This is a genomic window from Nannocystis pusilla, from assembly GCF_026626665.1.
In the GTDB taxonomy this organism is placed as follows: domain Bacteria; phylum Myxococcota_A; class Polyangia; order Nannocystales; family Nannocystaceae; genus Nannocystis; species Nannocystis pusilla.
In genome coordinates this window covers 1,361,029-1,417,022 of record NZ_JAPNKE010000002.1, presented here as the reverse complement: position 1 = coordinate 1,417,022, position 55,994 = coordinate 1,361,029, and the positions used below count along the sequence as shown (strand labels likewise).

Here is a 55,994-nt window from a genome sequence, read left to right as displayed (position 1 = left end):
GCCCCGCCCCCGCGCGCCCGCTCAGGCGATCGGCCAGCACCCCCAGCGCCGCCGCGCAGCCCATGACGATCAGGTTGTCCTGCGCCTCGGCCCGCGGCCGCACCAGCTCGACCTGGACCCGCCCGCGTCGCTTCGGCGGCTCCGCCACGATCGCGTCGGCCGCCAGCCGCATCGCCTCGCCCGCCAGCGGATACGTCACCCAGCGCCCGCCGAGGTGGGCCAGCGCGACCCGACCGGCCTGCACCGGCCCGACCGGCTCGGCTTCGACGCGCAGCTCCGCGTCCGCGAGCGCGAACAGCTCCTCGACCCGACAATCCAGCGCCCGCGCCAGCCGCAGCGCCACGTCGACCGCGGGCGTCGCCCGCCCGGCCTCGATCGCCCCCACGCTCTGCCGCGACAGGCTGGCCGCCGCCGCGAGCTCGCTCTGCGACAGACCACGGGCCTCTCGCACCGCCCGCACCCGGTTCGGCTCGCTTTCGGACATGACGCGTATTCTTTCCACGATGGAAAGCATGTTTGTCAAGCGCCCATCGACCCTCGCCGGGGGTCGGCTCGTCCGTCGCCCCTGCAAAAACGTGCAGCCCCCGGCTGCGTGCGCGAGAGGCTGTCCCTTCGGTCATGTCGCGTGCGGCCATTGCTCCGCGCCTCACCGCGGACCGCGGCGACGTCTGCCTCGACCCGTCATGACCTGGGACAGGGAGAGCTCACTGGATTCACCGTCGAAGCACCGGACGCATCGCCACGGGCCGGTACGACCTCGATGCGCTGCACGGCCCTCGCGCCGGGCGCCGCGGACCACGACGACGTCCGCCTCGACGCACCGCCCAGCTTTCCCGTCTCCGTGCGCCGCGGACCGAGGCGACGCCTGCCTCGAAGCGCCGCGACGGCCCTCCGTCTGCGGTCGCCGCGGGGCCCAGTCGGCGCTCACCTCGAAGTGCGCCGACCGCCGCCTCGTTCGAGGGCCTGTCCGATCGACCAGGCATCTTCGTGAGGCCCGTCCTCACGACGGCGTCTGCAGGGCTGCAGCGTCGTCCCGGAGCGAGCCCCAGCGCCGCCACCACGAGCCGGAGCGCCGCGACGCACGCGCCGCATCGCCCCTGGCAACCGAGCAGAGCAGCTCAGGCCGCCGCCGGGCGGCCAACCTCGCAGGGCCCTGGCCTCGCCGCGCTCGCCGGTCTTCAGCCCGCGAAGTCGGCCCCGATCACGACCGTCCAGGGCCTCACGGTCCAGCGGCGGACCAGCCCTTCCCGGACGTAAGGATCGGCGTGGGCGAACGCCTCCGCGGCGGACGGGTCGGGCCCGCGGAACACCAGCAGGGCTTCGTCGGCCGGCTCGGCCAGCGCGCCGCCGAGCCGCAGCTCGCCGCGCTCGACGGCCGCGCGGGCCAGCGCCAGGTGTTCGGGCCGCAGCGGCGTACGGCGTTCGAGGTAATCGTCGACGAGTTCGTAGCGGAGCACGAAGTACATCGCAGGCGAGCATATCCGGACGGCCGCGTCCGGGGTCGTCCGGGCCGCGCGGAAGCGCTGAAAACATGTCTCTTCCGCCACGGCCGAGGGCGCCGGACAGGTGACCGCGCGCGGGGTCGACCGCCATCGACGAGGGGCGTCACGACCCACGCGGTGCGACGTCCTCGATTGACATTTGCGCGCCCCCGGATTCGCCGACGAGCGCTCGCACTATATACATTGTGGGGCGCGCCCTCGCCCGCGATTCGTCGCACGCGGCTGTGGACAGGCCCGGCCCGAGAGTGAGCCGCGCGGGCCGGCATCTGCCGCCCCGCGAAACAATGATCATAGGTGAATCCTCGGCGCGCCGACAGATGCGCCATGAACCCGGCCTGCGCCCGAAACCACCTGTCAGCCGCCGTGGGTGAAGTGAAGCAAGGTACGCGGCGCTGCCCCAAAGTTGATGCATGCGCATCGACGGCGATTGACACGAGTATCACCGGCGCCGTAACGTGTCCTGGTTGGAGGTGTGGGATGCAGCGGCCAGTATTCATTTCGACGATTCTCCTCGCGCTCTCGATGTCGATCGCGGCGCCTCAAGTAGTATCGGGTAACGGCTGGGGTCACGGTAACGGCAACGGCAACGGCTGGGGTCACGGCAACGGCAACGGCAACGGTAATAACAATAACGGCGACTTCAAGAAGATCGCGGTGCCGAACCCGGAGGCGCCCGACTTCGGGGCTATCTTCAATTGGGGCCTCAAGCTGCGGAACATCGACGAGCTGTTCCTCATCGCCGGCCACGGCGCGCACGACTCGAACGGTCAGATCATGTTCCCCGGCGACGCCGTCGGGCAGACGCAGTACATCCTCGACCACTTCGACGAATATCTCGACGACGCCGGCTACGACCGCAAGGACATCATCCGCATCGAATTCACGATGACGACCGACGTCACCGACGGCGAGTTCAACGCGATCCTCGGCCTGTTCGCCGACTACTTCGCCCCCGTGAACATCAAGCCGGCGGCCGGAACCCTGCGGATCGTCGACGCCCTGGCGATCCCGGGCATGCTCGTCGAGTACGAGATCTGGTGCGCCAAATAGCTCGCGCGCTCGCGTGACCCGGCCGCTCCGTCCGCATCGTCGCCTGGACGGCGCGGCCGCGACCGTTTTCGAGCGCTCGCGGCTCGCTCGCGCGTCGCCGCGGGTGCGACGAATCGACGGTCCCAGGGCGAGGGCTGTTTGCCGCCGGGCGCTCGGCGTATCCTCGGCCGATGCCTCACGCCTTCGCGCGTCCTCGCCTCGGCCTCGGTCTCGCCGCCGTCCTCGCCCTCGCCTGCGGCCGCGGCGGCGCCGGGGCCCCCGACGACCCCACCGATCCCGCGCTGCGGGCGATCCACGCCCGCATGCCGCCGCTCGAGCGCGCGACCGTCGGCCAGGGCCCGGGGTACGTCGCCGGTGGTTTCGTCTACATGGCCTTGAAGCCAGGTGCGATCCAGAAGTACCTGCAGTCGCTGCCGCTGGATCCGGACACCGCGCGCGAGGTCTCCCGCGCCGGCGTCGACCTCGGCTTCGACCCGCGCGTCGACGACGTCGCCGCCCGCCTCGGCCTCGACCCCGACGCCCACGTCACAGTCACGATCGCGCGGCCGATCGCCGTCACCATGCCCGGCGTGCGCGAGGCCCTGCAGCGGATCGGCAGCGCGCCGGACCTGCCGAACCCGTTCCCCGCGGCCGCGACCACGCCGGCGGACGTCGCCCCCTGGCCGTCCCCGCGCCCGGTGCGGCCGCCGCCCGCGCCGCCGGCCCCGCCGAGCCCGCCGCAGCCTTATTTGGACTCGGCGCCGGTCCAGCCGGTCACGCCGATCCCCGAGCCGTGGAAGCCGCCGCCGCCCGACGCCCCGTCACCTGACCAGGAGGCCATGGCCCGAGGGGCAGGTAGCCTCGCCTTCCACAACCGCGTCCACCTGCCCGCCAAGGATCCCTCCGCCCTGCCGGCCCTGCTGACGCGGATGGTCCACAAGGAGCGGCCGCCGGAGATCGCGACCCTGTGCGGCCAGATCGGCCCGAGCGAGTTCTGCTTCGGCGACGCCGGCGCCCTGCTGGTCGCGCGCAAGGAGGCCGCCGCGGTCGTCCTCGACCTGTTCTTCTTCCCCGCCGGCACCGGCGCGGCGTGGGACCCCGATCGCGTCACCACCGTCACCAACGGCCTCGCGGCCGGCCCCGCCAAGCTGCCGGTGCTGGCGACCCTGCGCGGCGACTTCGCGGCCTACGCCGACGCCGCCGCCCTGCCCGCGGTGTCCGAGGTCTACGAGATCGCCGACACCGTCCGCGACCTGCGCTGGTACGAGCCCGGGCAGCGGGCGGAGAAAGTCTCGCGGGCGCTCGGGCAGCGGGCCGCGCTCGAGCAGCTGCGCGAGACGAGGCGGCTGTTCTCCGGCGTGCGCCTCGAGGCCGCGGTCGATCCCGAGACTGTCCAGATGACCATGTCCTGGGAGCCAGCCGACCCCGCCGCCGCCGACCTGGCCGAAAAGACATTCTCGCGCGCCGCCGCCGGCGTCGGCGTGCCCAGCCTCGCCGGCCTGTGCGACGGCGCCCTGGCCTGCTGGCGCAGCTCGGCCTGCCGCCGCTGGCCGGCCTCGGCGAGCTGGCGATCGGCCTCTACGGCCGCGACGAGCGGGCCTTCAGCGAGGCGATCGAGAACGCCGGCGACTTCGGCCCGGCCGTCCTCATGCTCGAGACCTGGCCGAGCGCGCTCGGCATGATCGAGCGCTGGGGTCGCGAGCAGAAGGGCATGGAGGCCGGCATCATCCGCACCGTGCTCGACATCCTCGGCCGCGTCGAGGGCTTCGGCGGCAGCCTGCGCAGCCTGCAGATCGGCGACCGCGGCGTGCAGACCGACTACGTCGCCTACTCGCGCGTGCAGGGCCAGGACCTCGCGTTGTTCCGCTCGCTCGTCGGCCTGTCGTCGATGCGCTTCTCGCCGGTCACGGTCACCGGCGTCGACGCCAAGGTGGAGGCGGCCGGGCTGTCCGAGGCCGAGGCCCCGGTGCAGGTCTACCTCGTCACCGACCCCGGCACCGTGCGCCTCGGCGACAAGGACGTCGAGTTCGGCTGGATCGCCGCCGCCGACGGCCAGGACCGCCTCAAGTGGCTGCTCGCCGACGTCGAGCGCGACAAGGAGACGAACCCCGCGTTCTACGGCGAGCTGCCCGACCTGTGGCGCCTGATCGGCAGCTTCGACGACGGCCCGCGCGACGCCGGCTTCTTGCAGTCGTGGCTCACCGGCCGCGGCTTCCGCCTCGCCGCCGACGTCGTCGGCGGCCGCGTCCGCCTCGACCTCGAGTTCGCCCGCCGGGCCGCGCCCGCGAAGTGAATTTGTCCCTCGCCGGTCGCGCGCCCGCGCGGCCGGCCTCGCCCGAATCGCAGCGCGTGGGTTCGGCCGGACGAGCCGCGCATTCACGCGACGCGCCCGCCTCGGCGGTGCGCTGATTCGGAGGCGTCGTCCCGCGGCTGCCGAGCTCGTCGCCATGCATGTAGCGACACCGAGATCGGCGAATGCAGCGTCACTCTCCGTCCGGCCGACGCTCCATTCTGTCGGCGATTGGCGTGCGCGAGCACCGAGCATTCGCCAGGCGCCCCCGGTCGCCGACGACTGCCCGTCACGCGTGAGCCGAGCGACCCCCTCTCAGCCGCGAGCCTCCATCGCCGGCCTTCGATACGGGCGTTTTTGCTCGCGCTCGTTTTCGCACACTGCCGTTCCAGCCGCCTATTCTCGCCCACAGGCCCGAATCAATTTAAACGTTGACTTATATAAGCTAACCTTGATACTTACCGGCGCAGTGCACGCGTTCGACATCCTGGGCGACCCGGTGCGGCGCCGGATCCTCGAGTTGCTCGCCGACGGCGAGCAATCCTCGGGCGCCATCACCAAGGTGATCCAGGACCAATTCGGCATCTCTCAACCGGCGGTATCCCAGCACCTGCGGGTCCTGCGGGACCACGGATTCGCCACGGTGCGGCCCGAGGGCACCCGTCGCCTCTATGCAGTCACTCCCGAGCGGCTGCAGGAGGTCGACGATTGGCTCGCGCCATTCCGCCATTATTGGGAGCAGCGCCTGGACGCGCTGGCCACCGAGATCGCGCGCGGCAAACGTGAACGACGATTGAAGGCCCAAGCCACGGAGAGCGAAGACACATGATCGACATCGTCCACCAGATCGACGCCATTCACCGCGACGTCGCCCGCCGGCCCACCGCCGCCGGCGGCCAGGGCATCTCGGTGCTGCTGCGCCGCACCTACGACAGCACCCCGGCCGACGTGTGGGAGGCCATCACCGACCCCGAGCGGGTCAAGCGGTGGTTCGCGCAGCTCAGCGGCGACCTGCGCGAGGGCGGCAAGTTCCAGCTCAAGGGCAACGCCGGCGGCGACATCCTCCGCTGCGATCCCCCGCGCCTCTTGAAGCTGACCTGGGGCGGCGAGACCAGCGTCGTCGAGGTGCGGCTGGCCGCGGGCGAGGGCGACACCACGAACCTCGAGGTCGAGCACAACGTCCCGATCGAGCTCGCGGGCAGCGGCGCCGGCTCGCTGTTCGTCGGCCCCGGCTGGGACGGCGGCCTGCTCGGCCTCGATCAGTACCTGCGCGGCCACGTCGTCGAAGACCCGGCCGCCGCCGCCAACTCGCGCGAGGTCCAGGAGTTCTCGCGCCAGTCCGCGCACGCCTGGGCCGCCGCCGCGGCCGCCTCGGGCACCGCCACCGCCGACGAGATCGCCGGCCTGCTGCAGGCCTCGCTCGCGCACTACGCCCCCGACGTCCAGGGCCCGCCCGCCTCCTGAGCGCCCGCCCCGGTGGCAGCGGCCGGCCCGGCGTGCGACCCTCGCCGGCCGCCATGAACCAGATCCGCGCCGACTTCGACGCCCGCACGATCGTCGTCTACCAGGCGTACGGCCCCGCGATCGCCCGGCCGGCGCTGGCCGCCAAGCGCTTCGTGCCGCCGTTTTCGCGGACGCGCATGACGTGGATCAAGCCCTCGTTCTTGTGGCTGATGGAGCGCAGCAACTGGGCGCGGAAATCCGGCCAGGAGCACGTCCTGGCCGTACGGATCTCCCGCGCCGGCTGGGAGGAGGCGCTCGCCGCCGGCGTGCTCACCAGCCACGATCCGCGGCTTCATCGCGACCCCGACGAGTGGCGCGAACGGTTCGCCGCCGCCGCCGTCCACATCCAGTGGGACCCCGAGCGCTCGCTCCGCGGCGCCGACCTGCAGCAGGGCAGCATCCAGGTCGGCCTCTCGCGCCACGTCATCGATCGCTTCGCCGACGCGTGGACCGTCGACATCACCGACCTCACCCCGCTCGTGCGCAAGATCCACGGCCACCTCAAGAGCGGCCACGAAGCGCGGGCCAAAGCCCTCCTGCCGCCCGAGAAGCCCTACCCGCTCTCGCCCGCGCTCGCCCGCACGATCGGCGCGACCGCGTGATCCCTCATTCGTCGGCCAATGCCGGCAACGGCGCCAGCGCATCGCCGAGACGCGACCTGACGATCTTCACCGCTGCGAACCGCCGCAGCGCTCGCTCGACCGTCGCAGAGCTCACCACGTCGTCGGGGACGATCGCCACCAGGTTGACGTGACCCGCCGCCGACCTGCGGGCATAGAACCCGGGCGGCCGATCCGGCCAGTACCGCGTCGTCGCGAGCTGCACGAACGCGACGTCGCCCGCGTACTCCCAGTACAGATCCACCGCCACGCACGCAGCGGGAGCGAGCCCCAGCCGCGCGAGCAGAGCCGCCTCGTCAGCCATCGGATGCACCGTCACGCAACGACCCAGCCCGGGCCAAGCCGGTGCATCCTCATCCATCTGCACGCGCTCGGCGAAGTCGGCGAGCCGCTGCTGCCTGGTGCGCATCGCTACGCTCGCAGCGTCCGCGGACCTCAGCGCGGCAGCGTGAGGCCGCGCTCGACGTCCGCCGCGCGGACGTCGCCCATGATCCTGCGGACCAGCGTCAGCCCGAACATGATCGCCGTGCCGAGGCCCTGGCTCGTGACGAGCTGGCCGTCCTCGACGACTGGCTTTTGGACCAGCTTGCCGTACATCGCGATCCGCGAGGCCACGCTGGGGTGGCAGGTCATCGCCTTGCCGGCGAACACCTGGTGGGCCAAGAGGGCCAGCGGGGCCGCGCAGATGGCCCCGACGACCAGGCCGTCGGTGACAGCGTGGCGGAGGCGCTCGCCGACCGCCTCGGAGCTGCCGAGGCGGCGGGCGCCTTCGGCCCCGCCCGGCAGCACGATCGCCTGGAAGTGGCCGGTCACCGCCGACAGCGCGATGTCGGGGATGAGCTTCATCTTGCGGCCGCACAGGACCGGGCTGTCGCCGTTGAGCCCCGCGAACACCACGTCGATCCCGCCGCGGCGGAGGATGTCGACCACGATCACGGCCTCGGCTTCCTCTGCCCCTTCGGCCAGGATCACCAGGGCGCGCGGGATGGTCGATTCGACCTCGATGTCTTCGAGCATGTCCTCCGTCATGTGACCCTCGCCTATCCTTCCGGCCCGGTGAGGCTAGCCGCGATCTCGCAAAATTGACAAAAACCGGCGAAGGCGCGCGGACGCCCCGCCGAGCGGGCCTGCGGGGCCTGCTGCGGGCCTGGGGCCAGCGCCGCGGCCGCCGGTCAACCGGCGCGGGGGCGGGTCGTGCGGTACTCGATCACGTTCTTGTGCTCGGGCACGTGGATCACCCGCTGAACGAAGATTCCAGGCAGGTGGACATCGTCCGGGTCGAGCTCGCCGACGTCGACGAGGCGGTCGACCTCGGCGATCGTGACCCGCGCCGCCATCGCCGCCAGCGGGTTGAAGTTGCGGGCCGTGCGATAGAAGCGGAGGTTGCCGAGCGGGTCGCCGACCTCGGCGCGGACGATGGCGAAGTCGGGCTGGAGCGCCGTCTCGAGCACGCACGGGCGACCGGCGAACTCACGGACCTCCTTGCCCTCGGACACCACCGTGCCGGCCCCGGTCGGCGTGAAGAACGCCGGGATGCCCGACCCGCCGGCGCGCAGGCGTTCGGCCAGGGTGCCCTGCGGGTTGAGCTCGACCTGGACCTGGCCCGAGAGCATCTGCTGCTCCAGATCCGGGTTGCCGCCGACGAAGCTGCAGATCACCCGCGCCACCAGCCTTCGTTGCAGCAGCACCGCCAGGCCCTGACCCTGGTTGCCGCAGTTGTTCGACACGATCACGAGGTCCTTCGCCCCCGAGGCCGCCAGCGCCTGGATGCACGCCTCCGGGTTGCCGCACAGGCCGAACCCACCCACGGCCACCTGGGCCCCGTCGCGCACGTCGAACAGCGCCTCCGCGGCGCCGGAGAACAGCTTGGAGCGGCTCGTCGCGGTCATGGGCCCGGCTATAGCCCAGGCGCCGCCCCGGGCAAAGCCCCGCAGCAACCCCCGCAAGGGCGGGCGCCCGGGCCGGCGCCAGCGCACATTGCGGCGGCGCGCACTCCCGGAGCCCGCGCCCTCGCTGCTACAGTCGACGCGTGTCGTCCCTACGCTCGCCCGCGCTCACCGCCGCGCTCGCGGTCTCGCTCGTGACCCTCGCCTGCGGCGACGCCCAGGGCCCCGGCGCCGGCGCGGGGATGTCCGAAGGGACAGACTCCGACGTCCCCGGCAGCGACGCCACGGACGGCCCGCCCGACGCCCCGCCGACCACCACCGGCACGGGCACCGGCGACGACGGCAGCGGCGGCCACGGCCAGACCACCGGCACCACCACCACCGGCGAGCCCGCCTGCGACCCGAATCAATGGACGCTGGTCGAGCGCGACTACCTCGGCGTCGGCGAGGACGTGAAGGGCGAGACCTTGCCGGCCTGCAGCGAGCACCGCTGGTACGTCGCCTTCCCCGACGAGAGCTCGTGGCAGATCCGCCTCACCCGCACCGACGGCGCCGGCCCGCTGCGGGCCACCGTCGCCTACCCCGACGAGCCGGGCGCGCTGGTGTGGCAGGCCGCGCTGGCGCCCCCGCTGGTCAGCGGCGAGGCCCCGGCCGAGGCCATCTTCGCCGTCCCGCGCTCGGGCGAGTTCGCGGTGCATGTCCGATCGGACAGCCCCGACGCGCCGAGCGACTACAACCTCGAGTTCGTGTGCTCGATCGGCTGCGGGCGCGAGACCACCCGCTTCCCGATCGTGCTCGTCCACGGCTGGACCGGCTTCGAGGCGATAGGCCCCATCACCTACTTCTACGGCGTCACCGCCGAGCTCGAGTCGCTCGGCTTCCCGGTCGAGGTCGCCGTCCTCGACCCGTACAACAGCACCACCGTGCGCTCGGGCCAGCTCGCCGAGCAGCTCGACGAGTTCCTGGTGGCCCAGCGCGCGCGCAAGCTCGACCTGCTCGGCCACAGCCAGGGCGGCATCGACTCGCGGGCCGTGGTCGCCAGCCACGGCTACGGCGACCGCGTCTCCGCGGTCGTCACGATCGCCAGCCCGCACCGCGGCACGTACATCACCGACCTCGCCCTCGGCCTCGCGCCGGGCGGAGTCGAGGCCGCGCTCGGCTTCCTCCTCAACTTCGTCGGCGCCGTCTCGGCCCAGCAGAAGTCCGACGCCGAGGCCTCGTTCTACTCGCTCAGCGAGCACTACATGCAGGACGAGTTCAACCCCTCGAACCCCGACGACCCGCGCGTGAAGTACATCAGCTACACCGGCCGCACCTGCGACGCCGCCGGCTTCCTCATCCCCGGCAATCACTGCCAGGACCTGGTCGACCCGCTGATCAGCCTCGGCTACACCGTGCTGCAGCTCGCGCGCGGCGACAACGACGGCCTCGTCACCGTCGAGAGCGCCCAGTGGGGCGACTACCGCGGCGAGATGATCGCCGACCACATCGACGAGGTCGGGCAGCTGCTCGGCGTCACCGACGTCAAGTTCGACCACCTCGAGTTCTACCGCGAGCTCGCGCGCGACCTGTTCGCGGAGGAGCACTGAGTTGGCGGCCGTCCCGGCCCCGCCCGAGCCGCTGACCGACGACGAGCAGCGCATGCTCGCCCAGGGGCGGCACGAGGCCCTCGCCCACGCGCTCGCGCTGGCGGGCCGGCACGCCGCGGCCGGCTGGGTGCTCGAGCAGATCTGGGAGTTCGCCGGCGCCTGCGAGCACTACGCCCGCGCCGGCCGCCCGCTCGACGCCCTGCGCGCGGCGATCGAGCTCGGCCGGCCCGACGTCGTCGACCGCATCATCGCGGTGTTCGCCGCCGCCGACGCCGACACCCGCCAGCAGGCCGCCGCCCTGCTGCAGCGCAAGGGTCGGCACGCCGACGCGGCCCGGATCTTGGCGCTCGGCGACCACGACCCCGAGGCCCGCGCCCGCGCCCTCGTGCGCGCCGGCGACAGACTCGGGGCCGCGCGCGTGCTGGCCGAGGCCGACCGCGTGCGCGAGGCCCTGGCGCTGCTGGAGCCGCTGCCCGAGCGCCACGGCCCGACCTTGCAGCTCGCCGCCGAGCTGTCGTGGGAGCTCGGCGACGCCGAGGCCGCGGTGCGACGGGCCCAGGCGGCCATCCGCGCCGGCGGGGCCGACCGCGCCGCCTTGAGCCGCCTCCTGGCCCGCGGCCTCGGGGCCCTGGGCCACGACCTCGCGGCCCAGATCGTCCTGCAAGGCCGCGGCGAGGCCCCCGAGGGCGCCCCGGTGCCGGCGCGCTTCCTCGTCCGCGCCTCGCTGCCGGCCAGCTTCTCCGGCGCGGCCTACGAGGGCATCGACCGCGTCACCCTCGCCGAGGTCGAGATCCACCTCCTCCTCGCCGAGCTGCAGGAGAGCGGCGCCGGCGACCCCGCGGTCCAGGACGCGCTCGAGGCGTTCCACCGCCGGGCCCTCGCCGCCGCCGCGTTGGAGCACCCGGCGATCCGCGGCATCGTCCAGTTCGACGCCCGCGCCGGCATCCTCATCCTGCCCTGGGAGGCCGGCAACAACCTGCGGGCGCTCATCCGTCCGCCCGGCATGCCGCTGCCGCGGGCCCGGGCCCTGATCGCCTTTTTGCTCGAGGGCCTGGCCGCCGCCCACGCGCGCGGCCTGGTCCACGGCTCGCTGCTGCCGGCCCAGCTCGTGTGCGACGCCGCCGGGCGCCCGCTGCTCGGCCCGTTCGGCGCCGACGCGATCGCCGGGCTCATCGCCACCCGCACCGGCGCGCTCGAGGAGCTGCTCACGATCACCGCGCCCGAGGTCCGCGCCGGCGGGCCCCACCGCCGCCAGCGACGTCTACGGCGCCGCCGCGCTGCTGGTCGCGCTCGTCGCCGGCAACCTCGGCGGCAGCGCGCCCGAGGCCCGCGCGGTCGTCGAGGACGCCCTCGACCCCGACCCCGCGCGCCGCCCGGACGCGACCGCCCTGCTCGCGCGCATGCGCCGGCGCGTGGCTGACCTTCGGGACCTGTCCATGAGCACAGAGCCCATGGGACAGGAACCTGGGGTCATGTCCGATGATTCAGGCCTGCCCGGCCACGGCGTCGTCGTCGAGGCGGCGGCCGCCTGGGACGACATCGCCCTCGACGCGCTGCTCGCGGCCGACGTGCCGGGCCTGCAGCCGGTCCTCGACCGGCAGGGTCGACGGGTCGCCCTGGCCGCGTGGCCAGAGGGCTGTCGTCGGTTGGCCGACGATGTCCCATACGCTCAGCTCGCCCCGATGGCGATCGTCGACGCCCTGCCGGTCGAAGCCGCGGCGGCCGTGCGCGCCCGCCTGACCGCGGGCGCGTGGGTGGTGACGCCCGCCGGCGAGTGGATGCTGGCCCTCGACGAACTACTCACACGATGAGAGCCGGGCGTCCGCCCGCCGGCGGCGAACTCAGCGGCCTGCGCGATGCAGGCCCGGGGTCAGCCGCGGATGCCGCGGCCGACGGCGAGGCGGTAGATGCCGAGCAGGATCAGCGCACCGACGATCGAGGCGATGATGCCCGGGCCCTCGTTGACGTGCGAGTACCAGCCGAGCGCGCGCCCCAGGAAGGCGGCGACGAACGAGCCGGCGATGCCGAGGAGCATGGTGGCGACGATACCGCCTGCATCCTTACCCGGCATGACCAGCTTGGCGAGCGCGCCCGCGATCAGGCCCACGATCAATGTCCAGATGAACTCCATGGTTTTCTCCTCCGCAAGACCGACCGGAGCGTAGCGCGATCCGTTGGTGCTGCAACGAATCGACCGGGCCCGCGAATCATCGCACCTGGACCGGCGAGAATCGTCGATCGGCCGGTCGAGCCTGCCGCCCTCGCGGCCGAGGCCGTCGCCGCGGGCGGGTCCGCCGCGACCTCGCGGTCCTTGCAAACGCGCTGCTCCGGCCGGGCGGGCCGCGTGGTCCCTCGCTCGCGAGTCCGACGACAGGCTCGGTGCGCAACGTCGGGGCCGCTCGCAAAAGCGATGACTGGAGTGCCGCCGCCGCTGCGGGCGTGCGCTCGCGCGTGACGACCTGTCCGGCTCGCTCCTCGCCGGCCGCGTCACCACGCTCGTGCTCGGCGCCCCCGCCGGCGCTCACCGGCGGGCCGCGTCGCCCGCGTCGTCGCGGCTACCCGCACCTGCCTCCGCGGGGTACCACGGGGCGAGCTTCGCCGCCTCAGGCGACGAACGCGACGATGCGCTCGATCGCCGTCAGCACGCGCGGCATGTAGCGCCGCAGCCACGCCTCGTCGATCGCCTGGCCGGTGTGGGCCGCGAGCGCCGCGGCGCCGTCGAAGTCGACGTAGGCGAGCCGCGCGGTGAGGTCCCCCGCGGGCCGGCCGAAGTCGCTGCCCGGGAGAATGGCAACACCTGTCTCTTCGAGCAGGCGCTCGCACAGCACCTCCCCGCTGGTGATGCCGCGCCGCCGCAGCGCCTCCGCGCGGCCGTGGAACTCCGGGAACAGGTAGAACCCGCCGCGGGGCGCCGCGCAGGCGATGCCGCCGGCGCTCAGGTGCTGGTGACACCACGCGCCGAGCGCCTTCAGGATCGCCTGCTCGTGGGCCACGTAGGCGGCGATGTCGCGCCCGAACGCGAACGCGGTCACCGCGGCGCACTGGATCGGCGCGCTGGTCGACGTGTACGTCTCGCTGGCGACCGCGATCATCGCCCGCTGCAGCCACTCGAGCTCGCGCGGGAACAGGAACGTGCCGAGCCGCCAGCCGCCGGCCCCGCACCACTTGCTGAGGCCCGAGCTGATGATCGTGCCCTCGGGGTAGAAGCGGGCGATCGACGTGTGCGCGCCGTCGTGGTGGAGCTCGCCGTAGATCTCGTCGGACACCACCAGGACCTCGTGGGCGCGCAGGACCTCGGCCAGCGCCGCCAGCTCGTCGGCCTCGTAGGTCTGGCCGGTCGGGTTCGACGGGTAGTTGAGGATGAGCACCCGCGGGCGCCCCGAGTCGCGGCGGCACAGCGCGTCGATGTCGGCGGGCCGCAGCTTCCACCCGTCCTCCGCGCGCGTCGGCAGCCACACCACCTGTCGGCCGATGATCCGCGCCTGCGGCGAGTACGACACCCACGCCGGCGACGGCAGCACGAGGTCGCCGTAGAACGCCAGCTGGGTGATGAACATCAGCTCCTTGCTGCCCGGACCGACCAGCACGTGCTCGCCGCTGTACTCGCGCTCGCCGCCGACGCTGCGCTGGTGATAGGCGGCGACCGCGTCGCGCAGGGCCGGCAGCCCGCGCACCGGCATGTACTCCTTGCGCGCCGCGTGGGCCCGCAGCGCCTCGATCACGCTGTCGGGCACGGGGAACGGCGACTGGCCGAGGCCGAGCTTGAACACCTCGCGGCCGGCGGCCATCAGGTCGTTGCTGCGCTCGTTGATCGACACCGTGGCCGACGGCGAGAGGCCGCGGACCTGGAGGTTGAGGCTGGGACGTCCTTGCACGATTCACCTGGCCTTTCGGACAGCGCTGGCGTGAAGCGGGTTGGCCCGCCCCGAGCTGTCGGCGTCGGCCTGCCAGCGCGGCACCCATCGTCGCACACAGCGGGCCGCGTGGTCGCCGGGAAACAGCGTCGAGAACAGCGCGCGGTACAGGTAGCCCTCCTTGGTGGTCGGCGTCTCGTGCGGGAACCGCTCGCCGGCCTCGGCCATCTCCAGGTCGGACACGGTCGCCTCCGCGTGGGCCTTGAGCCGCTCGACCCAGCCGTAGCCGACGCCGTCGGAGAACTGCTCCTTCTGCCGCCACAGCACCGCCGGCGGCAGCAGCGGATCGGCGGGATCGGCGAACGCCGCGCGCAGCAGCGCCTTCTCCATCCGCCCCTCGCGGCCGGCGCCGGGCGCCAGCGGGCGCTTCAGCGCCGGGTCGATCGTCATCGCCAGATCGAGGAACGCGAGGTCGAGGAACGGGACCCGCGCCTCGACCCCGTGCGCCATCGTGCTCTTGTCGGCGCGCAGGACGTCGCTGAAGTGGAGGTTCTTGACCCGCTCGACCGTCTCGCGCTGAAACGCGTCCTCGCCCTCGGCGAAGTAGAAGTAGAGGTAGCCGCCGAACACCTCGTCGGAGCCCTCGCCCGAGAGCACGACCTTGACCCCCTGGTCGCGGATGTAGCGGCTCAGGCGGTACATCGGCACGCTCGCGCGCACCGTCGGGATGTCGTACGACTCGGTGTGCCAGATGATGGCGCGCAGCGCCTCGACGCCGTCGTCGAGGTCGAGCCGGACCTCGTGGTGCTCGGTGCCGATGAACGCCGCGACCTCTCGCGCCGCCCGCAGGTCGGGCGAGTCGCCGTCGACGCCGATCGCGAACGACTGCAGCGTGGCGCCCGGGTCGCGCCGCCGCGCCAGCCGGGCCGCCAGCGCCGCCACCAGGCTCGAGTCGAGCCCGCCCGACAGCAGCACGCCGAGCGGCACGTCGCTCATCAGCCGCTTGTCGACCGCGGCCTCGAAGCGCTCGCGCAGCCCGGCGGCGTCGCGGCGGAAATCCTCCTGTCCTTCGAGCCATGTCCTTTCATACCAGCGGCGCAGCCCGCCCCGGCCGGTGTAGATGTGCCCGGGCGGGAACACCTTGAACCACGCGCAGCGGTCGACCAGCACCTTGAGCTCGGAGGAGAACCACAGGTTGCCGGCGAGGTCGCGGCCGTAGTAGAGCGGCTTTACCCCGATCGGGTCGCGCGCCACCACCCAGTCGTCGTCGCGCATGGCCGCGAGCGCGAACACGCCGTCGAGCTCGGCGACGAACGCGTCGCCGCGGGCCTCGTAGAGGTGGACCAGCACCTCGCTGTCGGAGCCGCTGCGGAACACCCGCCCCGCCGCCTGCAGCCCGGCCCGCAGCGCCGCGTGGTTGTAAATCTCGCCGTTGTGGACGAGCGCGCCGCCGTCGCGGCCGAACAGCGGCTGTCGACCCGACGCCGGGTCCATGATCGCCAGCCGCCGGTGGATCAGCGCGCCCCTGCCCCGCAGATAATGCACGCCGTGGCCGTCCGGGCCGCGGTGGCTGAGGCGCTCGCTCGCGGCCACCGCCTGCGAGAGGAGCGCGTCGTCGACGGCCCCGAAGACCGCGAGGATTCCACACATGCTTCGTTCTCCCTCCGTCGAGGCGCGGCCGCATCGGCCCCGCCCCGCACAGGCCGCCGGTATACCGCGCTCCCGCGGCCGCGGCAACCGTGCTGTCCCTCGTGACATGTCCCGAAGAACACGCGCACGATTCGCGCGCCGGCGCCTGAAGTCGTTACGATGATGTAATCGACGAATCGACGTCCTGCGAACCTCGGTTCGCCAATACGATTACGCGTCGACGACGACGATTTCGCCTTGCGGTGAGCCTCGATTGCGTGTTAAGTTGGGGCTCAATCATCCCCGCGGCGGGCGTGGCCCGGCGTCGGACGAGCGCGGCCTGCTTGCGTCGTGTTCCGCCGAGGTCGAACGCGCCTGTCCCAAGAGACACTCACTCGTCCGGCGCCCTCGGCGCCCGGGCGCTCGCAATGGAGAGTGGAGTCGGATGCCGGACGGCGCGTTGAAATCAGGTGCGTACCGGGCGTTCACCGCCCGTGACATCGATGCAATCCCTCAATTGGCGGCCCTGTCGGCCGACGCGCGGCTGCGGCTGCGAGCGGTCGCGCAGGTCCTGCCGTTCCGCGTCAACGCCTACGTGCTGGAGCACCTGATCGATTGGTCGCGCGCGCCCGACGACCCTATCTATCAATTGACGATTCCTCAGCCGGAGATGCTGGGCGACGCCGATCTGAGCGCGCTGGTCGACCTCGTGCGCCGCGGCAGCGAGGCCGAGCTGCAGGCGCGGGCGCGGGCGATCCAGCGGCGATGAATCCGCACCCCGCCGGCCAGATCGACCTCAACGTGCCGATCGAGGCCGGCGCCGTGCAGCGCGGCCTGCAGCACAAGTACCGCCAGACGGTGCTGTTCTTCCCGGCGCAGGGCCAGACCTGCCACGCGTACTGCACCTACTGCTTCCGCTGGGCCCAGTTCGTCGGCCTCGAAGACCTCAAGTTCGCGGCCCGCGAGGCCGAGACCCTGGTCGAGTACCTCCGAAACCACCCCGAGGTCACCGACGTCCTGTTCACCGGCGGCGACCCGCTGGTGATGCGCACCAGCGTGCTGCGGCGCTACGTCGAGCCGCTCCTGCGCGCCGACCTGCCGAACCTCGCGCACATCCGCTTCGGCACCAAGGCCCTCGCCTACTGGCCGGCGCGGTTCCTCACCGATCCGGACGCCGACGACCTGCTGCGCCTGTTCGGCGAGATCCAGGCCGCCGGCAAGCACGTCGCGGTGATGGCCCACTACAGCCACCCGCGCGAGCTCGCCACGCCGGCCGCAGTCGCGGCGCTGCAGCGCGTGCGCGACTCCGGCGCGGTGGTCCGCTGCCAGGCCCCGCTGGTCCGCCGCGTCAACGACGACCCCGCCGTGTGGGCCGACCTGTGGCGCGCGCAGGTGCGGCTCGGCGCTGTCCCTTACTACATGTTCATCGAGCGCGACACGGGGCCGAAGGAGTACTTCAAGGTGCCGCTGGCGCGCGCTGCAGATCTATCAAGGCGCCTACCGCCAGCTGTCGGGGCTGTGTCGCAGCGTCCGCGGCCCGTCGATGTCGGCGACGCCCGGCAAGATCCTGGTCGACGGCGTGACGGAGATCGCGGGCAAGCCGTACTTCGTGCTGCGGATGCTCCAGGGCCGCAACCCCGAGTGGGTCGGCCGCATCTTCCTCGCCGAGTACGACCCCGACGCGGCCTGGATCAGCGAGCTGCGCCCGGCCTTCGGCGCGCCCGACTTCTTCTACGCCGAAGAGCTCGCAGAGCTCGGCCGACAACGCGCCCGGGTCCGTCTGAACATGCTGGGCGAGACCCTCCGACCGCCGCGTGAGCCGCTCCTGGGCGAGCGCCCCCAGGCCTCGATGCTGGCCTGTCCTTTCGGACATACAACGACGGCGCGATCGGCGAGCGCCCAGGTCCCGACGAGGACCTGTCCTTTCAGCCATGCAACGCGCGGCGCCGGCCGACGGCGCCGCGCTCGCCTCGCCCGCTCAACCGGCCGCGGCCGCGCGCAGCAGGTCGGCCGCGCGCCAGCCGATCATCATGCTCGGAGCGTTGAGCGCCGACACCGGCACCTCGGGGATGATCGAGGCGTCGGCGACGCGCAGGTTCTCGACCCCGCGCACGCGCAGCTGCGCGTCGACCACGCTGCCGGGCACCTGTCCCATGCGACAGGTACCGGCGTAGTGGTAGGTCGTCATCGCCATGCGGCGCACGAACGCCGCCAGGGCCGCGTCGGAGCGGACGAACGCCCCCGGCAGCACCTCCGGCCCGCCCCACGGCCGCAGACCCTCGGCCCCGGCGATCCGGCGGGCCAGGCGGAGCCCGGCGATCATCGCCTGCATGTCCTCCGGGTCGGAGAAGTAGGCCGGGTCGATGAGCGCCTGCTCGCGCGGGTCGGCCGACGCCAGCCGCACCGTGCCGCGGCTCTTCGGCTTGCCGAGGATGACCACCAGCCCGTAGACCCGCTCGACCGCGCGGCGGACGAAACCTGGCCGAAAGGCCATGCCGATGCCGGCCTTGACCACCCGCGGCAGCCGCGTGCGCCGGTACAGCGCCGGCGGCACCGTCAGCGCCGGCACCATCCGCATCGTCGCCTCGCGGAACGACGAGCGCGCCGGGTAGAAGACGTAGCAGGTGTCGGCCTGGTCGGGCGGCAGGTCGCTCGCGGGCAGCGCGCGATGGAAGCCGTACAGCTGCGGGTAGTTGCAGTCGACCGCGCGCTTGCCGAAGTAGAACAGCTGCACGTTCGGATGGTCTTGCAGGTTCTCGCCGACGCCCGGCAGGTCGAACGCCGGCACGACCCCGCGCGCGCGCAAAACGTCGCGCGGCCCGACCCCCGACAGCATCAGCAGCTTGGGCGACTCGAGCGCGCCGGCGCACAGCACCGCCTCGCGCCGGACCTTCGCGGTGCGCCGCGTGCCGCCCTCCTCGTACTCGACCGCGACCACCCGCCGGCGGTCGTCGAGCACCAGCCGGTGCGCGTGCGCACCTGTCCGTACGACCAGGTTGATGCGATCGAGGTGCGGCTGGACGAACGCGACGTAGGCGCTGCGCCGCTGCTCCCCGCGGTAGTTCATCCGCTCGTAGCCGAGCGCCCCGAGCAGCTCGCCGCGGTCGAGGTCGCGCTCGCGGTGGAACCCGACCTCCTCGGCGCTGGCGATGCACGCCTCGGTGAACTCGGTCGGCTCGCGCGAGCGCACGTCGAGCACCCGCTCGAGCTGCTCGTAGGCCGGCACGACGTCCGACCAGCCCCAGCCCGGCACGTCCCACGCGCGGAAGTCGGCCTCGGAGCCGCGCAGGTACACCATCGCGTTGATCGAGCCGCTGCCGCCCATGCCGCGGCCCGAGCCGAGCCACAGCGGCCGCCGCCCGCAGTCGCGCTGCGGCACGCTGAAGCGGGGTGCAGCAGCTCGTCGTTGACGAACGCGTCCTTGTAACCGTCGGCCCGCAGCGACTCGGGGTGCCGCTCGGCCCGGTCGCCCGTCTCGAGCAGCAGGACCCGCACGGAAGGATCCTCGGACAGCCGCCCGGCCAGCACACAACCGGCCGAACCACCGCCGAGGATCACGTAGTCGAACACGTCGGGATCGAAGCTCATGCGCGCGCGGACTCTATCACGCGGCCGCCCGACCCGACCGCCTCCGCCGCCCGCGCGCACGCGGACGCTTGCGCCGCGTCACAGCGCCGGCGCTACAGGTCGCGGAACGCCAGCGGCGCGAGGAAGTCGGGCTTGCCGACGTCGACCCCGTTGTGGCGCAGGATCGAGTACGCGGTCACGGCGTGGAAGTAGAAGTTCGGCAGCGCGAACTGCTGCACGAAGTCGTTCGCCTGCAGGCCCTTGCCCGGGAGGAACGGCAGCGCGATCACCCGCGCCTCCGCGCCCGCGAACTCCTCGCTGCGCAGCTTGTCGAGCTTCTCGCGCGTCTCGCCCACGCTGGCCCGCACCGCCGCGATCGTCGGCTCGAGCTCGAAGTTGTCCGCCGGCGCCTGCCCGCGCAGCAGGTTGGCGAGCCGCAGCGGCCCCAGCACCAGCGCCTGGATCTGCCGCGTGAAGTGCCACTGGTCGGGCGCCAGACGGGCGGTGAGCAGCACGCCCACGTCGAACTTCCGCTGGTCCGCGTACGCCTGGGCCTTGTCGAGCCACACGGGGACCTGGCCCAGGGTGCGGCTCATGTGAGGATCGAGATGTCGAAGAGATTCATGCGATCGTGCTCCGCCGGCGCATCCTACTCGGTTTCCCCGCACGCCTGACGCGCGCCCCATGAAGTCGCGCTCATCTTCGCTGCGGCGCAGGCCCGGCCGCACGGGCGCCTGCTCGTGCGCGCCGGTCACTGGCCGACCTCGCGACGCGGTTCAATCGCAACCCGACGACGGACCGCGAGAGGCATCCGGCCGCGCCCCGCTCGCACGCGAGATCGTCGCGCCTCGTCCGCTGCACGGCGCCCCGAGGAAGCGGTCGCCCTGCCCCTCGCGCCTGCCCTCTTGGCCCGCCTACGGGTCGCTCGCCCGCGCGCCCGGGCCCACTTTCCCGCGCTCGGCCTCGCGCGACCGGCCCGCGGCGCATAGGTCCGCGTGATAGGCTCGCCCCGGCGATGAGCAGCGCGCTCGCAGGAGTGTTGCCGATCGCGGTCCACGTCCTCGGCGGAGGCGTGTGGATCGGCGCCATGGTGTTCAGCGTGTTCATCCTCCACCCGCGGGCCGAGCGGTTCTTCACCCGCGCCAGCGAGTTCGAGGACTTCATCTTCAGCGTCGTCCACGGCGCGCGCTACAAGGTCCTCGCCGGCATCGCCGCGATCGTCGCCAGCGGCGTCGCCCTCGCCCTCGCCCACCGCGACACCGCCGCGCCGTGGAGCTGGCTCGTCGCCGCCAAGGTCGCGCTCCTGCTCGTCTCGCTGGCGCTGTTCCTCCACGTCACCTTCACCCTGTGGCCGCGCCGCGTGTTCGCCCGCGAGGACGAGCTGCCGGCGGTGCGGCGCCGCTTCTGGTGGATCGGCGTGGTCATGATCGCCTGCAACACCGCCAACATGGGCCTCGGCCTGCTCGCCCGGGTCGTGCGCGGCTGAGGCGTGCGAACATGTCCTCGGGGACATGCGGGAGCTCCGCCCTGGCGGTACCTTCGACGCCGTCCTGATCCACGACACCCTCGTCGATTCGACTGAAATGCTGCAGTGGACCGGCGAAGAGTCGGCCATGCGTGGCATTCCATGGAGTTCGGCCCCGCCGACGACCTCATCCGGTTGGAACTCGCGTTTCGTATCGGCCTCGCGGGTCCAACCCCTTCCGCGACGCCCACGTCGAAGGCGGTTCTCGCGGCCCGCCGGGCGCGCGCAGATCGCCGAAGCCGGATTCGTCACAGCCGAGTTCGCTCGTACGCGGGGCCTGCGAGCGCGCGTTCGTCGGCTGCGAGCCCAGAAGGCATGGGGGTGGCCCCTGGCGGGCCTTCCTCCATTCGCCAATCGACACCCTCGCGGCATTCCCCGCGGCAAATTCCACGAATACGATGTCGTGGCGGATCATGCGCAATCGGCAAGAATCGCGGTTATGCGAAATCACCGCGCGTCCGATTCCTGCTGAGCCTGCTCATATTTGGTGCCCACGGCCCCCAATTGCGACAGCGTAATGATTTTGCTTTACCTCGATGGCGAGACCGGGTTACCTGATTGCAACCTCCCCGAAAGGACAACATGCGGATTTCAAGCACAACATCGTCGCTGCGATCACGACGCTGATCATGGCCGTCTCGGGAACCTCGCTGATGAGCGGCTGCAACAAGCAGCAGACCGACACCGCCAACCCCGAGCCCGCCGCGGTCGCCCCGGCCGAGCCCGCTCCCGTCGATCCGGCGCTCGAGAACCCGCCGCCGGCCGAGCCCGCCGGCGACGCGACGGCCGAGCCGACCGACGCCACCACGCCGCCCGCGGAGGCCACGCCGCCCACCGCCGAAACCACCCCGCCGACCACCAACCCGCCGCCGCCGGCGCCCAGTGAGCTCGACGTAAGGGCTGTCCCTGCGGACATGTCCCTCACACCACGCGTCCACGGACGGGCGCTCCTGGTCGAGATGGACGGTGCACGGACATGGCCTTCGGGCCATGTCCGTTTTACTTAACGGTTCGCGCGGGGCTCAGCGCCGGTCGCCCTCGGGCAGCGCCGGTCGGTCGCGCGGGTCGCTGTTGGTGGCGATCGCCTGCAGGCGCCGGCGGATCCGCTGCACCGAGCTGAGGGCGTCGGCCTCGCGGGCGCGCAGGCGCTTGAGGCGGTGCGCCTTCTTCTTGTAGCGGCGGCCCGACGCCTGCAGCGCGAACACCGTCGGCACGAACACGAACTCGATGAGGAAGAACAGCCCGGTGGCCATCCACGCCCACAGCCACACGAACACCCGCAGGAACTTCGGCAGGCCGCGCAGCGCCGGATAGTCGGGCGCCGGCGCGTGCTCGAGCGCCTGCGACGACGACGACGACGCCGACGCGCGCCGCGGCTCGCTCGCCTGCCGCGGCGGGCGGGCCGAGGCCCCGAGCGCCGCGCGCACCGCCGCCGCCGAGGCGAGCCGGCGCGTCGGGTCGGGCTCCAACATGGCCGAAAGGACATCTCGCAGCCGGCCCGGCGCCACGCAGCGCTCGACGTCGATCTGCAGCCCCTTGCGCGGCAGCTGGTCGGCGGGCAGGCCGGTGGCCAACGCCGCGATCGTGGCTCCGAGCGCGTAGATGTCGGTCGCCGGGGTCGCCTCGCCGTGCAGCTGCTCCGGCGCCATGTAGCCGAACGTGCCGATCATCGTCGAGCCGCCGTCGGGCGCACGGCCAGGCGCACCCCGCCGAAGTCGATCAGGCACAGCCGCCCGTCGGGCCGCAGGATCAGGTTCGACGGCTTGATGTCGCGGTGGATCACCGCCGGCTGGCGGCCGTGCAGGTACTCGAGGATCTCGAGCACCGCGGTCAGCCAGCGCAGCAGCTCCGCCGGGTCCCGGGCCGCCCCAGGCGCTGCGACAGCGGCGTCCCCTCGACCAGCTCCATCACCAAAAAGAAGTCGCCCGTGGTCTCGCTGGTGTAGCGGTCGACGTAGCGCGGGATGCCCGGGTGCGACAGCGACTCGAGCGCCTGGCACTCGCGCTCGAACAGATCGAACGGCTTCCAGTCGCCGCCGAGCGAGCGCAGGTGCAGCACCTTGACCGCCACCGCCGCACCCGTCCGGCGGTCGATCGCGCGGAACGTGCGCCCCTGCGCCCCCGCGCCGAGGGGCTCCATGATCTGGTAGCGCTGCAGGCCCTCGGGCGGTGCGGTCTCGGCCATCGGCGCGGGAGTCTAGCGGACTGCGGCCCGCGGGGAAAACCGCGTGATCTGCCCCGGACCAGCCGGCGAACGGGCGGCCGCGGAACGCGCCGCCGCGCGCCATCCCGGGCATAATCCGGCCGCCATGCCGCGCCCCGACATCGACGTGCTCCTCGACCGCCTGCGCCAGAGCTACCCCGACGCCCGCTACGAGCTCGACTGGGACACCCCGGTGCACATGCTCGTGGCCACCATCCTCGCCGCCCAGTGCACCGACGAGCGGGTCAACGCCGTGACCCGGACCCTCTTCCCGCGCTACCCCGACGCCCAGGCCTTCGCCGACGCCGACCTCGCCGAGCTCGAGGAGGCCGTGCGCCCGACCGGCACCTTCCGCCAGAAGGCCAAGGCGATCAAGAACGCCTGCCGCATGCTCGTCGACGAGTTCGGCGGCGAGGTCCCGCAGTCGATCGAGGCGCTGGTGCGCCTGCCCGGCGTCGCCCGCAAGACCGCCAACGTGGTCCTTGCGACATGTTTCAACATACCTTCGGGCGTCATCGTCGACACCCACGTCATTCGCCTGTCCGGACGCATGGGCCTGTCCGAGCACTCCGACCCGCAGGACATCGAGCGCGATCTGATGCGCATGGTCCCGCAGGACGACTGGACCTTCTTCGGCCCGGCGATGATCCTGCTCGGTCGCTACGTGTGTACCGCCAAGAAGCCGGACTGCCCGAACTGCGTCATGCAGGACATCTGCCCCAAGATCGGCGTCGCGCGGTGAGGAATTTTGCCATGCCGGAGACGCTCTTTCACAGGCCCCGCCAAGGGCCCTTGTGTTGATGGATGTTCAGCCCCGGACTTCCTTGTCAAGCGGGTAAGGTTCGAGTTCACCGCGCTCGCCGAGGAGCTGCACGCGCCGGGCGCCACTGGGCCACCACGTAGAAGGATCCGCGCGCCGCCGCGCTGGTGACCGCGATCGACTTCGTGCTCGGCGACGTGCCGCCCGAGGCGCTCCAGCGTCACATCGCCGAGGACTGACCGACTCGCGATTACGCCGAAGTATCTGATCATTTGGAAGCCCGGCGGCGGCACCAGGGCACACAGCCGGGCGAGGAGCTCGCCCGCATCGCTCCCTGGGAGCCTCGGATTTGAACTCGCGTGGTCTGAGCCGTCTCTGGTACAGGCCCTCGGATGAGCGCGACCTACGAGATCACCATCGAGGCCCTCGAGGAGCGCACCGTTCGCGCGCGGGTGCTCCTCCTGAACTTTCAGTACCCCGAGGTGCCTGCCAACAAGTGCCTCGGGCTCCAACTCCTCGCCGACGCGCACCACGCGCTGCGCGACAGCTACAAGGACACGAACCAGACGAAGAAGAGCGCGACGAAGCTCGCAGCCCACGCCTGCGCGCGCCTCGTCGCGTACTCCGAAGGGCTCCAGGCGAGCCACGACGAGGCGTTCAACGAGCAGCTCATCGAGAGCGCCGAGGCGGAGATCGTCCGGATCACCGAGCTCAGCAACGCGAACTTCGAGAAGGCCGCGGCGTGGCACGCACGGAACAACAGTGGCAGCCCCGAGCCCCCGCGTTCCGCGATTTGCACATGATGCAGATCCTCGAGTTCGAGGTCGCCGACGCGCGGCTGCTCGACCACCTCGTCGTCGGGCTGACCTGGGAGACGTGGATGTCCGCGCGCGACGAAACCTACTGAAGCATCGGGCGCCACTTCCTCGGCAGGTCACTCACCCGTCACGCGTCCTGCTCGTAGCCGTAGAACATGTGCTGCGCGTGGGTGGAGACAAAGCCCTCGAGCACCATCTGGTCGCCGGCGGCGAACGGGACGCCGGGGTCGAGGTCGAGATGAACGTTCAACTGGGCGTTCTGCCACACCCGGTTGTAAGCGATCTTCGTGGTGTTGCGTCGCAGCCACACGCTGAGGGGCACGACGCTGGCGCTATACGTGAGCAGGGTCCAGGCGGTAAGCACGAACACCTTGTCGGCCGGGACTGTATACACCACCTGATTCGAGGTCGAATTGGTCATGTAGTAGATGCTCCGCATCTCCGCGGGCGTGACGCAGCATTGATCAATGGGCATGTTGTCTCCAATCATCGGCGAGAGCGCGCGCATGCCGGCTCTCCCCGTCCTCGCATCATGACACGCCGCCGCAGGCGGGACAACGCGTGAGTCCGAGCCGGCGCGCGTCACTGTCAGAAAGGCGAAATCGTCAGCCCCAACGCCGAGCTCATGGCGGCTCGCGGCGCGCCGGGCCGCGCATCCATTGACGTCAATCAATCGCACTTCCGGGACCTGCCGGAGAGCCGGGCCGCAAGGCCTGGAGCTCTTCGCGCCGGGTTACCAGGACTTGGGGGGATCGTGGAGCGGCAGCATCAGACACGAGAGCCATGCGATGCTCATGGCGATGCTTCTCCTCCGGGTCCTCTCCCTCAGGACATGCCGCATCGGACGTGCCCGGGACGTGAACGGGGAAACCGCGGGTCCCCCTCGTGGGCCGCTGGCCCGGGCCCGAGCGCGGACCATGACGGCGCGAACCGGCGGGCCCACGCGCCCGTGACAGGCGCGTGAACCCGAACCGCGCGGCCGCGCGCGCCGGGCCGCGGCCGCGCGCGAGCGGCCTCTCGCCGGCGCTTCCGATCGCAGGGCCCGCGGACTATCCTGCCGGCCGTCAGCGAGATCGAAGATGGCCATCGAGAATCGGCAGAAGATCCCCGTCCCACGTCGCTCCTTTTTGTGGTCGCTCAACGAGACGTCGGGCGAGATCCTCACCCACATCGGACCGACCGAGTTCACGCCCAGCGCCAACGACCGGATCGTGCGGTCGAACGGGCGCGGCGGCTACGAGCCGGCGCCGATGGAGGCGCGGCCCTTCATCATCGCCCGCGACGGCGAGTACGTCCTGCTCGAGAACCCCGTCTACGCCGATCACCCCGAGGGCCCCAACGGCTCGTACGTGCCCGGCGGCAACAAGGAGAAGGAGCTGCGGCTCGGGACCAAGAAGATCATCCCCGGCCCGTGCGCCTTCGCCTTGTGGCCCGGTCAGTCGGCCGAGGTCCGACCGGCGCACAAGCTCAACGCCAATCAGTATCTCCTGGTCGAGGTCGTCGGTCCGCTCGACGAGACCGCGCCCTACTTCCGCCTCGTGATCGAGTCGGCCGGCCTCTCGAGCGTCGTCATCGACGGCGCCGAGGACGACACGGCCCGCCGCAGCCAGCCCGAGCCGGCCACCAAGGCCCAGCCCTCGCAGCTGCGGATCGGCCAGCGCATCGTCATCCAGGGCCGGCACACGCAATTCTTCATCCCGCCGACCGGCATCGAGGTCGTGCCCGCGCTCGAGGAGACCGAGGCCCGCGGCCGCGAGGACGACGGCGTGGCGACCCTGCCCGCGGCCGCGCAGGAGGAGCTGGCCAAGCTGCTGGCGCAGGTCGGCGAGGGCATGTCGGTCAAGCAGTTCAGCGTGGTGAAGAACGAGATCCGTCACCGCCAGGACCTCACCAGCGGCGAGCGCGGCGTGATCCTCGCGACCCTCGACGAGGCGTGGAACGACCGCGCCTCGCAGAAGCGGCAGCGCACCGCCGACGGCGGCCGCGGCGTCGCGGCCGATCCGTACGCGCGGCGGGCCGTCGTCCTGGGGCCCAAGAACTTCTGCTTCCTGTTCGACGCCGACGGCAACCCGCGGATCGTCCGCGGCCCCGCGCGCGTGTTCCCCGGCCCGCACGACACCTTCCTGCAGCGCGGCTCGCGGCGGCGGGTCTACGACGCCTACGAGCTCGGCGAGCACCAGGCGCTGTACCTCCGCATCATCACCCCGATCGGGCGCGACGAGCTGAGCAAGCGGCTCCCCCGGGCACCCCGATAGGCCGCGACCACTACGAGGCCGGCGCCGAGCTGCTGGTGCGCGGCCTGCCGAGCGTGTTCTTCCCGTTCATCGAGGCCGAGGTGCTGAACCCGGTCACGCGCGAGCCCCACGTCGGCAACGACCACGACAACGTCGTCATCGATGCGATCGGCATCGATCAGAAGTCGGGCGTCTACGTCCGCGACCAGCGGACCGGCATGGTCAAGATGGTCCGCGGCGAGACCTCGTACCTCGTCGACCCGCGCGGCGAGGAGCACGTGCAGCGGCGGATCCCGCACGACAAGTGGAACCTGTGGATCGGCCACGCCGAGCCGCACAAGCTCACCACCGCCGAGGTCGTCACCCCGTGGGCGCTGTCGGTCATCGTGCCCAACAACGAGGCGGTGCTGATCACCTCGCGGCACGGCCGGCGCGTCGTCGTCGGCCCGCGCACCGAGCTGCTCGAGTACGAGGAGCAGCTGACCGCGCTCAAGCTGTCGAAGGGCAAGACCAAGGACGGCCACACCACCGTCACCACCTGCTTCCTGCGCGTGCAGGGCGGGCGGGTCGCCGACAACTTCGAGATCGAGTCGGCCGACTTCGTCCGCTTCAAGGTCAAGCTCGGGCTCGCCGGCCACTTCGAGGGCGAGCCCGAGAAGTGGTTCCACGTCGAGGATCCGGTCAAGCTGCTCGCCGACACCGTGCGCGCGCGCGTGCGCGAGGCGGCGCGGGTGCTGTCGGCCACGCAACTGCTGATCGAGTTCCCGGCGGTCGTGCGCAAGACCTTGCTCGACGGCGACGACGGCCTGCTCCGCTTCGTCGACAACGGCATGGTCCTGAGCGGCGTCGACGTGCTCGGCTTCCAGGTCGCCGACGCCGCCCTCTCCGAGCTGTTCGCCAACGTCCAGCGCGAGGCCGTGTCGCTGCAGCTGCAAGATCAACAGTCGCGCCGCCGCCTCGAGAGCACTCGCCTGCGCGACGCCCTCGACGCCGACGAGCACGCCCTGCAGCGCGGCGCCAGCCAGCGCATGGCCGAGACCCAAAAGCTCGAGGCCCAGGACGAGCACGCCATCACCGCGCTCAAGCAGCAGCTCGTGGCCGGCCGCGACGCCGACGCCCTGCGCTTCAAGCAACAGCTCGATCGCCTGCTCTTCGAGGCCTCGCGCGACCGCGACCGCGAGCAGGGCGAGCTCGCCGCCGCCGCGCGGGTGCTGGCCGCCGAGTCCGAGGCCAAGGCGCGCGCGCTGGTCGACCGCGCCGCCGAGGAGCACGCGCGCGCCCTCGCCGAGGTCGAGCAGGCCCGCGCGGCCGCGCTCGCCCAGGCCGACGCCGTCCGCCTCGGCGCCCTGCAGCACGAGCTCGTCGGCGCCCTGCAGGCCGCCGCCGACAGCGAGGTCCTCAAGGCCGCCGCCAGCAACATGAACCTGGTCGCGCTGCTCGGCGGCAAGAGCCCGGCCGAGCTGCTGTCTCAGCTGGTGCGCGGCACCCCGATCTCGCGCACCACCGACGGCATGCGCTCGCGCGAGGCCGCCGGCAAGGACGGCAGGCCCGGCAAGCCCGAGTGACCGCGACGCTTGACGCTGGCCCCTCGCTCCGGCGATCCTCGCCGGCGAGGGGCTGCCACGTGGGCGGGAACACCAACATTAGTGAATTGGTCATCACGTCAGTCTGTCACACTGAAGGCCGCGAGTTCGATCCTCGCATGTAACAGGTGCCCGTCGGGCAGCCCCTCACTTCGGATCGAGCCGAGAACAACTGAAGAAAAGTGGTGGCTCGTCGCCGACCCACTTCCAGCCGTCGAGCGGCCCCGCCATCGGTCGCGCCGGACGTCCGCGTCTCGCGGGTCGGCTTCCGGCCCCGACCTCGTCCCTCACGGCTCGGCCCGCCGGCTCAGGACCGCGATCGGGTGATTCCCCCCGCGTCCCGCTGCGAATCGAACGTGAGCTGCGCCGTGCCGGCCCCGCCTTGTCGGCGTTCATGGGCCCCGCTACGCTCGCACATCGGCGCATCGTTGCCTGTCTCGAAGCACATGTCCATTCGAACATGTCCATGGCTCGTCGCGCTGTGCGTGTCGCTGCTCGGCGCCCGCGAGGCCGCGGCCGCGCCCTCGTGGCTCGAGCTGCGCTGGCCCGAAGTCGCCGGCTGCCCGACGCGCGAGGAGGTCGAGGCGACCGCCCTTCGGCTGACCGCGGGCGAGTCGCCGCAGCCGGTCACGGCCGAGGCCTCGATCACCGCGGACGCCGGCGGCTACGCCCTGGATCTGCGCGTCCGCGACAGCGGCGCGCAGCAGCGGACCCTGCAGAGCCCGCACTGTGAGGCGCTGGCCGGCGCGACCGCGGTGATCGTCGCCGTCGCCGCTGCGCCGATCGGCGTGTCCGCGCGGGTCACCGCCGCCCCGCCGCCCCGCGACGCCCTCGAGGTCGACCTCGCCCCGCTCCCCGTCGCAAAGCCGCCTGCGCCTGCGACCGAGCTCCCGCCTGCGCCTGCGACCGAGCTCGCTCCGACGCCCTCGGCCTCGCCGTCGCGTCGGCGGCCCGGGCTCGCGATCGGCTTCGGCGCGTCCGCCGGGATCGGACCCACTCCGCGCTTCACGGCCGGCCTGTCCGGCAATGTCTCGCTGCTGTGGCGGCGGGTCCGGCTCGACCTCCGCGGCAGCGGCTGGTTCCCCGGCCTCGCGCGCGCCTCCGATCTGCCCGGCATCGGCGTCAGGCTGCAGCTCGTCGCCGGGGCCGTGCGCGGCTGCCCGCGCCTCGTGCGGCGGACCGTCGCGCTCGAGCTGTGCGCCGGCCTCGAGCTCGGCGCGCTGCTGGCCGAGGGCGCCGGCCTGCAACAGAACGACCGCAGCCGCGGCCTGTGGGCGGCCGGCCTGCTCGCGCCGGGCGTGCGGTGGCAGCCTCTGCGCTGGCTGTCGCTCGGCGTCGAGGTCGAGGGCCTGATCGCGTTCACGCGCCGCCGCTACCGGGCCAGCGACGCCGACGCGCTGGTCTACACCGTCCCGCCGGTCGGCGTGCGGCTCGGAGGCGGCCTCGCCGTGCACTTTTTCTGACGGCTCCGCCCCGCCCCGGAGATCCCCGCGACGTCACGACCTGCGGCGCCGCGCGGATCTGCCAGCCCCGGGCCCGTCGTCGAACGGACCGACACCCGATGCCACGAATCATCCATCGCTCGCTGCTCCTCACCGTCGCGCTGCTCGTACCCGGCTGCCTGCGGCCCGCGGAGGTCATCGGCGCGACCATCACCGCGACCGACGGCGAGGGCACCCTCTCGGCCACGACCGACGACGGTCAGGGCGCGAGCACCACCACCGTCCAGGACAGCACCACCGGCCTGCCGAGCGGCGCCTACGGCTCCGCCTGCTCTTTGAAGGGTTTTCCTCCCATCCTCAACGCGACTGCCATCAGTCCTCAGCCGGACTGCGACGGCGGGATCTGCCTGCTCATCATCGACGAGAAGTATCAATGCGAGCTCGACGTCGATTGCCAGGACCTCGACCCCGCCGCGAAATGCGACGAGGGCCTCTGCGACGTGTCGGCCGACGTCCTCCTGGACGAGACGCGCTGCACCCAGACCTGCGAGACCGTCGAGGATTGCCCCGAGATCCCCGGCTGCATGACCGGGCTCATCTGCTCGGTGTTCCTCGTGTCCGACGAGCTGTGCTGCCAGAAGGTCTGCGGCTGCAAAGATTCGCTGTACGTGCCCGGGGTCATGAGCCTGGAGATGCTCTGCAACGAGGAGCCCGACTGGTGCGGGTGAGCCCCGGGCGCGAGACCGTCCCTGCGACTTGCGGAGAGTCGATACCTCTCCATGGCACCATGCCCATTCATCCCGCGCCTCTCCGTCGCTCGCCGCTCACGCGCGAACAGGCTCCCGGCCCCATCTACGATTCGCCGGCTCTCGCGGCGCCGCGGCGGTCCATGCCGTGAAGGCCTGCAAAATGGTAGGGCGGACCTCGCTTCGCGTGCTCCAGTCCCGATTACCGCCTGACGGTCACGCCCCGAGGCGCCGCGAGAGCGCACCCACGGTTCAGCGCAGCATCACGACGCGCACCGCGCCCGGCTGGTGGCAATCGTGGATCGGCGGCATCGTCTGTCCATTGTCGAACGCCGACGGGTCGACCGCGAACGCGTCGGCGCCGTCGCTCGTGATCGGCACCATGAAGTTCCACGGGTACGGCGGCAGGCTGCAATCTTGCTGCGAGTACTCGTCGACGTGCCACGCGCCCCAGCAGCCCTCGGCCGACCCGTGGAAGCCCGTGCACAGCTCCGTGTCGCTCAGCGAGTAGCCCTTGAGCCTCGCCTCCTTGTACACCACCTTCGCCCTCGTACAGAGCGGCAGCCCTTCGCCGCTGAAGATCGCCGCCGCGTCGGTCAGCAGGTAATCGTCGCCGCCGCAGTCGATCCGCATCTCCGCCACTTGCGGCAGGAGCAGCTCGATCGGCTCCTTCTTGATCCGGAAGCGCGGCTCCTCCGGCAGGTCCGAGTTGACCGCGCTGTCGACGAACAGCGGCGTCCCGATCGGCTCCTCGCGCGGGCTGCGTTCGATCACCGTCCAGCCGCCGCCTGCGGTCTGCATGTCGCAATAGACCGGCAGCGGCGGGTAGGCGCCCGCGCCGTCCACATCGACCATATACACGCCCGAGTCCGAGAGCGGCGCGAACTGGCGGACATCGGCGCACGTCCGCGGCACCTTGCAATCGATACAGCCGTCGTCGGCCTCCGTATTGAGGTCCTCGCACTCCTCCCCGCCCTCGACCGCCCCGTCGCCGCACATCTCCATCACGAACGTCATGCCCGTGGTCGTCGAGGCCGTCGACGTCGTCGTCACCGGCCAATGCGTGTCCTCGTGCTCCGTCGTCGTCCCCGGCTCGACGGTCGTGCCCGCGCTCGTCGTGCTCGTCGTCGTCGACAGCACCCCGGTCGTCGTGCCGTCGACCTTCGTCGTCGCCCCGTCGGACTCGCTCCCCGTCGGCAGCGGCTCTTCGAACTGCGGGTTGCGGTCGAGACACGCCGTCGACCCCGCCACCGCCACCATCAACCCCGCACCGAGCAAGCCAGGTCGCATCCTCTCGGTGTAGTCGAGTGCGCCGCCGCCAGCAATTCCCGACGCTCGGGCGAGATCGCGCCACGCGTCGAGAACGGCGCAGGACCGCCCGCGCGCGGCTTCGGCGCGGCTTGACGCGGCCCCTCGCGGGCGGTCATCCTCGCCGCGAGGGGCCGCCACGTGGGCGGGCGTCATCTATCTTTGGCGAAACTGGTAAACGCGTCGGATTCAAGATCTGAAAATGTGGGTTCGATTCCCGCATGATTTACGGCATCCGTCGGGCGGCCCCTCATTGACGATTCAGCGCACCATGACCCGGCGCACCGCGCCCGGCTCGTGGCAGTCGTGGTCGGGGTCGGCGCTCTGCGGGTCGACCGCGAACGCGTCGGTCGACGGCGGCGCGACCGCCTCGTTGTTGCCGGCCCACGGATAGGCGCTGAGCAGGCAATCGTACTGGTTCTCCTCGTCGATGCTCCACGCGCCCGGGCACTGGCCGTCGCCGAGGCCGACGAACACCGTGCACAGCTGCACGTTCGTCAGCTTGTACTGCTTGAACTCCGCCTCCTGGTAGAGCACCGGGCCCGCGTTGGCGCAGCCCGGCGGGGCGAACTCGCCGGCGAACAGCGACTGCGCGGCCGTCAGCAGGTGATCGGTGCCGCCGCAGTCGAGCCGCATCGCCGTCGAGTTGACGGCGAACACGCCCATCGCCATCCGCGGCATGCGGTAGCGCGGCGCCAGCGGATCGCCCGGGTTCTCGGGCACGTCCTTGAACAGCGCCTTGCCGATCGGGTCGCCCCGCGGGCTGCGCTCCATCAGCGTCCAGCCGCCGCCGGCGGTCGTCATGTCGCAGTACACCGGGATGAGCGGCATCATCTCCGGCCCGTCGGGGTCGACGTAATGCTGGCCGTCGCTCGCCTGCGGATCGCTGTCGAGGATCTCCTTACAGGTGTGCGGGACCAGGCAAGCGACGCAGCCGTCGCTCGGATCGAAGTTGCCGTCGTCGCACGTCTCCACGCCGGCCTGCACGAAGCCGTCGCCGCAGGCCGCGGTCGTGCACTGCGTCGTGCAGGCGCCCTCGTCGCTGTTGTCGGCGCCCTCGTCGCACTGCTCGGGGCCCTCGGGCACGCCGTCGCCGCACGTCCACGGGTCGCCGGTCGAGAACCACTCCGTCGTGCTGGTCGACAGCGGCCACGACGCGCTGGCCTCGGTGTCCGCGGTCAAACCAGTCGTCTCGCTCCCCGTCGTCTCGTTCCCGGTCGTCGTCGTCGTCGACGACGCGCTCGTCGAGCTCGTCGGCGGCGCGGAGGTCGTGCCCCCGGTCGTCGGCACCTGCGTCGTGCCCGAGGCAGCGCCCGAAGCGGTCGGCTCCTCGAACCACGGGTTCGAATCGAGGCAGCCGGTCGTCATCGCGGCGGCGACGACACCCGCGACAAGCTCGCTCCGCTGTGCACGCATGATTTTCTGTGTAGTCGACGCCGACGCCGCCGACAATCGGCCCGCACACGCGGGAGCGCACGCTTGCGCCCGCCGCTCAGCGCAGGAGCACCGCGCGGATGGCCCCCGGCTTGTGACAATCGTGGAGCTCCGGCTCGACGACCGACGGATCGGCCGCGAAGATGTCGGAGTACAGCGTGGTGAACATCTGCCCGTCGATCCACGGCGTGCTGGACAGCGCGCACAGCTCCTGCTCCTGCTCGTCGATGCGCCACGCGCCCGGGCACTCGCCGTCGAGGAAGCCGGTGAAGCCGGTGCACAGCTCGACGTCGGTCAGCACGATGTCGTTCAGCTGCGCCTCCTTGTAGAGCACCTTGCCGTAGTTGGCGCAGATCTCCGGGTTGTCTTTGCCCGCGAACAGGAAGGCCGAGTCGGTCCACAGGTGGTCGACGCCGCCGCACTCGATCCACATCTCGTTCGAGTGCTGTCCCACCACGACCATCGCCGCGTTGCCCATGCGATAGCGCGAGTTCGTCGGTTCGTCGTAGTTGACCTCGACGTCTGCGAACAGCGCGCGCCCGATCGGGTCGGCGAACGGGCTGCGCTCGATCCGGGTCCAGCCGCCGCCCTTCAACGTCATGTCGCAGTAGACCGGCACCAGCGGCCCCGGCCCGGGCCCGTCCGGATCCATCACGTAGAGCCCCGAGGGGACGCCGGGGGCCCGGTCGAGCACCTCCTTGCACACGTGCGGCTCGAAGCACTTCACGCAGCCGTCGGCCGGATCGTCGTTGAGGTCCTCGCAGTACTCCACGTCGGTCTGGATCAGCCCGTCGCCGCACTTCGCCAGCTTGCACGTGCTGGTGCAGGCCGCGGTGTCGGCGTTCATCGGGCCGTCGTCGCACTCCTCGTCGGGCGTCAAGATGCCGTCGCCGCAGCCCACCGGCGGCATCGTCGTCATGCCCGTCGTCAGCCCGTCGGTCGTCGTCATGCCCGTCGTCAGCCCGTCGGTCGGATCGAACGCCGTCGTCGCCGACTCGCTCCCGGACGCCGCGGTGGGCGAGCCGGTCGTCCCCTGGGAGGTCGCGTCGACCGTCGGATCTCCCGTGGTGGTGGCGCTGCCCGAGCCGCTCGCGGTCGGCAGTTGCGGCTCTTCGAACTCCGGGTTCCGATCGAGGCAACCCGTCAGCGCCGCGACCGCGACGATCCCCGTGCTCGCTCGCCAGCGGACCGCGTGCGTCACCATCGTCTTGGTGTAAACGAGGCGCTCGCGGCCGACAATCGCGGCTTTCCGCGCGAATTGCCCCGCGCGTCGCTCGCCGGCGCGCACTCGCCACTTTCACGCCTGCGCCGTTCGGCGCTAGCCTTGAGACAGACGGCCGCGCCACGACGGGCGGGTCGTACTTCCCCGTGAGCAACCAGCCCCCCGACACGCTGCGCGACTCTCCCGACACGCTGCGCGGGGAGGCATCGACGCCACGCTCGTCGCTGCCACGCCGGCGCAGATGGTCGCCCCTCGGCCCCGCGACGAGATGTACGAGACGCTCGACCGACCGCTCGAGGACTCGCTCGCCCAGGCCCGCGCCACCACCCTCGCGCTCGATCAGACCCGGCCCTCGCACCCGGGCGCGCTCGTCGGCCCCGTGGCCGCTCCGCCCCGCTTCGGCCGCTTCGCCGTCCTGCGCACCCTCGGCGAGGGCGGCATGGGCGTCGTCTACGCCGCCTACGACGAGGAGCTCGACCGCCGGATCGCCATCAAGGTCCTCCGCGACGCCGCCCAGGATCCGAACGCCCGCGACCGCATGGTCCGCGAGGCCCAGGCGATGGCCCGGCTGTCGCACCCCAACGTCGTCCAGGTCCACGAGATCAACCAGCAGGGCGGCCAGATCTACGTCGCCATGGAGTTCGTCAAGGGCCTGACCCTTCGGGCATGGCTCTCGGAACAGAAGCGATCGTGGCGCGAGATCCGGGACATGTTCGTGCAGGCCGGGCGCGGCCTGGCGGCGGCGCACGCCGAGGGCCTGGTGCACCGCGACTTCAAGCCCGACAACGTCCTCATCGGCAACGACGCGCGCGCGCGTGGCCGACTTCGGCCTGGCGGGGACCGCCGGCCAGCAGCCGAGCCCGGCCCCCGAGAGCGTCGGCGACAGCGTCGCCCTCCGCGTCGGCCGGCACAACGCCTTCAGCACCGCGCTGACGATGGCCGGCACGATCATGGGCACGCCGGCGTACATGTCGCCGGAGCAGCACCGCGGCGAGGCCACCGACGCGGGCTCCGACCAGTTCAGCTTCTGCGTCGCCCTGTGGACCGCGCTGTATCATCAGCCCCCGTTCGCCGGCGACAACTTGCTCGACCTCGCCGACAGCGTGTGCTCCGGCCAGCTCATCAAGCCTCCGCCGGGTGACGTGCCGGCGTTCATCCACGACGCTCTGGTCCGCGGCCTCGCGGCCCTGCCGGCCCAGCGTCACCCGTCGATGGACGCGCTGCTCGCCGAGCTCACCCGCGACCTCGCGCTCGCGCGTCCGAGCCGCTGGCGCAGCGTCGCGGTGGCCGTCGCCGCCGCCGCCGTGGCCGCCGTCGCCGTCCTGTTCGCCACGCGCGAGCGCCCGCCCACCCCCGAAGAGCTGGCCCACATCGCCCAGCTGGCCGCCGACGCCCGCGCCGCCGGCAGCGCCGCCCACTGGGTGTACCCGCCGGCGTCTGACCCGAAGGACACGTCGATCCTCCGGGTCGTCGCGCTCGACCGCACCGAGGGCCCGGCCGAACGCCCCGCGCGCGACGAGGCCCAGAAGCTGCGCAAGGAGTTCGCCGACGCCCTCGCCGAGCTCGGCGACACCTACTGGGACACGGACGCCGGCAAGCCGTTCGCGCGCGACTTCTACTCGCAGGCGCTGGTGTTCCAGCCCGACCACCCCAAGGCGCGCGAGCGCGGCCTCTACACCCCGGGGCAGATGGCCGAGCTGCTGGCCAAGGCCGAGCGCGGCGAGTTCACCGCCGCCGACGTCGCCGCCGCCGAGCTGCTCGAGATCCTCGCCGACCACGACCGCGGCCACCGCGACGAGCGCCTGCGCAAGTTCGTGCGCGAGCGCGGCGCGGCCACCCAGACCGAATTGCTGGCCGCGCTGCTCGGCCCCGACGCGCTGCGGGATGTCCCGCAGGACATGCCCGAACAGTCAGCCGATCCCGCGCCCGCCGCGACGCCCGAGCCCACCCCCGAGCCGCCGCCGGTCGTGGTCGCCGTCGCGCCGACGCCCGAGCCGCCGCGCCCGCGCCCGGGCAAGCCGGAGCCGAAGACCGAGACGAAGGCCGCCCCGCCGACCCCCGCCCCGCCGGCCGCGGAGCCCGAGGAGCAGCGGCGCAGGCGGCCCAGGACAGGGCCCGCTCCGACGAGCTGACGCAGGAGGGCGAGGCGGCCCGCCGCCGCGGCGACTTCGCGGCCGCCGAGCGCGCCTTCAACCAGGCGCTCGCGGCCTACAACCGCAACGGCGCGGCGCTGATGGGCCTGTCCGACGTCGAGTTCGACCGCGGCCACTTCGAGCAGGCGGTGGTGTTCGCCGAGCGGGCGGTCAAGGCCGAGCCGAAGAAGGGCGACTTCCGGATCCGCCTCGGCGACGCCTACTTCAAGGTCCTGCGCTACCCCGACGCCAAGTCCCAGTACGACAAGGCCGCCGAGCTCGGCCACGCCAAGGCGGCCGGCCGCCTCGACAAGGTCAAGGAGAAGATCGGTGGCTGAGGCCATGTTGTTCCGGACATGTCTTTTAGAGCCTGTCGCCGTGGACATGTCCCGCCACGCCCCGCGCGCGGCCGCCAAGGAGGAGCCCGGTGGCTGAGTCCATGTTCCGAAGGACATGTCCTGGCATCCATGTGCTTTTGGCCATGTCGCTGACCGCCGCGCCCGCGGCCGCCCAGCCGGCCCCGGGCGCCCCGGTCCCCGCCTCCGCGGCGCCCGAGGCCGACGCGCCGAAGCTGGCGATCGCGCCGATCGCCATCAGCGGGGCCGACGATCCGCTGCTCGCCTCGCAGCTCGAGCAGGACCTGCGCGGCGGCCTCGCGCGCGGCCGCCTGCAGCTGCTCGACGCCGAGGCGGTGGCCCGCGTGGCCGCCGGCTCGTGCAGCGAGGACGCCTGCCTCGAGCGGCTGCGCGACCAGCTCGGCGCCGCGTTCGTGCTGCGGGCCCAGGTCACCGTCAGCGATCGCGACTACACCCTGCGGCTCGAGCTCGTCGCCACCCGCGACCTCGGGCGCGCGGCCGAGAGCGAGCGCGGCTGCGAGCTGTGCGGCCTGGCCGAGCTGCGGGCGCTGACCGCCGACCAGGCCGCGCGCCTTTTGGCCAAGCTCGACGCCCTGGCCAAGCCGCCTCCGGCCTTCGAGATCGCTACCACCCCGCCCGGCGCGCTGGTGTTCATCGACGGCCAGCTGGTCGGCGCCGCGCCGGTCGAGCGCAACGTGCTCGAGGGCAAACATGTCGTTCGGGTCATGTCCGAAGGGTACGTCCCGGAGGAGCGCGAGCTGGTCGCGGTGGCCGGCCTGCGCGAGAGCCTGCAGATCGACCTGCGGCGCACGCCCGAGACCCTCAAGCTGCGCGGCGCCGGCTGGGGCCTCTTGTTCACCGGCATCCCCCTGTTCGGCATCGGCCTCGGCCTGCTGGCGCTCGACGGGGAAGAGTACCGCGGGCGCTGCACCGGCCCCGACGTCGACCTCGCGGGCCGCTGCCGCTTCGTGTTCGACACCGACTGGGGCGGCGCCGCGGTGCTGGCCGCGGGCGCGCTGCTCGGCACCGCCGGCACGATGCTGCTGTTGCGCACCCGCGACCGCGGCAAGACCCGCCTGCGCGCGCGTCTCGGGCCCACCTACATCGGCCTCAGCGGCGCATTCTGAGCGATCGGGAGTAATCGGCGGCACAGCCGAACTGTCGCACCTGCGCCGCCGACACCTGTCCGATCGCCGTTCGAGCCGCGACGCCGCCTCGCCGCGACGGACCGACGCAGCGGCGCCGCGCGCGACCTGCTCGTGGCGCAGGTCATCGCCGCCGGATTGCCGCCCCCCGCGCTCCGCCCAGACTTGGGTCGAGCCCGTCGGTGTGTTCGTACGATGTCCAGCAGCAGCGATCTCGTGGCGCGAACGTACGCGCCGCGGCCTCGCTCGTCCTCCGCGACGGGCGACGATCGCCCGCCTTCACCCGACCGGCGGCGCGGCGCCCCGCGTCGGGCCCGAGTTTGGACGTCGCCGGTGTCGTCTCTGCGTGTGTCGGGCTGACGCGCAGCGGCGCACCGGCGGCGTCCGAAGCCTGCGCAGGGCTCAGGCCCGCCGGTCGTCGAGCAACGGCTCCAACGTCAGCTCGGCGGCGCGATAGGCCCGCAGCTCGTCGATGCGCGGGTCGACGGCCAGGCGCGCGAACAGCTGCCGCGCGTGCGTCGGGCTCGGGAAGTTGAGGCTCACCACCAGCTGCTGCTGCACCTCGGCCGGCATGTCCTCGAAGCCGCGGCCGAGCCGCTGGGCGTCGATGGCCCCGCGGATCTGGAACTGCTCGCGCAGCGCCTTGGCCCGGCTCTCGCCGACGTACACGAACAGCAGCGCCTGGTCCTGCCAGTCGCAGATCCGCTGCAGGTTGAGCGACGAGTTGAAGAACAGCCGCGGCGCCGGCACGAACGCCAGCGCGTGGACCGACGTCACGTTCTCCTCCTGCAGGCGCTGGCTGTCCTCCGCGCCGACGCCCTCGATCACGCGCAGGCCGATGCCCGGCTCGACGGCCTCGACCTCGGTGCCGAGCAGCGCGGCCGCGCGGTTCGACACCGCGATGAAGGCCCGGTCGCCGAGCAGCCCGACGGCGATGCCCATGGCGATGCTGGCCTGCGCGGTCTTCGGATCGGTGCTCGACACGGTGAGGCACGCGAGCAGCCCGCCGCTGACCACGCACAGGCCGAACGAGCGGGCCGCGTCGGCGAAGGTGCGGGTGGTCGCGTCGTAGCCGGCGATCCGCACCAGGATCCGGCCCACCGACAGCATGAACGACGTCGTCGCCGTGCTCAGCACCGTCCACGCGACCCAGATGTGCCAGGTCGGTAGCTCGCCGCCGAGGTTGGGGAACAGCTGCGACGGCGGCAAGTGGATCCCCAGGATGCAGAACGCCAGCATCGCCGACGCCAGCAGGCCGAACACGCCGACCTGCGGCAGCAGCCCCGACTCGTAGCGCATCTGCGCCCGCCCGCGCTCGTAGGCCCACGTCGCCTGGCAGCGCGCCTTGACCTCGTCCGGCAGCGCCGCCTCGGCCGGCGCGTCGCGGCACAGCAGGTTGAAGTTCCGCCGCGAGAAGCGGAACAGGATCATGCGCGCGACGATGTGCAGCATCACGTTCGGCAGCGCGACGAGCACCGCCAGCAGCAGCGGCACGGTCTTCAGCGTGACGAGCCCGAGCGGCGCCACGGTGCCCTCGCCGATCACCCCGTCGAGCGACGCGTACGTCGACACCAGCAGCGCCATCCAGGCCAGGAACGCCATCAGCCGCGCCCAGCCGTACGTCATCGCCGCCGCGAGCAGGCGATAGAACCCGTCGCGCGCGCGGTCCTGCGAATCGGGGGCCGTCACCGCCTCATTGTCCGCCGTTTGCCGGGCCGAGGGAACGCGCACGGTCGCGCGGGCCGCGGGCGCTGCCGGGCGGATGCGAGCGCGGGGCCGCGTCGATCCGCGCGCCGACAGCCCACACTCCTGCGAACGCCGGCGCCGCGCCCATCCGCAGCGCTCGGCCACGGCCGTCGCCGCGGCATACGAAGAGCCGCCTCCGATCTGTCCCATCGAACATGTCTACATGGACATTCACCGCGAGTGCGGAGTCCAGTCATTGCCATGCCAGGTCGGCGCGCGAACGGAGACGCGGCGCTGCCTGCATTCGAGCCCGGCTGGGGCGCCGCCGACCCACGCCGGAGGCCCGTCGGCCGTGCGCCGCGTCTGGCAGGCGCCGCGGGCGCGACCGCCACCGCGGGCAATCACCACAGCGCCCCGCGTGATGCGTCGCCGGCGATTGACAGCTCCGGCAGCTCTCGACCAATTGAAGGGACTGCCATGACTTCGCTTCGCTCGCTCCTGCTCGTGCTGCCGACGCTGGCCCTCGCCTGCTCCAAACCCGACGCCGACACCGACGGCGCATCGTCGAGCTCGACCTCCTCATCCTCGTCGTCCTCGACCTCGTCGCCGACCACCGGCCTGCCCGACCCGACCGAGGAGTCGCCCACGGTCACCGAGGGCACCCCCGGCTGCGAGGACTTCGTCTACCTCCTCGACGTCACCCCGCTGAAGGCGGACGAGGCGGTCGAGTTCGTCTCGGTCGCCGCGCTCGGCCCGAAGACCGCGCTCGCCCTGACCGCCGACGGTCGACTGTTCCGCCCCGACGACGGCGGCGTGTTCCATCCTCTCGCGCTGCCCGCAGATCCGGCCCTCAAGCGGGTCGAGCGGATCGATCTCGACCGCTGGATGGTCGTCGGCGACGGCGGTGTCGCCCACCGCAGCGATGACGGCGGCGACACCTGGGTCCCCGTCGATCTCGGCACCGAGGCCGCGCTGCGCGACGTCGTGTTCTTCAACTTCATCGTCGACGGCGAGCTCTCGCTGCACGGGGTCGCCGTCGGCGACGGCGTGATCGTGCGCTCCGCCGACGCCGGCGCGACCTGGCAGCCGGTCGCCCTCGATCCGGCCGCCACCGGCTCGTTCCGCGCCGTCACCGGCAGTCCGCTGGTCGCGGTCGGCGACGGCGGCCTGGCGGTCCACAGCGTCGACGCCGGCCTCACCTGGGCCCGCGTCGACACCGGCACGACCGAGGACCTCGTGCGGATCGCCGAGGTCTACGACGAGGCCGCCGTCGTCACCGCCACCGGCAAGGTCCTGCATCAGGCCGCCAAGGAGGTCTCGTTCTACCCGGACGACCCTGCGATCCCGGTCCTCGGCCTCGCCCGCGTCTACGACATCTTCACCGCCCTCTACGACGACGGCACGCTCGGCGGGTGGCCCGAGTCCTCCATGCTCGCCGAGCCCACGCCGGTCGGCGCCGGCGCTCGCGTGGTCTCCCGCGGCAGCACCGTCGGCGCGCTGATCGCCGGCGAGGACGGCCTGCTCGCCTTCGTCACGCTCACGCCGAAGGAGACCTGCGAGTCGCCGGAGATCTGAGCCGCGCCGCCGCTCGGCAGGGCGGACCGCTGGTCGCATGTCCGCTCCGACATGTCCTCTTCGCCACGTCGGCCCGCGGGCTCACCCGTTCGCCATGTCCGTTCCGACATGTCCTCTTCGCCACGTCGGCCCGCGGGCTCACCCGTTCGCCATGTCCGTTCCGACATGTCCTCTTCGCCACGTCGGCACACGGGCTCACCCGCGCGCCATGGCCGTTCTGACATGTCCTCTTCGCCACGTCGCGCCGCGGCCGCTCGACGAACGGCACGTCCTGGTCGCCGCGCCGCTGCGCCAGCTCCGAGCCTCGACTGCGGCCCGCGTCATCGACATGTCCTTCGAGACCTCCTCCGCCCGGTCGCCCGCCTCGCGCCGCGCACCTGCTCGCTGCGACGCCGCGCACACCGACGATTCCGGCGACCTCGCGGACCGCCGCGCGCGCTGGCGTCGATCCGCGATCGCCCTCACCTTGCGGCGATGTCGCCCGCGCTCGCCCTGTTCGTGTCGCTCACGCTCGTCCGGCCGGTCGGGCCCGCGCCCGCGCCCGCGCGCGAGCTGCCGCCGGCGATGCCTCTGTCGGGCCTCGGCCTCCTGGTCAGCGCCGGCGTCGCGGGCGGCCTCGGGCTCGCCGCGCACGTGTGGCGGATCGGCATCCTCCGCCGCGGCTGCGGCGGCCAGCAGTTCGTCTTCCCCGAGCTGCAGGTCACGGTCACCGGCTGCGTCGACGAGTCGCTGCGCTACCTCGGCTTCTCGACCGTGGCCCCGCTGTTCAACTTCGCCGCGATCGGGCTGGCGGCCGGCGGCGGGACCGTGCGCGGCCGCTTCACGGCGTGGAACCGGGCCCGGCACGAGCGCCGCGAGAAGATCGCCCCGGCCTACCTCGGCGGCGGCGCCGGTCTGCTCGCCCTCGGCCTGGCGATGTACGTCGGCTCGCGGGTGGCCCTGTGGCGCGACAGGTTCGGGGCCGAGAGCTGCCGCCAGGAGGGCACGCTGACGGAGAGCTGCGTCCGCGACCGCTGGAGCGCCTGGCTGGTGCTGACCGCCGCCGGCCAGTCGCTCACCGTCGCCGGCGCCGGCCTGCTCGCCTACGGCGTCTCGTACGCCCGCGCCGTCCGGGTCTCGCGCCTGAGCGAGCTGCGGCTCGAGCCGAGCGTGACCCCCCGCTTCGTCGGCCTGTCGCTCGCCGGCCGGTTCTGAGGGACATGCTTTAAAGCATGTCCATAGAGACATAAATGATACGACATGCTCCACCGGACATGTCCGTGCAGACATCCCGGACCTTCCGGCGCCTGTCGAGCCGAGCACGCGACCCGTGAAGCCTCGCCGCCCTCGACGTCCGCGCCGCATGAAGCTCGCCGAAGCGGCCGCCGAGGCCCGACGTCCCTCGCAGCCCCGCGTCCCGGAGCGGCGACCCGGGCCCTCCTCGCTTCCGCTCAGCGCCGGCGCCGGCGCCCGAGCAGCGCCAGCCCGAGCAGCATCAGCCCCGCGCCCTTGGGTGCGCCCGAGCTGTCGGCCGCGCACGCGCAGCCGTCCGACTCGCCGAGGCCCGAGGTGTCGCCGGCCGTCGCCGAGCCGGCCGTCGTGACCGGCCCGCCGCCGCTGCCATTGCCCTGGGTCGGGTCGGTGCCGGTCGTGGGCGCGCCGTCGGTCGACTCGCCGGAGTCGCTGTCGCCGCCCGACTCGCTGTCGCCGTCGGTTGTGTCCGGCGGCGGCGGCGGCGGCGGCGGCGGCGGCTCTTGATTGATGCACAGCGTGATCGGCTCGGCCTGGCCCTCGTTGCCGACCCAGTCGATCGCCTTGGCCCCGACCTCCCAGCAGCCGGTCGGGAACGACACGTTGGCGAACTCGTACGGCTCCGCGATGTCGACGCCGCCGATGTCGTTGCCGTTGATGAGGAGGCGGACCTCCTTCACCCCGCAGCCGCCGGCGTTGTCGGTCGCGCCGATGCTGATCGACGTCGACACGTTGTCGGCCATGTCGGGCGACATCAGCACCGTCTCGTCGGCCGGCGACAGCACGCTGACGGTCGGGCCCTCCTTGTCGGCCGCCTCGTCGCAGGCCGCCGAGCCGCAGGTCACGCTCTGGCCGCCGACCTCCCCGCCGTTGCAGCCGGTGCCCCAGTCGCCGTTGCCGACGCCCGGGTCGAGCGGGAAGCCCTTGCACGCCGGCGTCGGGTTCCACGTGCCGTCGGCGTTGTGGCACGGCGTCAGGTCGACGCCGCTCTGCTGCTCGAACCAGTCGATGCCGCGGTGCATCTGCGAGTACATGCCGCCGGTCCCGCACGCGCCGCCGTACGAGGTGATGCCGAACACGCGCCATGAGCCGTCGGCGATCTGCACGAACACCGGCCCGCCGGAGTCGCCCTGGCAGCTGTCCTTGCCGTTGCCGCCGATGTCGACCTCGTTGTTGCCGGTGATGTTGTTGATCGTGGTGACGACCTCGCGCTTGACCCCGTACGGCCCGGTGTCGGCGTTGCCGAAGCCGACGATCGTCACCTGCTGGCCGGGCTGCAGGATGTCGGTCTCGCAACCCATCAGGATGGGCACGATGGGGATGTCGAGCTGCGGCTGCGAGAGCTTGCAAAACGCGAAATCCTGGCCGTTCCCCGGACCGCCCCCCGGGAAGGTTTGGCAGAATTCCGTGGGCACCTGGCGCTTCGGCCCGTTGATCGACTCGCCGAGGATGACGGCGTCGTAGCCCGACCCGCAGTGGGCCGCGAAGATGACCACTTCGGGGTGAACCAGCGTTCCGGTGCACTGGCCGAGCATCGACACGGTCGTCGGCCAGCCGCACGCCACCGTGTCCACGCCGCCGTAGATCTCGGTCGGCTCGACCGGGAAGCCGAGGACATCGGGCGGCTCGTCGGCTGCGGCCGGGGTGGCGAACGAGAGGGCGACGAAGGCGGCTGAGATGTACGCTGGGGGCCTCATCGCCCTACCATGGCACTACGAGCGAGGCCTGACCAAGCGGTGGGCCCCTGTGGGTGTGATCGGGCAGTATCGCGCGAGGGGTTTCTACTCGCCGTGGAAACGCACGAAACACAGCGTTTCCGGGGTCTCGCGAACGGCAGGTGAGTTTTGCTACCGTGGACGACCTGAGGAGCGGTGGCATGAACTTCGAGAAAAGGTTGTCGCGAGACGGGCTCGCGCTCGTGGGTGTTTTGGCGCTGTTTACGGGCTGCGGCGACGACGGCACCACGGGGAGCGGGACCGCGGTGATCCCGGACACGGACACGTCGACGAGTCCGACCGGGACCACCGCCGAGCCGACCAGCGGGACCACCACCGACGGCACGACGGACGCGCCGACCACCACCTCTTCCGACACGACCACCAGCGATACCACCACGGGCGGGCCGATCGAGCCGCCCGCCTACGACCAGTGGATCACGGTCCCGCTCGAGGGAGCGGTGTGCGGCAACGGCAGCCAGTACAAGATCTTCGTCAACTGGCACGAGGGCGCCAAGGACCTGCTGGTGATGCTCGAGCCGGGCGGCGCCTGTTGGGACTTCGACACCTGCTCCGGCAAGGCCGACCTCGGCGCCGCGCACCCGGACGGCGTCCCCGACGACCTCCTCTACGACCCGCTGACGAAGAACCTGTCGCCGCTGATGCGCCGCGACGTCGAGGGCCTCACCAAGGACTGGAACCTGGTGTTCATGCCCTACTGCACCGGCGACGTGCACACGGGCAACAACGTGATCGTCTACCAGGACCCCGAGGGCGTCGAGCCCGACCTCGAGTTCCACCACAACGGTCACAACAACGTGATCGCGGCGACCGACTGGATGGCGACCCAGTTCCCGGGCACCGACCGGCTGTTCGTCACCGGCTGCAGCGCGGGCGGGGCCGGCTCGCTCATCAACTACCACTTCTTCCGCTCGCGCATCGACGCCCAGCGCGGCTACCTGATGGACGACTCGGGCCCGATCTTCCCGAGCGGCGGCTGGTCCTCCAAGCTGCACGAGAAGATCCGCTCCTCGTGGAACGTGGACTCGGTGTTCAGCGAGCTGCCGCCCGGCTACGAGATCGACGACGACTTCGGCGTGCTGAACACCCACCTCGCCGCGCTCTACCCCGACGACCGCCTCAGCACCGTGTTCTTCCAGCGCGACTTCAACTACTCGCGCTACTCGTACGAGCGCTTCTACCCGGACATGACGAAGGAGAAGATCCTCGAGTACTGGGCCGAGGACACCGACCTCATGACCGCGCTGTACGAACCGCACCCGAACATGGCGTACTACCTGCCCTACTGGCGCGGCCTCAACGACAGCCACTGCGTGTCGATCATCTCGTACCTCGACACGGAGATCGAGGAGCAGGGCGTCGACCTCGGCGACTTCATCGGCACCCTGCTCGACGACGACAAGCCGCTCGTCAGCTACCGCGAGAGCGTCCAGCCGAACGAGGACAACTAGTGCCGCGGCCGCCCCGCCGCGCGCGCTGGCGAACGCGCGCGCGGGGGCATTGACTGGCGCCGTGCGGGCGCCTACGGTCGGGCCTCGGGAGCCCCTATGGACCTCAGCGGACGTTGGGAATTCAGCTTCGATCGGACCCTCAACGGGCAGCTCGCGCCCACGACAGTGCCGTCCGAGCTGATCATCATCCAGCTCGACCCCGAGCACTTCGTCGGCCGCTACGTGTTCCCCGGCGACGACCCGAGCCACTTCCAGGGCACGCTGTACTCGTCGCCGCGCGGGACCCTGTTCTCGATCCGCCAGGTCAACGAGAAGACCGGCTACCACGCGCTCTACGTCGGCAAGGTCGAGAGCCCGACCAGCCTGTCCGGCATCTTCACCGACATCGCCGGGCCCGCCGGCGACGTCCGGCTGCGCAAGATCCCGTAGGTCGGGCCGGCGCGGCGGCCGTGTCCGCGGCGACATGTCCGTTCGACAATGGCCGAACGGCCATGTCCCGCAGGACATGGCCGTCGTTCGTGAGCGGCGCGCCCGGAGCGGGCGCCCGGCGTCACGGCTTGCGCACGGTGGCGGCCAGCCGGTAGATGAACTGGCCGGCGGCGCCGTTCTGCGAGAACGTCGACGCGCGCACCTGGACGTAGTAGGTCCCGGCGGCCAGGTTGTGCGCGCCGGCGTCCAGCGGCGTGTTGCCGGTGCCGTCGATCATCGAGCAGAAGCCGCGGCCGTCGTCGTCGTCGTTGGCGATCTCGACGCCGCCCGCGGTGTACAGGGTCAGGCGCGAGTCGACGCCGTTGCTCTCGCACGTCTCGACGGTGCGGTCGCCCTCGATGATCTCGAGGCGCAGCGAGCTGCCGGCCACCGGGACGTCGATGCGGTAGTAGTCGGAGTCGGTGTTGACCGCGTGGTCGCCGAACACCTGCAGGTCGGAGCCGTTCTGCAGGTTGACGTTGGCGGCCGCGAGGGTCTCGTTCGGCTCGGTCTCGGCGCCCGCGTCGGACAGCACCGCGGCCTGGAGGAAGTAGCTGTTGATGACGGCGTTGTTGCCGTTCTCCTCGAGGTGGATGTAGCTGGTGCCGGCGGGCACCGGGAACACCAGCGACGAGCAGTTGCTGATGCCCGAGTTGGCGGTGTCGGCGATGATCGAGACGTTGTTGCTGTCGAACAGCCGCAGCACCGTGTTGATGCCGGCGCAGTCGTTCAGCGCGGTGAAGCTCTCGAGGCGCAGGAAGCTCGCGGCGGCGAGGTCGAGGCGGTAGCGGTCGACGTCGGCGACCGGCGTGATCGCGCCGGCGAACAGCGAGTTGCCGGTCGACACGATCCCGGTCCCGTCGGCCTGCGCGTTGGTGTTGTTGGGCTCGATCTCGGCGGTCGCGCCCTCGACCTTGCAAACGTCGCTGCAGCCGTCGCCGTTGGCCCCGTTGCCGTCGTCGCACTGCTCGCCGGGGCCGAGCGCCCCATCGCCGCAAATGACCGGGTCGAGCTGGATGTCGAGCAGGTAGTTGTCGATGACGGTGTTGTCGAGGTAGTCGTACACCCGCACGTAGACGGTCTCGCCCGGCGCCAGCGGGTAGTTGGTGATGAGCGAGCAGTTGTTGATGCCGCTCTGATCGTCGGTGACGAGGAGCACGTTGGCGGCGGTGCGGATGTCGATCACCGTGTCGATGGTGGTGCAGGTGCCCGGGCCCTCGATGCTGAAGGTCTCGAGCCGCAGCGTGGCGTAGCCGTCGCCGGTGTTCTGCACGGCGAACACGTCGTCGTCGCCGACCGGGGTGATCTTCGCCTTGATCAGCGTGTCGCCGGTGAACGGGCCGTTGGCGTTGGCGGCGCTGAAGTCGTTGGTGCTGGTGGCGACCATGCCGTCGTCGTTCGGCTCCATCTCGGAGACGGCGGTGATGCACGCCGAGAGGTCGAAGCCGCAGTCGGCCGAGCACTTGAGGGTGCCGTAGTCGGCGCCCTGCGTCTGACAGGTGGCGGCGCCGAGCAGGGCGCCGTCGCACTCCTCGGCGCCGCTCAGGGCGTTGTCGCCGCAGGTGCTGCAGTCGCTGGTGTCGAGCGCGCTGCAGTCGGCTGCGCAGGCGATCTGACCGGTCTCGAAGCCCTGGCTGACGCAGTCCTCGCCGCCGACCTCGGTGCCGTCGCACACCTCGGTGCCCGAGATGTTGCCGTCGCCGCAGGTGAAGCACCCGCCCAGCTCGAACACGCAGGTGTTCTCCATGCACGTCAGGGTGCCGCTCTCGAAGCCCTGCGACACGCAGTCTTGCCCGGCCAGGTCCTCGCCGTCGCACGCCTCTTCGCCCTCGATCGAGCCGTTGCCGCACGAGGCCAGGACGCACCCGCTGATGTCGAACGCGCTGCAATCGGCCGCGCACGCGAGGGTGCCGCTGTCGAAGCCCTGGCTGACGCAGTCCTGATCGGCCAGCGCGGCGCCGTCACACACCTCGGGATCCTCGATCACGCCGTCGCCGCAGTTGTCGGCGGCGGTGGTCGTGTCGGTCGTGTCGGTCGTCGTCGTCGTCGTGTCGTCCGTCGTCGACGTGGTGGTCGTCGTGTCGTCCGTCGTCGTGCTGGTCGCGTCGGTCGTGCTCGTCGACGTCGTCGCGTCGGTCGTGGTCGGCACGCCGGTGGTCGGCGCGTCGCTGGTCGGACCCGGGCTCGTGCTGGTGGAGTCGTCGGTGGTCGAGGTCTCGGAGGTCGACGCGGTGGTGTCGACGGTCGCATCGTCGCCGCAAGCGGCGAGGGTCGCGAGGGCGACCGAGAGGGGGAGAGGCAGAACAATCCTACGCATGGGAGCCGGACTCTATGCGCGACGCGTCGCCGGCGATAGTGCGCCGCGCCGTGCACACTCTGCAGCCGCGGTCGGGCTTGCGGAGGTGCAAGGTCTTTGGACCAGGCCGCCGCACACCCGCACCTGCGACTCGAACGCAGGAACACTTCTATGGCGATGTCCTTCGAGTCATGCGAATGCTGCGGACCGCCGAGCTCGCCGCGCGCGGACCGCCGCAGCCGCCGGCCTCGGCGTTGGGATGTCTCTCGAGACATGCGATGATTCGCCATACCCCGTCCGCGCTCGCGGGGCCCGGCGGTCGAACCGCCGGACCCGCGAGAGCGCCGCGGCGCCCGTCCGCCAGCGGCTGGCGCGCGAGGTGCAGGAAAATATTTCGCGGCGAAAAGGACACATGTTCCGAGAGACATCCGAGGATTGCCGCCCGCCGCGACTGTCACCATATGTCCCCGGAGACATGCGGGGCGGCACCCCCGGAAGAACCCCTCGTGGTGGTCCACCCTCGCAGGCCCCCGGCGCTCGCGGAAGGGCATGTAGCGAGCGAAAGGAGCGGCAATTCAGCGGTCCCGTCGGTGACAGGAGCCGCCTCCATCGATCCAGCGGTTCACAGCCACCGGGCCCGACCGACTGGCATGGTCCCGCCAGGCGCCGTCTCCCTCTGCCCGTAGTGCACGGCCATGCGAGGTCGACCGGCCAGTCCCCCTCTCCCACCATAAAAGTAGGAGACGGCCATACGGACCCGACGGGCCCCCAAGCCACGGCGACGCAGACCTTCTGCCCTCTTTGACCCTAAAAGTAGGAGACGGCCGCCCGACCCGTCGGGCCGACGCGACGCCACCCATCCGTCGTTCGCGTCGCCAAGAGTGACAGCCACGCGGGCCCGACGGCCCCGCCACCATCCAAGACGCGGACCGCCGCGGGGCCCCCGGCGACGGCCCGTCTCCTGCTCTTCAATGGGATGGACGGCCCGACGCGGCGGCCCTGCCCGTCAGGCGCTGCCGGCAGCGCGACCGAGGCGGGCGCGCTGGGCTCGGCCGGTCTCCAGCAACACCTCGGGGGCGGCGCCGATGAGGTCGATCGCCAGGGCGGTGAAGTCGGTCGGGGTGACGCGGTCCTGGTGGCGGACGATCGCGGCGAGGACGGCGTCGAGGCAGCCGTCGTCGACGCGGATCCGCAGGGCCACCTGATCGTCGGAGTCCTTGCGCCCGACGGCCAGGCGGATGTGCTCGAGCGGGACGCAGGTGCCGAGGGAGCGCGACAGCTCGCGGTCGTACAGCCAGTAGCCGGCCTCGAGGTTGGCGTGGGCGCCGAAGTAGCGGCCGATCGCCGGCGGCTCGACGCGGGCGACTCCGCGCATCTGCTGATAGAAGGCGAACCACTGCCGGGCCTCGCGCCAGTCCTGGCCGTCGAGACAGGCGACGAAGCGGCCGATCCGGTCGAGCTCACCGAGGTCGGGCTCGGGCGCCTCGACGTCGACGCCGCCGTCCTCGTCGTCCTCGTCGCCCTCGCCGGCCTCGTCGCCCTCGTCGTCCTCGTCGTCCTCGGCCAGCTCGCCGGCGTCGACGCCGAGCCACTCGGCCAGCGGGGCGCGCTCGGTCAGCTCCGGCGCGAGGCCGATGTCGGCCAGCGCGGTGCCGATGTTGGCGTAGCGCCAGGCCGCCGGCGCGCGCACGAGGCTCGCCAGCACCTGGCGCTGGACCTCGCCGAGGACCTCCGCGCCGGCCCCCGCGGGCACGCTCGCGTCGGCGAAGGTGAGCCCGAGCAGCGCGGTGGCCAGGCCGAGCGCGTCGCGGCCGCGGACCGCCTCGAGGGCACGCCCGAGCGCGGGGGCCAGGCGCAGGCGCGCCGCCGCGGGCAGGCGCAGGAGGCCGTCGGCGAGCGGGCCGTAGCTCATGCGCGCGGCGTTGTCGTGGAGCTCGTCGAGCTGGCCGAACAGATCGACGTCTTCGACCAACTCGGCGAGCGCGGCGAACTGCGGGCCTTCCAGGGGCGCCGCCGCGCGACAGGCCGAGGCCGGCGTAGAGGCGCACCGCGGGGTGCTCGCTGATGTCGACCAGCCGCTCGCGCAGCGCGTCGGCGCGGGCCGGGTCGGCGATGCAGCCGAGCGCGAACGCTGCCACGGCGCGGACCGCCGGCTCGGAGTCGTCCTCGACGGCCGCGGCGAGCGGGGCGCGGGCCGCCTCGACCGCGAACAGCCCGAGCAAGTACGCCGCGGCCACGCGGACCGCCGGCTCGGGGTGGCCGAGGCGGCGCGCGTAGACGGAGATCCCCTTCGACACGGCCTCGCGCGCGGCGGTGGCGGCGTTGGGCAGCGCCTCGGCGTCCTCGTCGGGCGTGCCGGTGGCGAGGTGCGCCAGCAGCTCGAGGATCGCCGGCAGATCCTCCTGCTGGTCGGCCTCGAGCAGCTCGACCAGGAACGGCACCGCGGCGGGGCTCGCCGAGTACACCGTGCCCTGGTGCCAGATCGTCGAGAACAACGCGTCGAGCGCGCCCTCCCGCTTGCCGGGGTGATCGCTGACGAGCGCGCGGATCAGCTTCGGCACGTCGCTCGCCTCTCCGTAGGCGTGGCGCAGGGACTTCCAGTCGATCGCGTCGAGGTTGACGAGCACCACCGCGACCATACCCCTGCACGCTCTGCTTGTCTGCAGCCCGCAGCCGGCCGCGATCGGCCCCTGGTGGGCTTTTGAACGTTGTTAACCGCAGTTGCGTTCGCCTGCGCGCCCGCCGCGGCGCGCGGTGATCGGCGTCACCGTTTGCACTGCCTGCGGCTGCGGCGGGCCGCGTCGCCGGGCCCGGCGCGGGGTGCTACTGTGACCCCGCCATGCAGCACCGCGCTCGCTCCTCGCTCCTCGCCTGCGGCCTCCTCTCCGCCGCGCTGACCGCAGGCGCCTGCGCCTCGTCGCCCGACATCATCTCCTTCCCGCTGGTCTATTCGCCGAGCGAGAAGGCCGATCCGTCGAAGGTCGCGGGCCTCGCGGCGGTCCCCCCGGGCACCCTCATCTTCATCGCCCAGATCGTCGACAAGCGGCAGGTGACCGATCCGCACCTGCTCGGGGTCAGCGAGGACGCCAACCCCGACCTGCCGGTCTACAACGCCGCCGGCGGCCAGGTCCCGACCGAGTACGTCCGCAACGTGTTCGCCAAGGAGCTCGCCGCGCTCGGCTTCCCGGTCACCGCCGATCCGCAGGCCGCGACGCACACCCTGCAGCTGCAGCTCGACCAGTTCTGGATCGTCGAGGGCAACACCTACCAGGCCGCGCTGATGGCCCAGGGCTGGCTCATCGACCGCAACAGCACGACGCTGTGGCAGGGCCCGATCGCCGGCAAGAGCAGCCGCTGGGGCCGCAGCCAGGAGGAGAGCAACTTCCTGCAGGCCTTCGGCGACGCCACCCTCGACGGCTCGGTCAAGCTGGCCCAGACCCCCGAGTTCCGCAACGCGCTGGCGGCCGCCCCGCCGCAGCAGTGACGGCGCCCGACCGCCGCGACACGCGTCGCGCCTGGCAGCTCCACGGCCTGGCCCTCGTGGCGCTGGTCGTCCTCTACCTCTACGTGTTCGGCGAGGTCCTGCTCGGCCTGCCGCGCGGTGAGTCCGTTCTCCTCGGCCTCGCCGCCGTCTTCACGCTCGAGATCCTCGTCGCCTACGCGCTGTTGACGACCTTCCTCATGCTGTGGGTCGGCCGGCGCACCTGGGGGCCCGTCGTCATGCACGTGCTGCTGGCGGGCGGCTACATCGTCGCGGTCGTGCTCGACGATCGCGCCGCCGAGGCGCGGCGGGCCGAGGTCGAGCGCCAGTTCGCGGAGGAGGAGCGGCGCCGGGTCGTGAACTGCCTCGGCGTCGAGCTGCGGGCGATCCGCGGCGCCCCGCCGCGGGCCGTCGTGGAGCTGCACAACGGCTGCGAGGTGCCGCTGGCGCTCCACGACGTCGGCCTCGTCGGCTTCGCGCCCGCGGGCGGCAACGTCATCCTCGACGCAGAGGACCGCGACGCGCGCGAGGTCACGAGCTTGCCGCCGGCCCAGCGCGCGACGTTCCGGCTCGTCTCGACCGTCCCCGACGACGTCGCCGTCGGCGACGGCTGGAGCTGGCGCTGCAACGTCGTCGTCGACGGGCCGGACCCGGGCATCCCGTGCTTCGCCACGCCGGGCGCCCCGTCGGCCGGCGGGTGCGGGTCCTTCCGCCGGGTCGCGCTCGACAACCGCTGAGGCTGTCCGCAGGAGCATGTCTTTCCGGACATGCACCTGCGGACATGACCTTCCGAACATGCCGCCGCGGACATGTCCTTCCGCTCACCGGGTCGCGCGCCGGCGGCCGCGCAGCTCGACGCACAGCCCGCCGTAGGGGCCGCGGGCCAGCTCGAGCGAGAAGCCGTGGGCCTCGGCCACGCGGGCGACGACGTGGAGGCCGAGCCCGCGCCCGCCGGGTCGGACCTGCTGGCCGTGGGCGCCGCGGAAGTAGCGTTCGGTCAGGCGCGGCAGCTCGTCGGGCCTCACCCCCGGGCCGTCGTCCTCGACGCGCAGGGCGAAGCCGTCGTGGCCGCGGCGGACCAGCACCGCGGCCACGTGGCCGCCGCGGTAGTTGTAGGCGACCGCGTTGTCGATCACGTTGACGATCGCCTGCTCGACGAGCAAGGCGTCGCCGTCGATCCACACCGTCGCCTCGGGCACCGCCGACACCAGCTCGACCCCCGCCTTGCGCGCCGGCGCGGTCGCGCGGACCACCACGCGCAGCAGGACCGCGTTGAGGTCGATCGCCGCCCGCGCCGGCGCGACCTCGGTCGCCAGCGCGGCCGCGGCCGCGAGGTTGCGCAGCAGCCCGGCGATGTGGTGGACCTCGGCGATCGCCGCGCCCGGGCCGAGGTCGCCGAGGTGGCCGTGCAGGGCCGTCAGCGGCAGCATGACGTCGTGGGTGGCGTCGACGACGACGTCGCGCAGGGCCGCGTTGCGCCGCTCGCCGCGGGCCAGGTGGTCGCGCACGGCCCGGCCGGCCGCGTTGAAGCTGTGGGCCAGCTCGGCCACCTCGTCGTCGCCGCCGACCTCGATCTCGCGGCGATGGCCGCTCTCGGCGGCGTCGCGGGCGGCCGCGGCGAGCTGGCGGATCCGTCCGAGCAGCGGCCAGGCGACCGCGAGCGCCGCCGAGATCCCGAGGCCGAAGCCGAGCGCCAGCGCGCCGGTGCGTCCGAGCAGCGGCTCCGGCAGCGCGCTCACCCCTATCAGGACCGGCGCCGCGACCACGAACAGCGCCGCCGCCACCCGCGTCCGCAGCTTCATGGCCCGGCCTCCTCGCGCGCGACCGCGGTCGGATGAAGGCCTGTCCGATCGGTCATGTCGCTCGCCGCGTCGGGCGTGGGCCCGCGGACCGGCCGGCGAACAGATGTCTCTCTGGACAGATCGCTCCTGTCGCGGTCGCGCCGGTCTCGTCGACCTGTCCCTTCGCGCAGGTCCGCGTCGCCCGCCCCGGCCTGCGCTCCGCCGGCCCGCCTCGCCCCTCGACCTGTCCCGAGCGCCACGTCGGTGCGAGCGCCGCGGGGCCGCGGCCGGCCCGCGAAGGGGGGCTCCGGCGGGCAGGAGAACACGCGCTCGGCTGTCGGCCGCGGGTCGGGCACGCAGCGGCAAGCGTAGCGCCGGGTCGCGCGAGCGCAGCCCGGGGCCTCCGGCCGGGTGGCTCGGCCCGGCGCAAACGGGGCCGCCGGGGCCCGGCCGCGTCACTCCGGCAGGTGCGCGGCGGGTCACGCTCGCACGCAGTCGGACGGCGGACCCGCGAGTCGGAAGCCCCGCGGCGTGAAGTTGCGCCGCGACCGGTCGAGTCCGGCGCCCGCGGGCCGGCCCTCGCAGGCCACGAACGGGGGCCCGACCCGGCGGATGCGGTCGTCCTCCGCCGCGCGTGGACCGAGACCTCGCGCGCGCCGCTCGGCCGCGGGAGCTCGGCAGCGCTTCGGGACTGCCGAGCGCGCCGCCCGGGCGCGGAAGCTCAGCAGCTTCGCAGGACTGCCTCGCGCGGGCCGCTCAGGCGCGGAAGCTCAGCAGTCCTTCGGGACAGGTGATGTGCCACCCCATGTCGCCGAGGAGCTCGCGCCGCTCGGCGGCGGTGCAGGTCGGCACGAACGCCCGCAGCACCCGCGGGTCGTAGAAGCGGAAGTAGACCTTCTCGCGATCGAGCTCGACCATGAGGAACTTGCGCAGGTGGCGGCGCACCGCCTCGAGCTCGCGGCCGTCGGGCACCGACAGGAAGATCGCCCAGCCGCCGTCGCCGTCGCGTCGGGCGTCGTCGGTGTGCCAGCCCTCGACCACCAGATCTTCGAGCAGCTCCGGGTGCGGCGGCCCGAGCTCGACCAGGTACGGCGCAGACTCGGCGATCGCGTCGCCCTGCCAGCCGTCGAACAGCGAGCGGTAGCGGGCCGGCGACTCGCGCAGGAGCACGCGCACCCGCTCGTCGCGCGACGCGTCGGCGACCGCGAACAGCCGGCCGGGCAGCGCCCGCAGGGCCGCGATCGCCGGCGCGGCCGCGGCCACCCTCGCCGGCGTCGGCGGCGGATCGGGCCGCGTGTGGCGCTCGATCGCCAGCGCCAGGTCGGACGCGCCGGCGCGCACCCAGCCGCCGTGGCCGCTCCTGCCCTCGCGCATCGGCTGTCCGTCGAGACATGTCCGTTCGTTCACCAGCGCCTGCACCGCGGCGACCCGCCCGTCCCACTCGATCTGCAGGTGGATCGGCGCCAGCGCCTCGTCGTGGGCCAGGCACAGGCCGGCCGCCGCGTCGCGCCCGACCGTGACCGCCCCGCCCGCGGCGATCACCGCCTTCTTGCCCTGCTCGGGCCCCCACAGCACCTCGACGACCAGTCGCGGCGCGGGTCCCTCGAGGTTGGGCGGTCCGGCGTACGGAGGGCTCTTGGCAGGGCTCGCGCTCATGGCGAAGGCGGATGGGCCGGCGGCCAGGCCGGGAGTTCGGTCTCCTCGTCGAGGAACTCGGGCTCGTCGATCTCGACGCCGGCGCGGTAGCGGATGTCGTCCCACGCCAGCTGCCAGCGGGTCGGCACCTCGCCGTACACGTAGTCGGTGCGCGCGGCGATCGGCGGGTTCTCGGGGTCGCCGGGGTAGCCCTCGGAGTCGACGCGCTGGGTCTCGACCGTCAGCTTCGGCGCCGGCACGCCCTCGACCAGGTAGTTC

The 55,994-nt window shown here is 72.3% G+C and carries 51 protein-coding genes, 1 tRNA gene and 3 pseudogenes (2 of these 55 only partly in view); 29 read left to right on the top strand and 26 right to left on the bottom strand.

From position 1 onward, the window contains the following. Together OV079_RS06295 and OV079_RS06290 are read right to left on the bottom strand one after the other, a co-directional pair. Positions 1-484 carry the beginning of a substrate-binding domain-containing protein gene (locus OV079_RS06295; protein WP_267766825.1) on the bottom strand. It extends 626 nt beyond the left edge of the window, so only the first 484 of its 1,110 coding nucleotides appear in the window; the start codon lies at positions 482-484; its stop codon lies off the left edge, out of view. 694 nt (positions 485-1,178) lie between these two features. Beyond that, a complete protein-coding gene (locus OV079_RS06290) occupies positions 1,179-1,466 on the bottom strand; it encodes a YciI-like protein (protein ID WP_267701966.1) in 288 nt (95 codons plus the stop codon). 558 nt (positions 1,467-2,024) lie between these two features. On the opposite strand from OV079_RS06290, the gene OV079_RS06285 reads away from it, so the two are divergent. The 6 genes from OV079_RS06285 (at position 2,025) to OV079_RS06260 (ending at position 6,926) form a co-directional block, all read left to right on the top strand. Then, a complete protein-coding gene (locus tag OV079_RS06285; RefSeq protein ID WP_267766824.1) occupies positions 2,025-2,552 on the top strand; it encodes a Rid family hydrolase in 528 nt (175 codons plus the stop codon). A gap of 170 nt (positions 2,553-2,722) precedes the next feature. Next, positions 2,723-4,213, top strand: coding sequence for a hypothetical protein (locus OV079_RS06280; protein ID WP_267766823.1), 1,491 nt, complete (start codon positions 2,723-2,725; stop codon positions 4,211-4,213). After that, on the top strand, positions 4,180-4,824 hold the full coding sequence (locus OV079_RS06275) for a hypothetical protein (protein ID WP_267766822.1): 645 nt from the start codon (positions 4,180-4,182) through the stop codon (positions 4,822-4,824). The genes OV079_RS06280 and OV079_RS06275 overlap by 34 nt, the downstream gene beginning before the upstream one ends. Before the next feature lie 466 nt (positions 4,825-5,290). Further along, entirely contained in the window at positions 5,291-5,650 is a 360-nt protein-coding gene (locus OV079_RS06270; protein WP_267778470.1) for an ArsR/SmtB family transcription factor, read from the top strand. Then, positions 5,647-6,285 (top strand): SRPBCC family protein, encoded by a 639-nt coding sequence (locus OV079_RS06265; protein WP_267766821.1) that lies wholly within the window; start codon positions 5,647-5,649, stop codon positions 6,283-6,285. Before OV079_RS06270 ends, OV079_RS06265 begins: the two co-directional genes overlap by 4 nt. A gap of 53 nt (positions 6,286-6,338) precedes the next feature. Beyond that, positions 6,339-6,926, top strand: a complete 588-nt coding sequence (locus tag OV079_RS06260) for a DUF4291 domain-containing protein (protein WP_267766820.1) — start codon at positions 6,339-6,341, stop codon at positions 6,924-6,926. Positions 6,927-6,930: 4 nt separating this feature from the next. Here the strand turns inward: OV079_RS06260 and OV079_RS06255 are convergent, their stop codons facing one another. The 3 genes from OV079_RS06255 to OV079_RS06245 form a co-directional block, all read right to left on the bottom strand. Then, the gene (locus OV079_RS06255) at positions 6,931-7,353 is read right to left on the bottom strand and encodes a hypothetical protein (protein ID WP_267766819.1); all 423 of its coding nucleotides are present in this window, start codon (positions 7,351-7,353) and stop codon (positions 6,931-6,933) included. 26 nt (positions 7,354-7,379) lie between these two features. Further along, positions 7,380-7,961 (bottom strand): DJ-1 family glyoxalase III, encoded by a 582-nt coding sequence (locus OV079_RS06250; protein WP_267766818.1) that lies wholly within the window; start codon positions 7,959-7,961, stop codon positions 7,380-7,382. Positions 7,962-8,116: 155 nt separating this feature from the next. After that, entirely contained in the window at positions 8,117-8,833 is a 717-nt protein-coding gene (locus OV079_RS06245; RefSeq protein ID WP_267766817.1) for a CoA transferase subunit A, read from the bottom strand. A 140-nt stretch (positions 8,834-8,973) separates the two neighbouring features. On the opposite strand from OV079_RS06245, the gene OV079_RS06240 reads away from it, so the two are divergent. From OV079_RS06240 to OV079_RS06230, 3 genes are read left to right on the top strand one after another with little or no spacing between them, the layout of a single operon-like run. Further along, positions 8,974-10,419: a triacylglycerol lipase gene (locus tag OV079_RS06240; RefSeq protein ID WP_267766816.1), complete on the top strand. Its 1,446-nt coding sequence runs from the start codon at positions 8,974-8,976 to the stop codon at positions 10,417-10,419. Position 10,420: 1 nt separating this feature from the next. After that, positions 10,421-11,839, top strand: a complete 1,419-nt coding sequence (locus OV079_RS06235; protein ID WP_267766815.1) for a protein kinase family protein — start codon at positions 10,421-10,423, stop codon at positions 11,837-11,839. Between the two features lie 52 nt (positions 11,840-11,891). Then, entirely contained in the window at positions 11,892-12,230 is a 339-nt protein-coding gene (locus OV079_RS06230; RefSeq protein WP_267766814.1) for a hypothetical protein, read from the top strand. 59 nt (positions 12,231-12,289) lie between these two features. Here OV079_RS06230 and OV079_RS06225 read toward each other — a convergent pair whose 3' ends face one another. From OV079_RS06225 to asnB, 3 genes are all read right to left on the bottom strand, one after another. Further along, complete coding sequence (locus OV079_RS06225) at positions 12,290-12,550, bottom strand: GlsB/YeaQ/YmgE family stress response membrane protein (protein WP_267766812.1); 261 nt, start codon at positions 12,548-12,550, stop codon at positions 12,290-12,292. Positions 12,551-13,022: 472 nt separating this feature from the next. After that, positions 13,023-14,294 carry a pyridoxal phosphate-dependent aminotransferase gene (locus OV079_RS06220; RefSeq protein ID WP_267766811.1) on the bottom strand — a complete coding sequence of 424 codons (1,272 nt, stop codon included), beginning with the start codon at positions 14,292-14,294 and terminating at the stop codon, positions 13,023-13,025. A gap of 3 nt (positions 14,295-14,297) precedes the next feature. Further along, complete coding sequence (gene asnB, locus OV079_RS06215) at positions 14,298-15,923, bottom strand: asparagine synthase B (RefSeq protein ID WP_267766808.1); 1,626 nt, start codon at positions 15,921-15,923, stop codon at positions 14,298-14,300. 424 nt (positions 15,924-16,347) lie between these two features. Here asnB and OV079_RS06205 point away from each other — a divergent pair. Beyond that, a pseudogene (locus OV079_RS06205) lies at positions 16,348-17,658 on the top strand (KamA family radical SAM protein); the annotation flags it as partial. A gap of 222 nt (positions 17,659-17,880) precedes the next feature. On the opposite strand, the gene OV079_RS06200 reads toward OV079_RS06205, so the two are convergent. Next, positions 17,881-19,281 carry a GMC family oxidoreductase gene (locus OV079_RS06200; protein WP_338088871.1) on the bottom strand — a complete coding sequence of 467 codons (1,401 nt, stop codon included), beginning with the start codon at positions 19,279-19,281 and terminating at the stop codon, positions 17,881-17,883. 301 nt (positions 19,282-19,582) lie between these two features. Further along, positions 19,583-20,065, bottom strand: a complete 483-nt coding sequence (locus tag OV079_RS06195; RefSeq protein WP_267766804.1) for a DUF1993 domain-containing protein — start codon at positions 20,063-20,065, stop codon at positions 19,583-19,585. Between the two features lie 419 nt (positions 20,066-20,484). On the opposite strand from OV079_RS06195, the gene OV079_RS06190 reads away from it, so the two are divergent. Both OV079_RS06190 and OV079_RS06185 read left to right on the top strand, forming a co-directional pair. Continuing rightward, positions 20,485-20,955, top strand: coding sequence for a hypothetical protein (locus tag OV079_RS06190; RefSeq protein WP_267766803.1), 471 nt, complete (start codon positions 20,485-20,487; stop codon positions 20,953-20,955). Positions 20,956-21,530: 575 nt separating this feature from the next. Beyond that, positions 21,531-22,001 (top strand): hypothetical protein, encoded by a 471-nt coding sequence (locus OV079_RS06185; protein WP_267766802.1) that lies wholly within the window; start codon positions 21,531-21,533, stop codon positions 21,999-22,001. A gap of 15 nt (positions 22,002-22,016) precedes the next feature. On the opposite strand, the gene OV079_RS06180 is transcribed toward OV079_RS06185, so the two are convergent. Genes OV079_RS06180 through OV079_RS06170 form a run of 3 tightly spaced genes read right to left on the bottom strand, consistent with a single transcriptional unit; the run spans position 22,017 to position 23,178 of the window. Continuing rightward, the gene (locus OV079_RS06180; protein WP_267766800.1) at positions 22,017-22,664 is read right to left on the bottom strand and encodes a protein kinase family protein; all 648 of its coding nucleotides are present in this window, start codon (positions 22,662-22,664) and stop codon (positions 22,017-22,019) included. Next, positions 22,661-22,819: a protein kinase domain-containing protein gene (locus tag OV079_RS06175; RefSeq protein ID WP_267766799.1), complete on the bottom strand. Its 159-nt coding sequence runs from the start codon at positions 22,817-22,819 to the stop codon at positions 22,661-22,663. Before OV079_RS06175 ends, OV079_RS06180 begins: the two co-directional genes overlap by 4 nt. A 5-nt stretch (positions 22,820-22,824) precedes the next feature. Continuing rightward, the gene (locus tag OV079_RS06170; protein WP_267766798.1) at positions 22,825-23,178 is read right to left on the bottom strand and encodes a protein kinase domain-containing protein; all 354 of its coding nucleotides are present in this window, start codon (positions 23,176-23,178) and stop codon (positions 22,825-22,827) included. A 124-nt stretch (positions 23,179-23,302) separates the two neighbouring features. On the opposite strand from OV079_RS06170, the gene nth reads away from it, so the two are divergent. Next, positions 23,303-23,938 carry an endonuclease III gene (gene nth / locus OV079_RS06165; protein WP_267766797.1) on the top strand — a complete coding sequence of 212 codons (636 nt, stop codon included), beginning with the start codon at positions 23,303-23,305 and terminating at the stop codon, positions 23,936-23,938. Here the strand turns inward: nth and OV079_RS57350 are convergent. Then, entirely contained in the window at positions 23,857-24,468 is a 612-nt protein-coding gene (locus tag OV079_RS57350) for a transposase (protein ID WP_420829393.1), read from the bottom strand. The genes nth and OV079_RS57350 overlap by 82 nt on opposite strands. Between OV079_RS57350 and OV079_RS06160 the strand changes: the two genes are divergently transcribed. Beyond that, positions 24,349-24,759, top strand: a complete 411-nt coding sequence (locus tag OV079_RS06160; RefSeq protein ID WP_267766796.1) for a hypothetical protein — start codon at positions 24,349-24,351, stop codon at positions 24,757-24,759. The two genes, OV079_RS57350 and OV079_RS06160, sit on opposite strands and share 120 nt — an antisense overlap. A gap of 142 nt (positions 24,760-24,901) precedes the next feature. Here OV079_RS06160 and OV079_RS06155 read toward each other — a convergent pair whose 3' ends face one another. Continuing rightward, positions 24,902-25,249 carry a hypothetical protein gene (locus OV079_RS06155; protein WP_267766795.1) on the bottom strand — a complete coding sequence of 116 codons (348 nt, stop codon included), beginning with the start codon at positions 25,247-25,249 and terminating at the stop codon, positions 24,902-24,904. A gap of 604 nt (positions 25,250-25,853) precedes the next feature. Here OV079_RS06155 and OV079_RS06150 point away from each other — a divergent pair. The 5 genes from OV079_RS06150 (at position 25,854) to OV079_RS06130 (ending at position 30,761) form a co-directional block, all read left to right on the top strand. Continuing rightward, positions 25,854-27,029, top strand: coding sequence for a hypothetical protein (locus tag OV079_RS06150; protein WP_267766794.1), 1,176 nt, complete (start codon positions 25,854-25,856; stop codon positions 27,027-27,029). A gap of 35 nt (positions 27,030-27,064) precedes the next feature. Next, positions 27,065-28,573 (top strand): hypothetical protein, encoded by a 1,509-nt coding sequence (locus tag OV079_RS06145; protein ID WP_267766793.1) that lies wholly within the window; start codon positions 27,065-27,067, stop codon positions 28,571-28,573. A 75-nt stretch (positions 28,574-28,648) separates the two neighbouring features. Then, a tRNA-Asp gene (locus OV079_RS06140) sits at positions 28,649-28,715 on the top strand. A gap of 322 nt (positions 28,716-29,037) precedes the next feature. Next, entirely contained in the window at positions 29,038-30,054 is a 1,017-nt protein-coding gene (locus OV079_RS06135; protein WP_267766792.1) for a hypothetical protein, read from the top strand. Positions 30,055-30,152: 98 nt separating this feature from the next. Further along, positions 30,153-30,761, top strand: a complete 609-nt coding sequence (locus tag OV079_RS06130; RefSeq protein ID WP_267766791.1) for a hypothetical protein — start codon at positions 30,153-30,155, stop codon at positions 30,759-30,761. Positions 30,762-31,031: 270 nt separating this feature from the next. On the opposite strand, the gene OV079_RS06125 is transcribed toward OV079_RS06130, so the two are convergent. From OV079_RS06125 to OV079_RS06115, 3 genes are all read right to left on the bottom strand, one after another. Next, complete coding sequence (locus tag OV079_RS06125; protein ID WP_267766790.1) at positions 31,032-32,069, bottom strand: fibrinogen-like YCDxxxxGGGW domain-containing protein; 1,038 nt, start codon at positions 32,067-32,069, stop codon at positions 31,032-31,034. A 279-nt stretch (positions 32,070-32,348) separates the two neighbouring features. After that, on the bottom strand, positions 32,349-33,455 hold the full coding sequence (locus tag OV079_RS06120) for a fibrinogen-like YCDxxxxGGGW domain-containing protein (protein WP_267766789.1): 1,107 nt from the start codon (positions 33,453-33,455) through the stop codon (positions 32,349-32,351). Positions 33,456-33,579: 124 nt separating this feature from the next. After that, positions 33,580-34,725: a fibrinogen-like YCDxxxxGGGW domain-containing protein gene (locus OV079_RS06115; protein WP_267766788.1), complete on the bottom strand. Its 1,146-nt coding sequence runs from the start codon at positions 34,723-34,725 to the stop codon at positions 33,580-33,582. A gap of 259 nt (positions 34,726-34,984) precedes the next feature. Here OV079_RS06115 and OV079_RS57345 point away from each other — a divergent pair. The 4 genes and pseudogenes from OV079_RS57345 to OV079_RS06100 all read left to right on the top strand — a co-directional run. Next, positions 34,985-35,491: pseudogene (locus OV079_RS57345) on the top strand (protein kinase domain-containing protein); the annotation flags it as partial. A 67-nt stretch (positions 35,492-35,558) separates the two neighbouring features. Next, positions 35,559-36,875, top strand: coding sequence for a serine/threonine-protein kinase (locus OV079_RS06110; RefSeq protein ID WP_267766786.1), 1,317 nt, complete (start codon positions 35,559-35,561; stop codon positions 36,873-36,875). Continuing rightward, the gene (locus OV079_RS06105; protein ID WP_267778469.1) at positions 36,872-37,213 is read left to right on the top strand and encodes a tetratricopeptide repeat protein; all 342 of its coding nucleotides are present in this window, start codon (positions 36,872-36,874) and stop codon (positions 37,211-37,213) included. Before OV079_RS06110 ends, OV079_RS06105 begins: the two co-directional genes overlap by 4 nt. 143 nt (positions 37,214-37,356) lie before the next feature. Next, positions 37,357-38,358 (top strand): PEGA domain-containing protein, encoded by a 1,002-nt coding sequence (locus tag OV079_RS06100; protein ID WP_267766784.1) that lies wholly within the window; start codon positions 37,357-37,359, stop codon positions 38,356-38,358. A 420-nt stretch (positions 38,359-38,778) separates the two neighbouring features. Here the strand turns inward: OV079_RS06100 and OV079_RS06095 are convergent, their stop codons facing one another. After that, the gene (locus OV079_RS06095) at positions 38,779-40,065 is read right to left on the bottom strand and encodes a hypothetical protein (RefSeq protein ID WP_267766783.1); all 1,287 of its coding nucleotides are present in this window, start codon (positions 40,063-40,065) and stop codon (positions 38,779-38,781) included. A gap of 474 nt (positions 40,066-40,539) precedes the next feature. On the opposite strand from OV079_RS06095, the gene OV079_RS06090 reads away from it, so the two are divergent. Both OV079_RS06090 and OV079_RS06085 read left to right on the top strand, forming a co-directional pair. Beyond that, positions 40,540-41,637, top strand: a complete 1,098-nt coding sequence (locus OV079_RS06090) for a WD40/YVTN/BNR-like repeat-containing protein (RefSeq protein WP_267766782.1) — start codon at positions 40,540-40,542, stop codon at positions 41,635-41,637. Between the two features lie 474 nt (positions 41,638-42,111). After that, a complete protein-coding gene (locus tag OV079_RS06085) occupies positions 42,112-42,831 on the top strand; it encodes a hypothetical protein (protein WP_267766780.1) in 720 nt (239 codons plus the stop codon). Between the two features lie 236 nt (positions 42,832-43,067). On the opposite strand, the gene OV079_RS06080 is transcribed toward OV079_RS06085, so the two are convergent. After that, the gene (locus tag OV079_RS06080; RefSeq protein ID WP_267766779.1) at positions 43,068-44,564 is read right to left on the bottom strand and encodes a S1 family peptidase; all 1,497 of its coding nucleotides are present in this window, start codon (positions 44,562-44,564) and stop codon (positions 43,068-43,070) included. Positions 44,565-44,743: 179 nt separating this feature from the next. On the opposite strand from OV079_RS06080, the gene OV079_RS06075 reads away from it, so the two are divergent. Together OV079_RS06075 and OV079_RS06070 are read left to right on the top strand one after the other, a co-directional pair. Further along, entirely contained in the window at positions 44,744-46,054 is a 1,311-nt protein-coding gene (locus OV079_RS06075) for a pectin acetylesterase-family hydrolase (RefSeq protein ID WP_267766778.1), read from the top strand. A 96-nt stretch (positions 46,055-46,150) separates the two neighbouring features. After that, the gene (locus OV079_RS06070; RefSeq protein WP_267766776.1) at positions 46,151-46,483 is read left to right on the top strand and encodes a hypothetical protein; all 333 of its coding nucleotides are present in this window, start codon (positions 46,151-46,153) and stop codon (positions 46,481-46,483) included. 121 nt (positions 46,484-46,604) lie between these two features. Here the strand turns inward: OV079_RS06070 and OV079_RS06065 are convergent, their stop codons facing one another. From OV079_RS06065 to OV079_RS57340, 3 genes and pseudogenes are all read right to left on the bottom strand, one after another. Beyond that, complete coding sequence (locus OV079_RS06065; RefSeq protein WP_267766774.1) at positions 46,605-48,839, bottom strand: pre-peptidase C-terminal domain-containing protein; 2,235 nt, start codon at positions 48,837-48,839, stop codon at positions 46,605-46,607. Positions 48,840-49,824: 985 nt separating this feature from the next. Continuing rightward, positions 49,825-50,790: a hypothetical protein gene (locus OV079_RS06060; protein WP_267766772.1), complete on the bottom strand. Its 966-nt coding sequence runs from the start codon at positions 50,788-50,790 to the stop codon at positions 49,825-49,827. A gap of 154 nt (positions 50,791-50,944) precedes the next feature. Then, a pseudogene (locus OV079_RS57340) lies at positions 50,945-51,457 on the bottom strand (hypothetical protein); the annotation flags it as partial. A 200-nt stretch (positions 51,458-51,657) separates the two neighbouring features. On the opposite strand from OV079_RS57340, the gene OV079_RS06050 reads away from it, so the two are divergent. Together OV079_RS06050 and OV079_RS06045 are read left to right on the top strand one after the other, a co-directional pair. Next, complete coding sequence (locus OV079_RS06050; protein ID WP_267766770.1) at positions 51,658-52,302, top strand: hypothetical protein; 645 nt, start codon at positions 51,658-51,660, stop codon at positions 52,300-52,302. Beyond that, the gene (locus OV079_RS06045; RefSeq protein ID WP_267766769.1) at positions 52,299-53,036 is read left to right on the top strand and encodes a hypothetical protein; all 738 of its coding nucleotides are present in this window, start codon (positions 52,299-52,301) and stop codon (positions 53,034-53,036) included. The genes OV079_RS06050 and OV079_RS06045 overlap by 4 nt, the downstream gene beginning before the upstream one ends. Before the next feature lie 84 nt (positions 53,037-53,120). Here the strand turns inward: OV079_RS06045 and OV079_RS06040 are convergent, their stop codons facing one another. The 3 genes from OV079_RS06040 to OV079_RS55610 form a co-directional block, all read right to left on the bottom strand. Then, complete coding sequence (locus OV079_RS06040) at positions 53,121-54,101, bottom strand: sensor histidine kinase (RefSeq protein ID WP_267766768.1); 981 nt, start codon at positions 54,099-54,101, stop codon at positions 53,121-53,123. 735 nt (positions 54,102-54,836) lie between these two features. After that, on the bottom strand, positions 54,837-55,736 hold the full coding sequence (locus OV079_RS06035; RefSeq protein ID WP_267766767.1) for a DUF4123 domain-containing protein: 900 nt from the start codon (positions 55,734-55,736) through the stop codon (positions 54,837-54,839). Continuing rightward, positions 55,733-55,994: the final stretch of an Imm72 family immunity protein gene (locus OV079_RS55610; protein WP_267766765.1), read on the bottom strand. 623 nt of this gene lie beyond the right edge of the window; 262 of the gene's 885 nt are visible here — the last part of the coding sequence; the start codon falls outside the window, past its right edge — the gene reads right to left on this strand; the stop codon is at positions 55,733-55,735. The genes OV079_RS06035 and OV079_RS55610 overlap by 4 nt, the downstream gene beginning before the upstream one ends.

Excerpts from the sequence above, each read along its gene's own strand:
- OV079_RS06290 (WP_267701966.1), bottom strand. The coding sequence starts at position 1,466 with ATGTACTTCGTGCTCCGCTACGAACTCGTCGACGATTACCTCGAACGC.
- OV079_RS06285 (WP_267766824.1), top strand. The coding sequence starts at position 2,025 with ATGTCGATCGCGGCGCCTCAAGTAGTATCGGGTAACGGCTGGGGTCAC.
- OV079_RS06280 (WP_267766823.1), top strand. The coding sequence starts at position 2,723 with ATGCCTCACGCCTTCGCGCGTCCTCGCCTCGGCCTCGGTCTCGCCGCC.
- OV079_RS06275 (WP_267766822.1), top strand. The coding sequence starts at position 4,180 with ATGCTCGAGACCTGGCCGAGCGCGCTCGGCATGATCGAGCGCTGGGGT.
- OV079_RS06265 (WP_267766821.1), top strand. The coding sequence starts at position 5,647 with ATGATCGACATCGTCCACCAGATCGACGCCATTCACCGCGACGTCGCC.
- OV079_RS06260 (WP_267766820.1), top strand. The coding sequence starts at position 6,339 with ATGAACCAGATCCGCGCCGACTTCGACGCCCGCACGATCGTCGTCTAC.
- OV079_RS06255 (WP_267766819.1), bottom strand. The coding sequence starts at position 7,353 with ATGCGCACCAGGCAGCAGCGGCTCGCCGACTTCGCCGAGCGCGTGCAG.
- OV079_RS06250 (WP_267766818.1), bottom strand. The coding sequence starts at position 7,961 with ATGCTCGAAGACATCGAGGTCGAATCGACCATCCCGCGCGCCCTGGTG.
- OV079_RS06245 (WP_267766817.1), bottom strand. The coding sequence starts at position 8,833 with ATGACCGCGACGAGCCGCTCCAAGCTGTTCTCCGGCGCCGCGGAGGCG.
- OV079_RS06230 (WP_267766814.1), top strand. The coding sequence starts at position 11,892 with ATGTCCGATGATTCAGGCCTGCCCGGCCACGGCGTCGTCGTCGAGGCG.
- OV079_RS06225 (WP_267766812.1), bottom strand. The coding sequence starts at position 12,550 with ATGGAGTTCATCTGGACATTGATCGTGGGCCTGATCGCGGGCGCGCTC.
- asnB (WP_267766808.1), bottom strand. The coding sequence starts at position 15,923 with ATGTGTGGAATCCTCGCGGTCTTCGGGGCCGTCGACGACGCGCTCCTC.
- OV079_RS06195 (WP_267766804.1), bottom strand. The coding sequence starts at position 20,065 with ATGAGCCGCACCCTGGGCCAGGTCCCCGTGTGGCTCGACAAGGCCCAG.
- OV079_RS06190 (WP_267766803.1), top strand. The coding sequence starts at position 20,485 with ATGAGCAGCGCGCTCGCAGGAGTGTTGCCGATCGCGGTCCACGTCCTC.
- OV079_RS06185 (WP_267766802.1), top strand. The coding sequence starts at position 21,531 with ATGGCGAGACCGGGTTACCTGATTGCAACCTCCCCGAAAGGACAACAT.
- OV079_RS06180 (WP_267766800.1), bottom strand. The coding sequence starts at position 22,664 with ATGATCGGCACGTTCGGCTACATGGCGCCGGAGCAGCTGCACGGCGAG.
- OV079_RS06170 (WP_267766798.1), bottom strand. The coding sequence starts at position 23,178 with ATGGCCGAGACCGCACCGCCCGAGGGCCTGCAGCGCTACCAGATCATG.
- nth (WP_267766797.1), top strand. The coding sequence starts at position 23,303 with ATGCCGCGCCCCGACATCGACGTGCTCCTCGACCGCCTGCGCCAGAGC.
- OV079_RS06160 (WP_267766796.1), top strand. The coding sequence starts at position 24,349 with ATGAGCGCGACCTACGAGATCACCATCGAGGCCCTCGAGGAGCGCACC.
- OV079_RS06155 (WP_267766795.1), bottom strand. The coding sequence starts at position 25,249 with ATGCCCATTGATCAATGCTGCGTCACGCCCGCGGAGATGCGGAGCATC.
- OV079_RS06150 (WP_267766794.1), top strand. The coding sequence starts at position 25,854 with ATGGCCATCGAGAATCGGCAGAAGATCCCCGTCCCACGTCGCTCCTTT.
- OV079_RS06135 (WP_267766792.1), top strand. The coding sequence starts at position 29,038 with ATGTCCATTCGAACATGTCCATGGCTCGTCGCGCTGTGCGTGTCGCTG.
- OV079_RS06130 (WP_267766791.1), top strand. The coding sequence starts at position 30,153 with ATGCCACGAATCATCCATCGCTCGCTGCTCCTCACCGTCGCGCTGCTC.
- OV079_RS06125 (WP_267766790.1), bottom strand. The coding sequence starts at position 32,069 with ATGCGACCTGGCTTGCTCGGTGCGGGGTTGATGGTGGCGGTGGCGGGG.
- OV079_RS06120 (WP_267766789.1), bottom strand. The coding sequence starts at position 33,455 with ATGACGACCGGCTGCCTCGATTCGAACCCGTGGTTCGAGGAGCCGACC.
- OV079_RS06115 (WP_267766788.1), bottom strand. The coding sequence starts at position 34,725 with ATGGTGACGCACGCGGTCCGCTGGCGAGCGAGCACGGGGATCGTCGCG.
- OV079_RS06100 (WP_267766784.1), top strand. The coding sequence starts at position 37,357 with ATGTCGCTGACCGCCGCGCCCGCGGCCGCCCAGCCGGCCCCGGGCGCC.
- OV079_RS06090 (WP_267766782.1), top strand. The coding sequence starts at position 40,540 with ATGACTTCGCTTCGCTCGCTCCTGCTCGTGCTGCCGACGCTGGCCCTC.
- OV079_RS06085 (WP_267766780.1), top strand. The coding sequence starts at position 42,112 with ATGTCGCCCGCGCTCGCCCTGTTCGTGTCGCTCACGCTCGTCCGGCCG.
- OV079_RS06080 (WP_267766779.1), bottom strand. The coding sequence starts at position 44,564 with ATGAGGCCCCCAGCGTACATCTCAGCCGCCTTCGTCGCCCTCTCGTTC.
- OV079_RS06075 (WP_267766778.1), top strand. The coding sequence starts at position 44,744 with ATGAACTTCGAGAAAAGGTTGTCGCGAGACGGGCTCGCGCTCGTGGGT.
- OV079_RS06070 (WP_267766776.1), top strand. The coding sequence starts at position 46,151 with ATGGACCTCAGCGGACGTTGGGAATTCAGCTTCGATCGGACCCTCAAC.
- OV079_RS06065 (WP_267766774.1), bottom strand. The coding sequence starts at position 48,839 with ATGCGTAGGATTGTTCTGCCTCTCCCCCTCTCGGTCGCCCTCGCGACC.
- OV079_RS06050 (WP_267766770.1), top strand. The coding sequence starts at position 51,658 with ATGCAGCACCGCGCTCGCTCCTCGCTCCTCGCCTGCGGCCTCCTCTCC.
- OV079_RS06040 (WP_267766768.1), bottom strand. The coding sequence starts at position 54,101 with ATGAAGCTGCGGACGCGGGTGGCGGCGGCGCTGTTCGTGGTCGCGGCG.
- OV079_RS06035 (WP_267766767.1), bottom strand. The coding sequence starts at position 55,736 with ATGAGCGCGAGCCCTGCCAAGAGCCCTCCGTACGCCGGACCGCCCAAC.